We start from the raw sequence: 57671 nt of genomic DNA on the forward strand, positions 1-57671 counted from the left end.
CTCATAATAAAACACCATCACTATTCAATATTTCCTATTAATACGGAATGTTCAAGAAAAAGTTTCATTTACCAACTGAAATCTTTGCTATATTTATTATGACGATCAGTTTTGCAGGAGGATTTCATGAAGCGATTTAAAATCATTATTATACCAATCTTGTTATTTATCATAATCGGAATCGGAAGCACCATCATAATAAGATCCGTTAACGAATCGGATAAGACGTTGCCCGTCAGTTTTTTACCTATGCAAGAGCATAAGGTGCAACTAAAGGAATTTACAATAAAAGTAATTCACCCGTTGGAAGATATACATTTAAATGCAAAATCAGCAATCTTGATTGATACCCGAGACGGAAATATTCTTTATGAAAAAAATAGCGGCGAACCATTTCCAACAGCGAGTATGTCCAAAATGATGACGGAGTTTTTAGTATTAGAGGCAATAAAAGACGGTAAACTTAGCTGGGATCAGACCATTTCAGTCAGTGATTATGCATATCAAATTTCAAATACTCCCGGTTTTGCTTCAGTACATTTAAAAAAAGAACAACCATATAGGATACGTGATTTATTTAACGCAATGGCCATTCATTCAGCGAATGGAGCGACAATTGCATTAGCAGAGACAATCTCAGGCAGTGAGCGGGATTTTGTTCAAAAAATGAATGAAAAAGCAAAAGAACTTGGTCTAAGTAATTCAAAGTTTGTAAACAGTACGGGGTTAAACAATGAAGATCTTGGGGAGTACCACTCAACTGGTGATCCAAAAGACGCAAATGAAATGTCTGCAAAGGATCTAGCGATTTTAACGAAAGCTCTAATCTCTCACCATCCTGAAATTCTAGAAATTTCTTCATCACCGAACTTTGTATTTGGCAATCAAACATATGTAAATACAAATTCCATGTTGCAGGGAAACAATACCCAAGTTCTTTTCGAGGGAGTCGACGGACTGAAGACAGGATTTACAGACGAAGCAGGGTATTGCTTTGCGGGAACAGTGGAAAGAGATGATATTCGACTTATCTCAGTAGTTATGGGGACGCAAACCTCACTGGAGCGTTTCGCTGAAACGAAACAGCTATATGAAGCAAGTTTTAGTCAAGTGGAAAATTAATAATAGAAACTCCTCTTCAAAAAAATTAATACTAGTTGGAGAAGGGGAGTTTAAAAATATCCTCAATGTTATATGAATATCAAAAACTAGTAGAAAACCCAATCAATGTGGTATAAAAGAGTTATGAAAGCATTACCAATAAATAAGGGCAGGGGTGTTTGATTGTGAAATATAGACGCTTAGGAAAAACGGATTTAAATGTATCCATTGTTGGAGTAGGTACATGGCAATTTGGTGGTGACTGGGGTAAGGATTTTAACCAAGATGAAGCGGATGCAATTCTTACACGTGCTAAAGAGTTGGGTATTAACTTGATTGATACGGCTGAATGTTATGGTCCTCACCATATGTCAGAGCGTTTTATTGGCGATTTCCTAAAACGCGATCGACGCGAAGATTGGGTAGTAGCTTCCAAGTTTGGCCACAAATGGCATGACCATTGGGAACATGCATGGAGCGTGGATGCTGTTCGCGTACAATTAGAAGAATCTCTTAAGTCACTGCAGACAGATTATATCGATCTGTATCAATTCCACTCCGGCTCAGATGAAGATTTTGATAACGATGATTTGTGGACGATGTTGGACAAGCAAGTGCAAGCTGGAAAAATTCGAAACCTCGGAATTTCGATTGGAAGCAATGCGAATATTTATCAAACATCCAAAGCAACTGAGGTAAATGCGAAAGCGATACAAGTTGTCTATAACAGAATTGATCAAGTTCCTGAAAAGGAAGTTTTCCCTTCTTGTATTGAACAAGACTTAGGTGTACTAGCTCGTGTTCCTTTAGCGAGTGGATTTTTAAGTGGTAAATATAAGCCTGGTGCTGTTTTCAGTGATAATGTAAGAAAAGGGCGCGATCGCGAAGAAGTTGATGAAAAGCTTCGCCTTGTAGAAGAAATCAAGAAAAATGAAGTTCCTGAAGGTGTGAACATGGCGGAATGGGCACTGGCATGGTGCCTGCAGCATCCAGCTGTTACAACTGTCATCCCAGGCTGTAAGAGTCCTGAACAAGTCGAAATCAATGCAAGAGCCGCATCGTTGGATCTTGTAAAAGAAGATCATCCAAGTGCGGTGAAGATATAATATATATTTATTGATCTCTTAAAAAGAAAATATGCAGTCCTGTGATAGTTTGCAGGGCTGCTTTTTTTAAGAGAGAAGCGAATTTTAGCAAGATAAACCGGCTAGTAAACTACCACAAATGGCCAGTAAAGTAGAGATTCCGGCCGGAAGCCTGCATTGAGGACTGGCCAGTAAAATTGAGGTACTTGTCAGTAAATCACAACAAACGATCGGAAAAGTCGAGTGGAAGCTATTAATCTTAAATAACGTTAAGTAATAGGTTGTTAGAATTCCTCTATTGCCGAAGAGTATGGTACATTTGTTTTACAAGGGATTGGAGGTCGGAAATTTGGAAGGTAACAAGAGTTTTCACGTTTTATTAGGCGATTATATTATCGAAAATAGTTATCAAGCCGCTGTGCGTTTAAATAAAACATTTGATAAGCCTTTTGTTGATTCATTTGTCAGTTCGGAATATATGGAATTACTTAATAAGTGGAGAGCGGATTTCTTAGTTTTGTTGGGACAAGCGGTTAAGCAATTAAGTAAAGATTCCATGTGGGATCGTGTAACAGAGTGGGCTAGATTATCAGGCACATCAGCAGTAGATTTTCAGCTTTCATTAGACGAAGCCTTAAAGACCCTAACCTCGTGGAGAACAGTGATCTGGGAGATGATGATAGAAGTTTTAAGGGAGCATAACGTTAATGGTGAAGAAGTAGTTGCCGTGAACCGTATCCTTGATCCTCTTATTGATCATGCAGGTTATATTTTTAGTGTTTCGTTTGTGGAGAATCATAGAAAAACATTAGAATTAGCTCAAAAAGCGATACAAGAATATTCGGTACCCGTTGTGTCTCTTACTGATGAAATTGCAATCCTTCCATTAATAGGTGATCTTGATACTCATCGTGCAAAAATATTAAAAGAAAACACGTTAGATAGTTGTGCGAAATTGGAAAATGAGTTTCTGATCATTGATTTATCAGGTGTCCCAATGATGGATACAATGGTTGCCAACGAGCTCTTCCAAGTTACCAACTCACTAAGATTAATTGGAGTCGAGACTGTTTTAACGGGACTGCGTCCGGAAATTGCTCAGGCAATTGTTCATCTTGGAATTAGCTTTGATGGCATTTTAATTGAAAAAAGCTTAAAAAATGCGTTGGAATCTTTAAATAAAGTACATAAATGAGTAAAAGTACTCTCAATCTCATCTTATACACAGTGACGATATGAATTTATGTTCGTGATTGTGTATTTTGTATTGACATAAAAATCATCAAAGTTCATACTATACATAGTTTATCTATGTATATATTTTTTCTTGTATACATAGAATTACTTGGTATGGTGAGATTGGAGTTGAAAAAGCAGTGACGTTATTCTTTTTAGTGGGTATCTTCATTATCGTTATTATTTTGTTAAACAAACAAGCGTTTTTACAGCTAGTAAGTGAAAATACTTTTCTAGTTAAAAAACTATCTGAATCGAAGTGGTTTCATAATAAATGGTTAAGTGGGCTATTTCTATTCTCCCTAAATGCTATTTTGTTTTTCTTTGCAGTAGGTACGTTATACTTAACTAGCCTTCTTTTAATTCCTTACATTCACCTCGTTTTTATGATTCTTGCAACTATTTCAAGTATTTACTTATGGATGGTAATACGGAGTGCGGATAAAAAACAGCGGAAAGATCAAATGATAATGGGTGGAATCGGAAGCAGTTTTTATTTATTTCTTTTTCTTGGATTCTTGTATATGGCGATTACTCTTGAGTCTAGTACTCCCGAAAACGACACGTTTATGGCATTTATAGGCCTTGTCCTTGCAATGTTTGTATCTTTTGTGGCAATGACTGTATGTTTTATTATTACGGGCTTAATAAACAAAAAAAGCCTAAGCTAAATAAATTACTGTGCAGATTCCTTCCGGCTTCTCATATACTTGTACAAAAACGCCGGAGATGATACGGATGTCTAATTCCTTAATACTCTTGTCTTTTCTGTTGTTAGTCTTTTCAGCTGGAGCTGGATTATCAGCTTTTATAGTGAGAAAAAAATTAAGCAATATGCATGGAATGCTGTTTACGATGTCGATTGCGATGGGAATCGGATTATTTGCCGGAACTTTAATGGGGATTTTTTTTCAAGACAATATGTTATTGGCAACGGTAATCGGGATGGGTTCAGGAGCGATCATCGGAATTTTCATGGGCATGTTTTTTTCGTTTTTAGCTGTTTTCGAAGGGTTGTTGTCTGGGATTATGGCAGGAATGATGGGAGCTATGCTTGGTGTTATGTTAAAGCCAATGGACTGGGATCGAATTATTATGATTATGTTTACAATCGTCGTTTTAATCTGTTTGATGATTCTTTTTGAGGTTTTTACATACATAAAAAAAAGAAACTTTTTAATAAACATTCTTCAAAATCCATTTTTCGTTGGCCCCATATTTTTTCTTCTATGTTACTTTCTGTTTTTACAGGCGCCATTTTTCTAAGGTTGATTCATATTCATAAAAATGGACTCTCTTTGTTGGGAGTCCATTTTTCATTTTTACATGTTAAAATAATGGGACTTATATATAGGACTTGTTAGGGGTGCAACTTGGAATGTTGGCAGCTATATTTCACGGAATTCTATTAGCTTTCGGGCTCATATTACCACTGGGGGCTCAGAATGTTTTTGTATTTAACCAGGGTGCTTCACAGCGAAATTTCAGAGGGGTGTTGCCAGTAGTATTGACTGCTTCAATCTGCGATACTTTTCTCATTGTATTTGCCGTTTTAGGAGTTTCGGTCGTTGTGTTGACGATTCCGATATTGCAAAAGGTCTTCTTTGTAGTAGGTTTCCTGTTTCTTGTTTATATGGGATGGGTTATTTGGAAAAGCAAACCTACTAAAATGAGTAGAAAAGAAAAAGCATTATTACCTAAAAAGCAATTCATGTTTGCTATGTCGGTATCGTTGCTGAATCCACATGCAATCCTCGATACTATCGGCGTCATTGGAACAAATTCCCTTAGCTATAGTGGTCTGAATAAAATTTTTTTTACAGTATCTACGATTTTAGTGTCTTGGTTATGGTTTTTTGGACTTGCCTTGGCAGGAAAAAAGATAGGAGATATAGATGCAGAAGGGAAAATGATTAATACGATTAATAAAATTTCCGCATTTCTTATATGGGGAGTAGCGTTATATATTGCATATCTTCTATCGAAATAAAAAGGAATTTGTTGGGAAGGTGTGGAAATCATTAATTAATACTAATAGGAAGTAGGTGCTCGAAATGGGAAGAGTAATTGGATTTGAACTTAACAGTCAAAATCCTGAAAAGGCTGCGGATTTTTATTCCAAGGTTTTTGGTTGGAAAGTAGCTGAACCGCATTGGGATTATCGAGAAGTTACTACTGGAAGTGAATCGAAAACGGGTATAAGCGGCGGAATTGCGAAAGGTCCAAACGATTATCCACATGGGACAAGAATACAAATTGAAGTAGATTCGATTGACGAATCAATTGCCAAGGCTTTGGATAATGGAGCATTAATCGTACGAGATAAAATGGAATTTGATGATTTTTATCTGGCGTATTTAGTAGATCCAACAGGACTTGGAATTGGTCTAATTGAAAATAAGGGATAATAATAAAAGCAGATCTTAAGTGAAATCCAAGTGATCTGACCCAATAAAGTTAGACAAAAATAGTTATGCAGCTTCCAAGACCTGAGTCCGATATTCAACTGGACTTAGGTCTTTTAATTTAGCCTTTATCCGCTTGTGATTGTAATAGTGAATATATTCAGCTAGTTCCCATTCAAAATGCTCAATACTATCAAATTCCTGAAGATATAAGAGTTCAGATTTTAATAAGCCAAAGAAATTTTCCATGACTGCGTTGTCCAAACAGTTACCCTTTCGGGACATGCTTTGAGTAATTTGGTGCTGTTTTAGAGTTTTTTGATACTGTTTCATTTGATAATGCCAACCTTGATCTGAATGAAGAATCACTTGATCTCCAGGTTGAAGACGTTTAATTGCTTGATCTAACATATCTCCCACCAAGTTATAAACAGGACGTTTTGTGACGCTATAAGCAATGATTTCTCCATTACACAAATCTAGTACCGGAGAGAGGTAACGTTTCTCCCCAAATAGTTGGAATTCTGTGACGTCGGTTACCCACTTTTTATTCATTTTCTCGGCAGAAAAATCGCGATTTAATGCATTCGGAGCGATTTTGCCTACATTTCCTTTATAAGAACGGTATTTCTTCAGGCGTACCAAGCATTTTAAACCGATTTGATTCATTAAACTATTGATGGTTTTTCGATCGTGATGGACACCTCTTTTTTCTAGCTCTTTTGTAATGCGACGGTACCCATAACGACCTTTATGCTCATGATAGATCTCCTTGATAGTTTCTTTTACTTCCTTGTATTTATCGGGCTGATTTAACCGTTTTTCCCAGTAATAGTACGTGCTGCGTGGAATGTCAGCGACTTTAACTAAGTCCACGACCTCATACTTATCCTTTAGTTCAAAAATTACTTGCGCTTTGATTTTGTTTGTAATTTTTCTTGCATTTGAACTAAAGCATTCAACTTTTTTAAGTAGGCATTCTCCATTTCTAATCGTTTAATTTGTGCTTGTAATGCCTCTATCGTTCCTTCAGTTGGTGCTGATTTCTTATATGTTGTTTTCTTTGTTTCTTTTTTCATGGATGGACGCCCCATTTTCTTTGATTTAAGGGCATCTAATCCTTCCGTTTCAAGTATCTGCTTCCAAGTTAAAATAGTACTCGGTGCTGGAATATTGAAAATGGCAGCTGTTTCATAAAGAGACGTCCCTTGTTCGTTCATATAATTTAGTACGTCTAGTTTAAACTGTCCTGTATAGTTTGTATAGTTCTTTATTAGCCCAACCTCACCATGATATTGATACTGTAGAACCCATTTTTTGATTGTATTAGGAGTTGTTTCATAGATTTTACTAAGAAACCCATATCCCCCTTCATTATTTAGATATTTTTGAACAACTTCTAATTTCTTTTCGGCTGTAAATTTGGCCATAAAAACACCCCGTAAATGTTAGTCGTGTCTAACAATTACGGGGCAGTTCAAAGATCTGCTTTTTTCATTTCTATTAATTTCCTCTAACAGGTACAACTGCGTCAAAATACTCTTCCATTGTGATATCTTTTTCAAAGATTGTATTGGCGATGTCGATGCCGACAAAACGCATATGCCATGGCTCATACTTATAGCCGGTAATATCTTCTTTTCCTTTTGGGTAACGAACGATAAATCCATATTCGTGGGCATGCTCAGCCAACCACTTTGCCTCAGGCGAACCTTCAAAACAATCCGTGGCTGCACATTTGCCAGTAATGCCTGATATATCCATCGCTAATCCGGTTTGGTGCTCGCTATGACCCGGATGAGCACTAAATCGTTCCGCTGCTTCTTTTCCGTTCCTATTCACATAGCTGTTATATAGACTTTTTTGTGTTGCCTGTGAACGATATCCTGAAACTCCAGCTAGTAAGATTCCATCTTTTTCAGCACCTGAAAACATATTCTCTAATGCTCTTGCAGCTTCTTGACGCATTTTCTTTTTTTCAAGGTTTCCGCTAAAGATAAACCGGACATTTGGGATGACTAAATCCGTCGGTTCGTAATGATCCGGGAGCTTGTACTGTTTATTTACAAGGACATCAAGGGCTTCTGGTTGATTAGGAACCCGATTCGCATTTTCCTTCGGCTTTTCTACTTTTTTTTCATCGTGAGATGGATTTTCCTCGGTAGCATCTTTGTCATTTTTTACAGATTGGGAAAGCTTACTAATTCCGTTTTCGTTAGAGACAATATTTGCTCTCTCTTGGTTTCCTTTATTCATCAAAGTACAACCGCTTTGGATGCTGACAACCGTGGCCAATAAAAGTATCGTCAAACTACGTATATGGTTTGATTTCACTCTTGCTTTCCTCCTGCTTGGTGGAAAAATATCGTACAATCTAGAATAACACGGAAGTCATACTATCACTATAGGAATATTTTCACTAGATAATTGTAATATCATTTTTCCATACCCCCTAAGGAGCCTTCATAATCTATGTTGATCCCTATTAATTAAAACTTTTTCGTAAATCTATTCTCGATAAAGGATAGTTTGAATTTCTGAGTACGATATATTGATTCGCCATGCCTTAGCCCTTCAAGGACATAAACCGGCTACCAATACTTTTAAAGTATAAAAATCTGATTGATAGATAAAGGTTTCTGATTTAACATTAAAGGTGGATTGAACAATGGAGGAAAGTGGTAAATGGGCCGATTAAATATAAAAATAACCGTTCAAAAACTAGGAAACTTTTTAAGTTCGATGGTCATGTCAAATATTTCAGCTTTTATGGTCTGGGGATTGTTTGCAGCGTTGTTTATGCGAGCAGGGCTATTTCCTAACGAAAAACTGCTTGCCATTGCTGATATCATGATCACCTATTTGATTCCACTTTTAATAGCATATACTGGCGGAAAATTAATATATGACCAGCGCGGTGCGGTTGTTGCTTCGATTGCTGCGGTAGGTGTGATTGCAGGTTCAAACATTCCGATGGTTTTAGGGGCCATGATTATCGGTCCACTGGGAGCTTATATTGTAAAGAAAGTGGATGCCCTTTTTGAAGGGAAAATAAAATCTGGTTTTGAAATGCTTGTTAACAATTTCACAGCCACCATCATCAGTGGAGGACTTACTATTATAGCCTTTTTTACGATAGGACCCGCTTTTTCCTTTGTTACAAAAGCACTTACGAGCGGGATTTATTGGATGACGGAAATGGGACTACTTCCTTTTACTAGTATTTTGATAGAGCCTGCAAAACTACTATTCTTAAATAATGCTCTGAATCACGGGATTCTTTTGCCGATCGGAATTGAGCAAGTCGTTGAAAAAGGAAAATCCATTCTTTTTTTAATGGAAGCGAACCCAGGACCAGGTGTTGGTGTGTTGATGGCTTATAGTATATTTGGAAGAGGAACATCGAAAAGGTCTGCGCCTGGAGCTGCGGCCATTCAGTTTTTCGGTGGGATTCATGAAGTATATTTTCCATTTATTTTGATGCGCCCACTGTTAATCTTGGCCGTGATCGTCGGAGGAATATGTGGGATTGCTACCTTTACTTTTTTGGATGGTGGATTGATCAGCCCTGCGTCACCTGGTAGCTTCCTTGTGATCATGGCGTTGAGTCCGTATCATGCCAACACGTATATAGCAAATGTTGCAGGGGTATTGGTCGCTGGAATGGTGTCTTTTCTCATCTCCGTTCCCATACTAAAAACGGGAAAGGCAGAAGAAACAGTAGACTCAAATTTAGCCAACTCTATTCCTAGTGTTGATAAAATTTACTTCGCTTGTGATGCTGGGATGGGTTCAAGTGTAATGGGTGCTTCCCTTCTTAGGAAGAAAGTACAGGAAATAGATTCAAATATAGAAGTTTTACATACTGCGATTAATGCTCTTCCTTCAAATGCTCAACTTGTGATTACTCAGAAAGAGCTTACACCAAGGGCAAAAAAGAAGGCGCCGGATGCGTATCATATTTCGGTTGAACATTTCTTAACTAGCCCAGAATACGACATATTAATAGAACATCTGCAAAAAAACAGAGAGGATTCTATCATGACAGTTATGAAACCTGCCAACCTGCTGCTTGAGGAAAATATATTTTTAAATCAAGATTTTACAAGTAAAGAAGAGGCGATTCGTTATGCTGGAAACGCCTTAGTCCGAACGGGTTACGTTAAAGAAAGCTATATTGAAGCGATGATTGAAAGGGATGAAATGCTTTCAACCTATATGGGGCATGGTGTAGCAATTCCGCACGGTACGGAGGAAGCCAAAAAGGATGTCATTCATTCTGGAATTACGATCATTCAAGCACCAAAGGGAGTTGATTTTAACGGTCAAAAAGCCCGGTTGATTTTCGGAATAGCAGGAAAAGACGGTACCCATCTTGAAATCTTATCTAAAATTGCTGTCATTTGCTCGGATTCTAATAATATTGAAAAAATGATCCAAGCTAAAACAGCAAAGGAAATCATAAGTATTTTGGATATAGATAATTAAAAATAAGGAGAGTAAATGATGAATCAATCTGCATTAGATGAACTTTTATCAAAAATGACGTTAGAAGAAAAAATTGATCAATTACTGCAATTGACAGGAGATTATTATAAAGGCTCTGATATAAGCACAGGTCCTTCTAGTTATATGAAATTTGAGGAAGATACCATTAACAATACAGGCTCCATTTTAAATGTATTAGGTGCAAAAAAACTAAAGCAAGTCCAAACTGAATACTTGGAAAAGAACCGTCATAAAATCCCATTGCTATTTTTGGCAGATATCATTAATGGCTATAAAACTATCTTTCCGATACCACTTGGATTAGGCAGTACGTTTAATCCAGATTTGGTACAAGAAAGTGCGGAAGTTGCGGCGAAAGAGTCTGCAGCTTCAGGATTACATATTACATTTTCGCCGATGGTTGATTTAGTAAGAGACCCACGTTGGGGGAGGGTAATGGAATCAACAGGGGAAGATGCTTATTTGAATGGATTATTTGGAGCTGCGATGGTAAAAGGATATCAAGGTAAGTCTTTAACGGAAGAAGGAACACTAGCGGCTTGCGTAAAACACTTTGCGGCATACGGTGCTCCAGAGGGCGGCCGTGATTATAATACCGTTGATATGTCTGAAAGAACATTAAGAGAGCAATATTTACCTGCGTACAAAGCCGCGCTTGATGCAGGATGTGCCATGGTTATGACGGCATTTAACACGGTTGATGGAATACCAGCGACAGGAAATAAATGGTTAATGAAAGATTTATTGCGAGATGAATGGGGCTTTGAAGGAGTTCTTATCTCTGATTACGCAGCAATAGCTGAGCTGATGGCACATGGAGTTGCAGAAGATGGGGAAGAAGCAGCGAGACTTGCAATCGAAGCGGGTGTCGATATAGATATGGTCACACCTGTATATGTTCAACACCTGAAAAAGCTAGTCGATGAAGGGAAAATTTCCGAGCAATTAATTGATGAATCCGTTATGCGTGTCCTTCAATTGAAAAATCAATTAGGACTGTTTGAAAATCCATACCGTTTCGCTAATGAGGAAAAAGAAAAGGAATTGATTCTTTGTGAGGAACACCGCAGTTTAGCGAGAAAAATAGTGAGTGAATCACTTGTCCTCTTGAAAAATGAAGGTGCCTTGCCTTTATGTAAAAACAATCAGAACATCGCATTTATTGGGCCATATGCAGACAATAAAGGGTTAAGTGGTTTGTGGTCGATCCATGGAGATACAGATCAAGTAGTGACACTTAAAGAAGCCGTAATGAAAAAAGTTGAAGGGTCACAAGTTCACTTTGCAAAAGGCAGTGAGATTTTAGATCCTGATACGAAAATCAGTGGATTCGCCCACGAGGTTGAAGAAAAAGAATTCAACCCTGAAGCTGCTAAGGACGATTTACAAGAAGCTATAGAGCTGGCTAAAAAGTCTGATGTTGTCGTACTCGCATTAGGCGAGCATTCTATTCAAAGTGGTGAAGGAGGAAGCAGGGCCGCGATTACACTTCCAGAAATTCAACTTGATTTATTCCGAAAGATACATGAAGTTAACCAAAATATTGTGGTTGTCCTCTTTAATGGTAGACCTCTTGATTTAAAAGAAATCAATGAGAAGGCAAATGCCATTGTAGAAGCTTGGTTCCCAGGAACAGAAGGTGGAAACGGAATCGCTGATGTTCTATTTAATGATGTAAATCCATCAGGAAAACTATCAATGAGCTTTCCATATAGCGTGGGCCAAATTCCTGTTTACTATAATTCCTATAACACGGGCAGGCCGCTGAAAAAAGGAGAAGCCGGCCATCGCTTCCAATCAAGATATACCGATATTCCTAATGAACCATTATATCCTTTCGGTTTTGGGTTATCGTACACGGAATTTGAATATTCCGGCCTAACGCTGGATAAGAAACTACTAACACAAGCTTCAAAGTTAACTGCTTCTATAACAGTAAAAAATACAGGGGACTATGCCGGAAAAGAAACAGTACAATTATATATTCAAGATTTAGCAGGTAGCGTCATTAGACCTGTAAAAGAATTAAAAGGCATTAAAAAGATAGAACTTCAACCCGGGGAATCTAAAACAGTGGAATTCAATATTACGGAAGAAATGCTAAGATTTTACACAGCAAGCATGAAATTTGAAAGTGAGAATGGAAAGTTTAAAATATTTATCGGTTCCAATAGTGAAACGGAAATATTCGAAGTTTTTGAGTTAAAAAGAGAAGAATAAAGTATAAAAATGGACTCACTTTTACATAAAGGTGAGTCCGTTTTACTAAAATACAAAGTAAATTTTACAAAATGAATTTTTTGTGTTTTACTAAGAGCAGAAAAGTAACTCGAAGTGAGGGGCATGGAATTGATTGGCATAAAAGATATTGCGAAAATGGCTGGTGTTTCTGTATCGACTGTTTCCAATGTAATTAATGGACGAAAAAATGTTGGAAAAGAAACTAGGGAACGTGTATTGCAAATATGTGAAGAGGTTGGTTATCAGCCAAATCTCATGGGGAAAAGCTTGAAATCAGGAAAGACGAATACGATTGTCTTTAATTTTAGCGATTTTGAGAGGTCTTTTTATTTAAAAATCATCAAAGGAATCAATGATTATTTATCCGAAAATGGCTTCGATTTAATCGTATGCACGACAAGCTCTAGCAAAAATTTTATGCGCAACAATTTTTCTAGGGGAGCGATTGTCTTAGACAAAAAAATGGATAATGATTTCCTTAATTCAGTTGCAGATGAACAATTTCCAATCGTTGTCATGGATCGTATTGTAGACAATGAAAACATCAAGAGTGTGATTGTTGAGAACTATACGGTTATGTGTGAACTCGTGCAATCCCTTATAAATAAAGGATTTCGTGAGTTTGGGTATATTGGCGGAATTGAAAGTTCACTTGATCATCAGGAGCGATTCCAAGCATTTAGCGATACGCTAAAGAATAACAATATTCCATTTCAAAGAGCAAATTACTACTTTGGAGATTTTACTGAAGAAAGTGGGTACCGTGCGGCCAATATCATTACTCTAAGTAACAATCTTCCGGAAGTATTGGTTTGTGCAAATGACAATATGGCGATTGGGGCAATAAAAGCATTTAAGGAGAGTAATTATTCTGTGCCGGGGGATATTTCCGTTACGGGTTTTGATGATGCGGGCGCAGCGGAAACATATGGATTAACAACCGTAGCCATTCCACGTTACGAGAGCGGTTATTTAGCTGCAAAAGAATTAGTGGAGATGATTCGAGGTACGGCGTCTAAAGATATTTTCAAGATTTCTGCAAAAATGAAATGGAGAAACACAGTAAAATAAATACCTATATTTAATAAAATTTATGCATAATGGAATTGTTTATGCATAAATTTTATTAAAAAACGATAAAAAACATGGTGAAAAATAATATTATTAAAAATTCATTGACTTTTTGGACGCAGGAATTAAAATATAGGTATAACGTTTTATTAAAAAGGGGGACGCATTGTGAAGAAGGCATTTGGTTTAATATCTATAATTCTACTTATGACTATGGTCGTATTAGCAGGCTGTGGCGGTGGAAAAGGTAAAGCTGGAGAAAAAATTGTTATTTTCCAATCTAAGGTTGAAATAACCGATCAAATGAAAGCACTTGCGAAGGAATACGAAAAGGAAAAAGGCGTTAAAGTTGAGATTTGGGAAACAACTGGTGACGATTATTTCCAACAGTTGAAAACAAAATTATCAAGTAAGCAAGGGCCATCCATTTTTACATTAGGTGGATTAACTGAAGGAGAACAACTTAAATCTTACGCTTATGATTTAAGTAAACAAGATTTTATGAAAAATGTTGCTCCTGAAAAAGAATTAGTAGTCGATGGTAAAAAAGTTGGACTTCCATACGGGATTGAAGGATATGGACTTGTTTACAACAAAAGCTTAGTGAAGCCTGAAGACGTGAAAGATTATGATTCATTCAATAATACATTGAAAGCCCTTAAAGCTGATGGAATTAACGGACTTGGATTATCACAAGAAAGCTATTTCTTAATCGCGCATATTTTAAATACACCATTTGCGCTTTTAGATGACCCAGCAGCTTTTATTGAAAAACTAAATAAAGGCGAAGTGAAAATGGCAGATACGAAAGAATTCCAAGAGTTTGCTAAATTTATGGAATCCATTCGTGCTGAATCATACAATCCGCTAGAATATAACTATGATAAGCAAATTGGGGATTTTGCAACAGGAAAAACTGCAATGATCCACCAAGGTAACTGGGCATACGGGATGTTCAAAGATTACGGTGATTTAGGGTTTGAAATGGGTATGCTTCCATTGCCATTAATGGGCAACGATAAAATCGCTGTTGGTGTACCAAGTTACTGGGCAGTTAACTCTGATGCAGATCAAAAAGAAATCGATGCAGCGTTAGATTTCTTAAACTGGTTGACTACAAGTGAAACTGGTCAAAAATATATTGTTGATGAGTTTGGATTTATTCCAGCTATGACAAATATTGAAGCAAAAGATTTAGATCCGCTTGCTACAGACCTTTTAAAAGCATCTAACTCAGGAAAATCAATTCCTTGGACATTTAACCTATGGCCAGCTGGAATTGTAGACGCTGACCTTGCTCCTGCTACACAAGAGTTCTTTATCAATAAAGATATGACTGGACAGCAATTCATTGAGTCCCTTGATGCAGCTTGGGCAAATGCTACAAAATAAGAAGTGAAAAATAAATAAGCCTAACATCGAGTATAGTAATTTAACCGGATGTTAGGCTTTTTATATGAATGAGACTCATTCATACGTAAAAACGGAAAGAAGGGTTCTTATGAAACAAAAAAAGGATAAAGCGTGGTTTGCTTTATTTACAGTGCCAACACTGATTGCTTTTGTGACGGTTGTCATTATTCCGTTTTTTATCGGAATATACTATTCCTTTTTTAGTTGGGATGGAATTCCGGCAAACCCAAAGATTTTTGTTGGATTTGAAAATTACGCTAATTTATTTGGTGAAAAGCGCTTTATGACATCTGCTTGGTTAACGACTAAGTTTACAGTCATGACACTTATAGCTGTCAATGTTATTGGTTTAGGTTTAGCTTTGCTTGTAACGACAAAATTGAAGGTTAGAAATATAGCGCGCTCGATGTTCTTTATGCCTAACTTAATTGGTGGTTTAATTCTAGGTTATATATGGAAGTTTATTTTTTCGGACGCGTTTCTTGTAATAGGTGAAGTAACTGGATTTAAGTCCATCTTCTTCAACTGGATGATTGATCCGCAATATTCTTTATATGCCATGGTTATTGTATTCACTTGGCAAATGGCAGGATATGTGATGATCATTTATATTGCTGGTATCGGCTCTATACCGGAAGACGTATTAGAAGCGGCTAAGGTGGACGGAGCGAATTTCTGGCAAAAGCTTACGAAGATTACTTTCCCGTTATTGATGCCATCCTTTACGATTTGTTTATTTTTATCTGTTTCAAACTCATTCAAAATATTCGACGTGAACCTCTCGTTAACGGGCGGTGGTCCAAACAATGCGACGGAAATGCTTGCGATGAATATTTATAATGAGATTTTTGGATATAACAACTTCGGTTATGGTCAATCGAAAGCGATCATTTTCTTCATTATTGTTGCTGCAATCACATTGACGCAAGTGGCCATTACGAAAAAGAAAGAGGTTGAAATGTAATGAAAAAAATAGGGAGGTTTTTATTAGGATTATTCGTTCTTGTCCTCGGACTTGTCTATTTGTCACCTATTTATATTATGTTGGTCAACTCTTTCAAAAACCGTGCAGAACTGTATAAAAACACTCTTGCATTACCTTCTTCTTTTGACTTCAAATATTATCTAGATGCTATGGACAAAATGGACTTCCTACAGTCATTTTTCAATTCCTTGTTAATTACGGTCGTTTCTTGCTTGCTCATTGTTTTATTCTCGTCGATGACAGCATGGATGTTAGTACGTACAAATGATAAGCTTAGTAAGTTTATCTTTATGACGTTTGTTGCTACAATGCTCATTCCATTCCAAACACTGATGATGCCATTAATGCAATTCATGGGTAAAATCCGAGATGTATTAGGAATCCCTATGCTAAATACTCATGGCGGACTCATTTTCATGTACATTGGCTTCGGTGCAAGTATGGCCGTTTTCTTATACCACGGGTTCATCAAGTCAATTCCAGTGTCATTGGAGGAAGCGGCACTGTTAGATGGCTGTTCTAAGTTTGGTATTTTTTGGAGAATTGTCTTCCCGCTTCTTAAGCCAATTACAGTTACGGTCATTATCTTGGACGTTATTTGGATTTGGAACGATTACTTGCTTCCATCTCTCGTTCTTTCCGATCGCGCTTTACGGACAATTCCACTTTCTACTGCTTCCTTCTTTGGACAATTTACAATTCAGTGGAATTTAGCGATGGCGGGCCTTACATTAACAATCATTCCGGTTGTCATTTTCTATGCAGCTGCCCAAAAACATATTATCAAGGGTGTTGCTTCCGGAAGTGTCAAATAATATAGCCGAAAGGGTTTGTCATAATGAATAAGTATCTGTTTGAAATTAATGATTTTAGTACCGGCAATGATGATTTAATGCTTCATGAAACATTATTTCATAACGCAAATGGTTACTTAGGTGTACGTTCTAATTATGAAGAAGGGTATCCTGAAGGTTACAATTCGATTCGTGGAACGTATATTAACGGGTTCTACGATTTTGCGGAAATGAAACAGGCTGAAAAGCTTTATGGTTTTGTGGAAGAGAAACAAACGATGGTTAATATCGTTGATACACAAGGGATTAAGCTAATCGTTGATGGTGAAGAATTCAGCATGTTTCAAGGGACTGTCTTAAAAAGTTCAAGAACATTAGATATGAGAAAAGGAATTACGAAAAGAACAATCCTTTGGCGTTCGCCGAATAATCGTGAAATAGAGATTGTCATTACGAGAATGGCTTCTTTTACAATGCTCCCGCTGTTTACGATTGATTACAAAGTTACGGCCAAGAATTTTTCAGGTGAAGTAAAATTCCTATCTACTCATATCGGAAATGTGCAAAATTATTTTAATCCAGACGACCCACGTGTTGCAGCGGAAAGTTTTCAGCACGTTCATGTAGAAAAGACAGGGGCTCAAGATGGTGTATCCTTTATATCATCAAAGACGTCAAAATCGAATCTGTCTGTTTGGTCTGTCGTAAAAAATGAATTGTCAAAAGAAGGAGAAGTACAACAACGTGTTCATTCTCATTCAATAGATTGTGAGATTTCAACGACAATTGCCCAGGACGAAACAGTATCCCTCTATAAATATACAATTGTTTGTGATTCCATTCGCTATGAAGATGGCAGAGAACACGCATTGGAGTTAATGAACGAAGCTACAGCCAAAACATTAGCGGGATTATACGAAGAGCAGGAAGAATTTTTGACTCGCTATTGGGAAAATGCGAGTGTAGATGTAGATGGCGACGACGATTTAAGTATGGCCATTTATTACAATCTGTACCAGTTGCTGCAATCAGTAGGGAAAGATCGATTTAGTAACGTTGCGGCTAAAGGCCTTAGTGGTGAAGGTTATGAAGGCCATTATTTCTGGGATACAGAGATGTATATTCAGCCTTTCTTCTTGTTGACGCAGCCTGATATTGTGAAAAACTTGATTGAATATCGTTACAATATATTGGATTTTGCACGTGAACATGCGAAAATCATGGGTCACACGAAAGGAGCGTTATACCCGTGGAGAACAATCATGGGGAAAGAATGCTCTGGTTATTATCCTTCTGGCTCTGCGCAATATCATATTAATGGCGATATCGCTTATTCTGTTATTAATTATTACCTCGTGATGAAGGATCTGGATTTTATTGCCGATAAGGGTGCGGAAATTATTTTTGAAACGGCAAGACTGTGGCTTGATGCAGGTCATTTCCACGAAGGTAAATTTATGATTCACAATGTCACTGGACCAGATGAATATACATGTGTTGTGAACAATAACTACTACACGAATACGTTAGCACAGCATAATTTGAAGTGGGCTGTGAAGTTTTATGAACTACTAGAATCGAAGAATATGACGTCTGTCGTTGAAAAAATCAAGCTGGATCACGAAGAAATTGAAACGTTTAAACTAGCGGCGGAGCAAATGTACTTGCCTTATAATAAAGAATTGGATATTAATCCTCAGGATGATTCATTCTTAACTAAGAAAGTATGGGATTTTGAAAATACGCCAAAAGATAAATACCCATTGCTTTTACACTATCATCCGCTGCATTTATATCGCCACCAAGTATGTAAGCAGGCAGATACTGTATTGGCGCATTTTATTTTAGAGGATGCCCAAAGTTTAAGTACGATAGAAAATTCCTTTGCGTATTATGAAAAAATAACAACGCACGATTCGTCTTTATCCACTTGTATTTACAGTATTGTTGCGTCGAAGTTGAAGCAATATGACAAAGCGTATGAGTATTTTGGAGAATCTGCTAAACTTGATCTTTTTAATACTCATAAAAATACAAAGGACGGCATCCATACTGCCAATATGGGTGGAAACTATATGGCGATTGTCTATGGGTTCGGAGGCTTGCGTATTAAGGAAGACGGCTTGCATTTTGCTCCAGCTCTTCCTAAAAAATGGACAGGCTACAACTTTAAAGTCCGTTTTGAAGACAGTGTGATTCTTATAAAAGTTGAAGGGGACAATTGCACATTCTCTTTACAAAATGGAAGTGAGAAGTCCATTCATGTTTACGGCAAAACATATGAACTGAAGGATAGCCTCGTTATTCCGTTGGAGGAAAAAAGCCATGCCTAATAAATGTGCGATTTTTGATTTAGACGGTGTGCTTGTCGATACAGCGAAATATCATTATCTTGCTTGGAAAGAACTAGCCGAAAAGCTAGGGTTTGAATTTACCCTTGAGCATAATGAGATGCTTAAAGGGGTTTCGAGGATGACATCTTTGGATATTTTGCTAGACGTAGGCAATATGAAAGATTCCTTTACAGAAGAAGAAAAAGTAAAGATGGCGACGGAGAAAAACAATCGCTATGTCGAATATATATCCAATATCGATGAATCGGAAATTTTGGACGGAGCTCTTTCGTTATTACAAGAGTTAAAGAATAAAGGAATTAAAATTGCGCTCGGCTCAGCAAGTAAAAATGCCCAAATCATTTTAAAAAATGTTGGCATCAAATCGTATTTTGATGTGATTGTGGACGGGAATTCGGTCTCCAAAGCAAAGCCTGACCCTGAAGTGTTTACGCTAGGGGCAGATACACTTGGCGTATCGTATGAAGAGTGTGTGGTCTTCGAGGACTCGCAAGCGGGATTGGAAGCTGCTAAAATTGCTGGGATGCTCGCGATTGGTGTTGGACAAGAAAAGGATTTGACGAAGGCAGATGTCGTATACTCCTCTTTGGAGGATTTTGATATCGAGCGGTATTTTTAAATGAAAAGATCGTAAGGGATACTCCCTTACGATCTTTTTACTTTAAGGCAGAGCGTTATAATGTCTATATTAGGTATGTTCCGCTTATTAATTTGTGATTAGAAAGATTATTGGAACAACCGAAAAAGCAATGTTCACGATGAAATGACAGACAATGAGTGGAAATAATCTTTTCTGTTTGTAATAAATGATGCCACTGCCAATACCCCAAAGGAAAAATGCAACAAAATAGACAACGGTTCCTTGCCAGCTAGGTGCGAGCATGGTGTGTTGCAAGGCAAAACCTAGGGAAGGGATTGCGATTGCAGGTATAACTTTTTGATAGTGTTTGAGAAAAAAAGGTTGTGCATATCCGCGATACATCAACTCTTCAATCGGTGCATTTAAAAAAGGAAAAATAAGAGCCACACAAGCGGACAACCATAATAGCCACTGGGGTCGTGCAAAGATCGTATCGCCAGTGAATACCGTTTGGAAATGCATGTAAAAATTCGGACCAAACATGATAAACATTGTACTGATTACGGCTAGTAGAAACGGGATATATAAAACAAATAGCCATAAGAAACCAAAAAGCATATCCTTCCATAAGCGCTCACGTTGGAATCCCACTAATTCTTTAAGTGGCCGGCCCTCTTTTTTCAATAACTGATGGAGAAGGATAAAACATAAGGCGTTCACAATCGTAAAATAAATTGGTGAAATGTCATTTAAGAAAGGGAATTGAAAGTCTAATCCGGCTACTATAAATAGAACCGAAAAAATAAGTACACCTATAATCAGCATTGGAAAACGGATGAAAGAGATAATCCATGCGCTTTTCATTGGATCCTCCTAAAAAACCTGAAAAGGGATAGCGTCCTTTATCGGGTATTGGCTTTTGTTATATTCAATCTAGTATAATTCCAAAATATGTTTTTAAGGCTTCCTTATATTCTTCTTCTGTCTCAGGTGTAAAAGTTCTTACTGAATCATTCGTAAAAATACGAAACTCTTTTCCTTCCACAGAATTTCGTCCATCGGTCGTACGGACTGCAACCATCGCATCGTTGATGAAAATGGAATCTGGGGCATTTTCACACCAAAATGAAGCCATAATAAAATCTTTAGGAAGTTGTGGTTCCTCTGTAAAGGAATAAAGTTGTCTCCATTCTCCACGCTTTTTCTCCAATAACATCCATCCGAAGTATGGATCGATTTCTAATTTGTAAAATTCATCACCTTGCTCGTGAATAAGACCTTCAACCATTTCGATAGGCTGACGAGGTACGATTCCTCCCACGCCTACATCACACAAGAAAAACCTTCCTTCCGCCTCTACTTTTAAAACGTGATGACGTCTTTTCGGAGGATTATTTGGCTCATCGCGCCAAAAACGTGCGAACAAACTTGTTACTTTATAACCTAATTCCTGTAATAGCCAGCTGAATAGAGCGTTTAACTCAAAACAATATCCACCTCGACGGCGAATGACGATCTTGTCGTATAAATCAGGAATTTCTAAAGACAGCGGGATGCGGTTCAAAATATCGAAATTTTCATATGGAACCGTATGTAGGTGGCATTCTTGTATTTTTGCAAGTGTTTTTGCGCTGCCATCTAGTGGACCGGAGTACCCAATTCTGTTTAAATAAGCGCTTACATCTAATTTTGTTTCTGTCATATCTCTCTTACCCCTTTACTGAATAATTCTCTCTTCCACCACTATACCACTCATTGCCCGATGGATAAATCCTAAATATTGAATGTGTTAGCACTATATTGGTAATAAATCCAATATAATAACGAGTTTAATTTACTTGATAATGATTATCATTAATAATTAGATGAATAGCCCATGTTTATTTGTATTGTCGTTCAAATTAACATTAATAATCATTCTCAATTAGAAATAAAAATTCTCATTTAAATTTGACTTGCTAGTTCCCTTTTATTATAATAGTCATATAATAATTGTTATAAATTAGCTTTCGCTAAATACTGAGCTTAAACGCAGGAGGTGCGGAAATGGATGCTCATGTACATTTTTTAGAGAACAGAAAACCAACGACACAAGGAAGTATTTTGGAAAAAATAAAGGTTAATGGAGAACTAATCGCGGCTATTACGTGCGGAATCCTTATCTTTCTGGGCTGGCTAACGGATAAAAATGGCGCTTTAACTACATCGGTCATTTTATATTTGCTAGCTTTTGTTATTGGAGGATTCGCAAAGGCAAAAGAAGGCATTGAGGATACGATAGAAAATAAAGAATTGAACGTTGAGATGCTGATGATTATGGCTGCCATTGGATCGGCCATTATTGGTTATTGGACGGAAGGCGCGATTTTAATATTTATTTTTGCACTTAGTGGTGCACTTGAAACTTACACGATGAATAAAAGTCATAAAGAAATTTCTTCATTAATGGAATTACAGCCTGAAGAAGCGTTACGTATTATCGGAGATAGTGAAGAACGTGTTCATGTCTCGGAGCTTGTTGTTGGGGATCTTATTTTGATCAAACCTGGGGAAAGAGTTCCTTCAGATGGAGAAATTATAAAAGGAATTTCTACGCTAGATGAAGCAGCGATTACCGGTGAATCTATTCCTGTATCAAAAGGACTGAAGGATGAAGTTTTTGCGGGAACGGTGAACTTAAACGGTTCAATTACTGTTCGAATTACAAAGCCGAGTCATGAAACACTCTTTCAGAAGATTATTGAATTGGTGCAATCAGCACAAAGTGAAAAATCTCCTTCTCAGCTTTTTATTGAAAGATTCGAAGGAAAGTATGTAAAAGTCGTGCTTGCAGTTGTCGCTTTAATGATGTTACTTCCTCATTTTGTACTTGGGTGGAGTTGGAATGAGACTTTTTATAGAGCGATGATTTTATTAGTTGTGGCATCACCATGTGCTCTTGTTGCATCTATTATGCCTGCAACATTGTCCGCCATTTCTAACGGAGCAAGGCATGGCATCCTTTTCAAAGGTGGAGTTCACCTTGAACAATTAAGTGATCTACAAGCAATTGCTTTTGATAAAACAGGGACGTTGACAACTGGAAAACCTGAGGTGACGGATGTCGTCGTTCAAGATGGGCTTTCCACGGATGAGGTTTTACTAGTTGCAGCCTCTATTGAAAGGCATTCAAACCATCCGTTGGCGAACGCTATTGTAAAATATGCCCAGCAGAAGTTAACGGATAAATTCATTGAACCGGACAGCATTGAAGATGTGCCGGGATGGGGAGTAAAAGCAACGATAGATCAAGTCGAATGGAAAATTGGTAAAGGTAGTTTTGTAGGAGAAGAAGCTGTAAAACAATTTAATGCGAAAGAATTGGCTAAAGAAGGGAAAACCGTAGTATTTATTCAAAAAGGGGAAGAGCTTGTCGGCATGATCGCCTTGAAAGATTTGGTACGGTCAGAATCGATGAAAGCCATCGACCGATTGAAAGATCAAGGCTTGTACACGATTATGCTGACCGGGGACAACACCCAAACAGCTCAAGCCATTGCTTCCGAAAGTCACGTTCAAGAGTATATCGCTGAGTGCTTGCCAGAAAACAAAGTTAATCACATTAAGCACCTTAAAGAAAAATACGGAAACGTGGCAATGGTCGGAGATGGAATCAACGATGCTCCTGCACTAGCGACTGCAAATGTTGGGATTTCAGTAGGAGACGGAACAGACGTCGCCCTCGAAACAGCAGACATGATCCTGATGAAAAACGACCTCTCCCGTATATCGGATGCTGTCAATCTATCAAAAAGAATGAACAGAATCATCAAACAAAACATTGTCTTTTCAATCGGAGTCATCATCTTGCTGATTTTATCCAACTTCCTGCAAGTGTTGGATCTGCCTTACGGAGTCATCGGGCATGAGGGAAGTACGATTTTGGTTATTTTGAATAGCTTGAGATTGTTAAAATAATATTTGAACAAAGCGGTGGGGGTAGCCCCACCGTTTTTATTTTTAAAGCTTAATTGAGATTACTTTTTTTACCTTGCAATCACGGCGATTTTAGAAAAGGCTTTCATTTTTTAATGGTAGGTGTAAAATTAAGGAAATAGGAATGCTGGAAAAGGAGTTAATATGGTTTCTGCACTTTTTTTCATAGGAATAATAGTTTTAGTTATTAGTGTTATCACTGGATTTTTAACGGGGACATTTTTCGGATTGATTGTTGCACTATTAAGTGGTATTGTGTCCGGAATGATATTGTTTGCATTGTCCCATATCTTGAATAACCAGGAATCCATATTGTTCAAACTACACCAAATTGAAGAAATGCATAAAAAACAAATGAAACAAGAAAAGAAAACATGTCCCAATTGTAATTATGAATATGAGACTAAACTTAGTTCCTGCCCATATTGTGGTAGAAGAGATTAGGAATCTATTTTCTTGATTTATTATCTAAAAATCTCTGTGCCAACCTCATTGTTTCTTCCTTCCTGTACGTAATTTTTAGTTTGGGTACACTAATAACAAAAAATATTGGAGGCTTTACAATGCTTGCCGAATTTCAAAGAACAGAACAAGGTTATATTGCCAAATTTGACCGTTACTTAAATCACTCAGTCGAAAACGTATGGGAAATGTTAACGGACAACGATAAATTAGCACTTTGGTTTTCAGAACTTCGAGTAAAGGATCTTCGCGAAGGTGGAGCGTATATTTTTAATATGGGAGATGGAAATCTCATCGAAATGCCCATCCTTGAATTAAAGATGCATTCTTTATTAGAATTCACCTGGGCGGACGACGTGGTGCGCTTTGAATTGCTACTGGAGTCAGAAGGGTGTCGATTAATTCTAATAGAAAAAATTAAAGCAATGACCGACCACACCCCGAGGGATCTCGCAGGATGGCATGTTTGTCTTGATGTGATTAGTGCTTTATTAGATGGGAAAATCATAGAGAATCGTAAAGTCGAATGGGAGAAATGGTACCCGAAGTATGTTGCAGCAGTAGAAGAAATTAAGGGAGGCTGAACTTGTTTCAGTCTTTTTTAATGCCCATTTTTAGAAATATATTGCCAAAATATATACAGTTTGCTACTATATCGTTAAGCGATATATCGACATACGATACATCAGCGGTCGATATACAAAAGTAGGTGGTCATTGATGAAGCAAGTTGAAGATTATTTACCGTTATCGCAAGCGACGTATTATATACTATTGTCCCTTAGGGAAGTGCGTCATGGATATGCGATTATGCAGGATGTTGAAGAAATCAGTCATGGCGAAGTTACCATGGGGCCGGGCACGTTATATGGGGCACTAGGAAAACTCGAGAAACAAAACATTATTACGAAAGCAGATGTGGATGAAGAGGATAGACGTAAGTATTATCGCCTTACTCCACTCGGTAAAGAAGTTCTCCAGATGGAATATAAGCGTCTTGAATCTCTTGTGAAAAATGCGAGCGGCATCATAAAGGAATTGGAAGGTGAACATGATGACAGTGAAAAAATTTAAATTCTTTCTCGCGTCAGATCTTGAAAAAGAAGAACAATGGTTAACGGAAATGTCTCGTAATGGACTTCATTTTACAAAATATCGTTTAGGCATGTATTATTTTGAAGAAGATCCTAACCATTCATACGTTTACCAAATTGATTTTCGTGATGCAGATGAAGATTATTTTCAATTATATAAGGATTCAGGATGGGAGAATATTGAATCATTTATTGGAAAGTTTCATTATTTCCGAATGCCTGCTGATCAGGAAAATATTAAAAAAATATATTCTGACCGTGAGTCAGTGAAAGAAGCTTTTCAACGGATGTCTCAATTTTACTTAATAATTTTTATAGCTATGATTGGCTGTCAAGCAGGATTAGTCGCTACGTGGAAAGGTTATGTCTTTCAAATAGTTGCCGCTAGCTTGGTAGGACTAGTTTTTATTCTTTATTTGTATGTATTTTATACTCTTAAACGAAAAATTGATTACTATAAATAAATGTAAAGGTTATCTCTAAAGCAGGGAGGAAGAAAATATGAATTTTACTCCAAAACAGCGAGCTGTGTTACTCGAATTAACTTCAGAATGGCAAACGCCTATCCAGATTGCCGATTGGATTCCGGAGGCAGGCGGAAATCCATCCTACGTAAATGAGACACTTAAAGACTTAATGAGTGAAGGATTGGTGCAAGCTAATCCTACTGTTTTTGGATTATATAGATTAACCAAGGATGGTATGGACATCAAGACGTTAGAATTGGATAAAAATCAATGAAGTGTTGGCAAGTAGTTTCAATTCTAAAGGGAAGTTATGAAATAATTCTCATTGGTCATTGCGAACGCATGTGCTACAATGTTTGTATATCCCATTAAAATAGGTGAGAAGATGGATTATCAAATAAAAATAGCGGTGCGTCCTCTCGTAGAATATGTATATCGAAGTGGAAGCATTGAATCAGGATTTAGAAGCGTGACCACTTTAACTGAAGGAACGAAAGCACATCGGAAGGTTCAAAAAGAATATGGTGAAAACGATAAAAGTGAAGTGCTTCTTCAAACAGAGATGGTTTATGATCATCTCCTTTTTGTTATAGAAGGAAGATGTGATGGGCTGCTCCGTGCAGAAGAAGGGTTCACGATTGATGAAATCAAGTCGACTTCCGGAAGTCTCGACGATATATCTGAAGAAACATATCCGGTTCACTGGGCTCAGGCAAAATGTTATGCCTATATGTACGCTAAACTGAATAATCTTAGTGAAATGAACGTTCAGCTTACCTATTTTCAAAAAGAAACGGAAGAAACGAAGAAATTTAAGAATCAATTCAGTTTTCAAGAGCTAGAAGACTTTATGTTTATGCTTCTGAAAAGCTATGCCGCTTATGGAAAATGGCTTAAGAATCATGAACTGGAGTTGAAAAATAGTGCTAGTAATCTCCAATTCCCATATGAATCATATCGAAAAGGTCAGCGGGAGTTAGCCGCATCAGTCTATAAAACAATTGTGGATGATAAAACATTATTTGCAACGGCGCCAACAGGCATCGGAAAAACAATTTCCACCTTATTTCCTGCGGTGAAAGCAATCGGGGAAGGTAACCTCAAGAAAATTTTCTATTTAACAGCTCGAACGACAACCCGCCAAACAGCCGAAGAAGCTTTTCGTCTAATGAGAAATAAAGGATTGAATGCGAAGTCGATTACCATTACAGCGAAAGATAAAATCTGTTTTACCGAAGAAAAAATATGTTCAAAAGAACATTGTCCATTTGCAGATGGCTTTTACGACCGAATAAACGATGCTGTCCTTGATATTCTTTCAAATGAAACTGAAATAACGAGAGAAATTATAGAGAAATATGCAAGAAAGCATATGGTGTGCCCGTTTGAATATTCCTTAGAGCTTGCATACGCGGCCGACGCCATCATTTGCGATTATAATTATATATTTGATCCTAGGGTTTCATTGAAGCGAATGTTTGATGAGACGAAAAAGCAGACCGTTCTTCTTGTCGATGAAGCCCATAACCTAGTTGATCGAGCACGTGATATGTACTCAGCGAGCTTGGAAAAAAGGATGTTTTTAGAATTAAAGCGTTTTTTTAAAAATAGTAAGGTGTTTGAATCTGCCAAATTATTAAATGACTTTTTTATCCATCTAAGGAAGCAGGCGAATGGGGAGCAATATCAAGTTTTACAAGAAGTGGATGAAGAGTTCAACGAGCTGGTTGAAAAATTCATTGGAAATGCGGAGCAAGAATTATTCACTGGTTTAGAAGGTGAGAGTGGCCAAGCTTTGCTCGATGCATATTTTGCTGCTTTAAGCTGGTCGCGTATCGCTAAGTTATATGATGAACAATATGTTACCTATGTTGAAGTAAATCGCAACGAAGTCACGATAAAAATGTTTTGCTTAGATCCTTCTACTGTAGTTGACCGAGCAGGGAAGTCATTCAAATCAAGAGTTTATTTTTCTGCTACATTATCTCCGTTACATTATTTCATGCTGATGCTCGGCGGCAAAGAAGAAGATTACACTGTCTCCATTCCATCGCCTTTCTCCAAAGACCAAACCGATGTAAGGGTGCAGCCATTATCAACAAGATACCGTGATAGGGAAAGATCGGTTTTGCCGATTATTAATTCACTTGAATCAGCCATTACAGAAAGACCCGGGAATTACATCATTTTCTTTCCTTCGTATCAATATATGAATCGTGTTTTTGAGGAATGGACTGCTCGTGACACTGGGATTCCGACAATCATTCAAGGACCCGGGATGACGGAATCGGAACGGGAAGATTTTTTATTAAAATTCCAACCGGAACGAAAGGAATCTCTTTTAGCTTTTGCTGTATTAGGAGGCATTTTTTCAGAAGGGGTCGATTTAAAAGGTGATCGATTGAATGGTGTTTTTTTAGTGGGAGTCGGTCTCCCGCAAATTGGTTTTGAACGAGAATTGATTAAGGATTACTTTTCCAAGAATGGGCAAAATGGCTATGATATTGCGTATGTGTTCCCTGGGATGAATAAAATCCTTCAAGCTGGTGGGAGGCTTATCAGGACTGAAACAGACTCAGGTATTATTGTGCTTTTTGATGACCGTTACCTTCAACCAAAGTACAAAAAAATGATGCCAGAAGAGTGGAGAGATTTTCGGGTTTTCTAATGGTTATATAACCTTTTAATGGGTAAATTATAGAAAAGCGGAAGCGCCGGATTTAAACAAGGCGAATTTTGCCTCCTTAGGTAAAAGAAGGACAAGAATTCAAAGGCGTTTTAGCTAGACAAAAAACTACACTCCATAAAAGGTCTCTTAACTATGAACAACATAAAACAGATATACACTACAGATTTAAAAAATATCATAACAAACTGGGCTGCCGCTATCCTTATCGGCGGCCTTATTGTGCTTCCTTCGTTGTACGCTTGGTTTAATATTGCAGCGATGTGGGATCCGTATTCAGAAACAGGAAATCTCCCTGTTGCGATAGTCAATGAAGATGCAGGTGCTAAAATTCGCGATCAAAAGATCAATGTTGGAAAAGAGTTAGTTAATACGTTAAAAACAAATAAAAGCATGGATTGGCATTTTACAAATAGAGAGAAGGCCATGGACGAGGTCAATTATGGAAATTATTTTGCTGTGATTATCATACCTAAAGATTTTTCGGCAAAATTGGCTTCCGTCATTTCGGTTAAACCGGAAAAAGCGCAAATGGAATATTATGTGAATGAAAAAATCAATTCCGTTTCCCCAAAGATTACGCAAAAAGGTGCTTCCCTTATTGTTGAGCAAGTGAGCAGTAAGTTCATCTCAACTGTAAATGGAGTAATTTTTGATTTGTTCAACAAGCTTGGCATTGAATTGTCTCGTGATCTTCCCGATATTGAAAGATTTGAACATTATATATTTATTCTTGAAGAAAACTTACCGGAAATTAACCGCATATTAAATGAATCATTAGCAGATGCAACTTCTGCAGAGAATATTTTAAATAAAGCAGAAGGGAAAATTCCAGAGATAAGAGAGCTTACAAGCAAAGGACTAGATACAATTAATAAAACAAATGATCTTATAACGGCAGCAGAAAACCGTCTTAATGCAATCGCCCCAAAAATCAAGGAAGATGTGGAAAAAATACAGAAAATCTCTAACGATATTAACAGCTTTTTAAACAAAGCTCAAAACGCAAATATTGATTTAAGCAAAGGAGATCAATTACAAAAAAACGTGCAAAATCAATTTAGCAATGCATTGCAGACGGTTGATACAATTGAATCTTCTTTAAATCAACTTAAAAAGATAAATTCTGAACAAGGAGAGAATGCGAGCAGTGAGCAGCTGGATCAGGCCATTGCCAAAACAGGTGAGTTAAAATCAGCTCTACAAACCGCACAAAGCAATATTGCGGGTATCGATCAATTTTTGAGTCAAAAAAAGCAAGAATTCAAAAACACGGTTGAAACCATTCAAAGCATGGCATCTGAAGCTCCAGAAAAACTAGATGTATTTGTTACAGAGTATAATAATGCGATTGAACCGACGATTTTAAATGAAGTAGGTAAGGCGAAAAGAACATTAACCAATGCAAAAACGATGTTGACGGAAGTTCAGTCAACATTGCCCGAAGTTGAAAGGATTTTAAAAAATACGCAAGGGAACTTAAAAGAAGGCAAAAAAGCATTAGATTATGCACATGGTCAGTTTCCGTACGTAAACGCAAAAGTGAGAGAACTTGCGGATAAAATTCGAAAATTAAAAAACGAAGCCGATATAAATGAAATCATCAATCTACTTCGTCATGACCCGAATGCAGAACGTAATTTTTTCGAAGAGCCAGTAAAGCTTAATGAACATAAACTGTTCCCAATTGAAAATTACGGAACGGGTATGACTCCTTTTTATACAGTGCTTTCGATTTGGGTTGGTGCATTATTACTAATTTCGTTACTGGCTGTGGACGTCCATCAGCATGATCTCTATACAGGAAAACAAATTTATTTCGGCAGATTTCTCACATTCGTTACGATTGGATTTTTACAAACTCTCATCGTCACCTTAGGAGATTTATTTATACTTCATGTATCAGTCAGTGCTCCAGTATGGTTTGTTGTGTTTGGGCTTTTCATTGGTCTTGTATTCATGCTGATAGTGTATTCGCTTGTTTCCGTCTTTGGAAATGTCGGGAAAGCACTGGCAATCATCATGCTTGTCTTACAAATTGCGGGTTCAGGAGGGACGTATCCAGTCGTACTTCTGCCAAAATTCTTTCAGATCATCAGTCCATTTCTCCCTTTTACCTATGCTGTCGATTTAATGAGGGAAGCTGTGGGCGGAATCGTCTGGGAAAGGGTGCTGCACGATATTCTCTTCCTATCTATATTTGGCTTGATCGCTTTGTTGTTCGGTACTTTTCTAAAAGAGCCTCTAAGTCAAAAGACAGAAGCACTGTTAAAAAAATCAAAGGAATCTGGTCTTTTTCATTGAAAGTGTTGTAATCCTTCTCGATTCTCTATATGATATAAATATATTCTTTATTAAGAACGAATGCGTGAATCAGGAGGATAATAATGGACTTAAAATCGGTCACCCGTTACCAAGAAACGGTAATACGCAATGAAGACTCATCAAAAAGTAGTGTTCACGATAATGAAAAGACCTTAGATCAATTCCTGCAAACCTTACAAAGAATCGAAACGAAAATCGATGTTTTATTGATGCAAAGGGACAAGCAATGCCGCGTTGATTGAACGGGAAGTGAATCTTTTTCGCTTCTAAAGCGTATACTTTTGTACTAACGAACGGAAGAGGTTGGTATGACATGACGGATTATAGTATAAAAGTAGAGGATGAACTACGGGTTTGGAAAGAAAAAATGTTAAAGCAGTCCAGCCTGATTAATCGAATATCGAAAAAAGCACAAACGAAAGTCAATCAACTCATTCCGGAAAAAGTCCATACTGTTGTGACCGAAAGTATAAAAAATATGGTAAAAGCAACACTGGTTGGTTCGGATATAACAACGAAGAAGCACCAAACCTTAGGAATGAGTCTTTACGAGAAGGACGAATTACTGAAAGAAAAATTGTCAACATATCGGAAAACCGCCGTCATTGAAGGGGCTGGAACAGGTGCAGGCGGTATTTTGCTTGGATTAGCTGATTTTCCACTACTCTTGTCAATCGAGATGAAATTTTTATTTGAAGCGGCAGCCATTTACGGCTTCGACACAAACGAATATGAAGAGCGTTTGTTCATTCTTCATGTTTTCCAGCTTGCTTTTTCTAGCGATGAAAAACGGAAAGAAACGTTCCGAATCATTGAAAATTGGGAAGAAGAAAAACAGTTTTTAGCGGATATGGACTGGAAAAAGTTCCAGCAAGAATATCGGGATTATATTGATTTTGTGAAGATGCTGCAACTGATTCCAGGCTTTGGTGCGATTGTTGGAGCATATGCGAACTATAATCTCCTTGACCATCTAGGGGAAACAGCAATGAACGCCTATCGATTAAGGATTTTACAAAACTAAAATAAAGGCCGATTACTACTAAAGTAATCGGCCTTGTATATTTAATAAGAAATATAAAATGGAACTTTGTGGACAACTTTCTAGGCAGGAAGTTGTCGTCTAGCGCAAGCAGCCATCGACTAACAAACTTCTTGCCCTTCTCCCTACGATAAGTCAACATCGGCTTGTTTTGTCTAGCTACAGACGCCAGCCCCTCGAGGTCAAATAACCTGAGGCAATAAAGTCAAAATACGGACTTTTTTGCCTCAGAACATTTGCTTGTCGGGGCTAAGCAGGCGTCTTCCGCTTTTCCAACCTCGCCGTGTTCCTTTATCTCATCGAAGGTCAAGTAAGGAACGTCGACTAAAACCGCCACGTCCTGTGGCGACGTCGACGGACCCACATCCTGTGGGCCTGTACGTCGATGGACAGGCGCTTACGCTTTTGTTTTTTCAATCTCTCTTTTTACTAATTAAGAGCGTAACCTGCGCCATCGTAAACGTTAGAGACGACTTTTTACGATACGCCAAATATTTAGGCTCCCATCTATCTGCATACTTTTCCTTAAAATTTCTTAATCCTTTGAAATGGTACAAAAAGTGACCGTGTAAAAATAATTGCGCAGCCAGTCTTTCGCTTAAAAATGAAAACTTCGATTGACCAACATTTGAAAGTGGGGCCATGCCTAAATTAAATTGACGGTAGCCGGATTCCTTTGCCCATTCAAATAGCGAAATGAAAATAAAATCCATCGTTCCTGAAGGAGCTCCTGGCAAAAAGCGCATCAAATCAACTGAAGCAGTATTCCCTTCGTCGTACATTGGCATAATACTGGCAAAACCAATAATTCCTTCTTTCCCTCTTAAAACAATAATCTTAGACATATTCAAATAATGTTCACCAAAAAAACCGAGTGAGAAGCCTTTTTCGCTCCTGCCATTTAGCCATTTATCCGAAACCTCTTTTAATTCTTGTAAAAGATCTGTCTGGAAGGGAGGATTCAACACCTCTACTAAATAATCTTCCCTTTCAAATTTATTTTTTATCGCTCTTTTTCCCTTCATCTTCTTTCCGGTAAGTGTGAATTCGTCCAAATCGACAAACGCTTCCTCACCTAGCTTGAAAAAATCAAAACCGTATTCATGAAGATGAGGGATCACTTTATTGCTTACTTCATAAAATACAAGCCTATATCCAAAGCGGTCGGCAGTATCAAGAAATTCCTCAATGGCAGAAGGAATTTCTTCTTTATTTCCGACTGGGTCCCCAAGAATAATAATTTTATCAGCATATGTTTGATAGCTAAACAGAACCGTTTCATTTTTATTCCAGAAAAGGAATTTATCGTGTAAAAAAATGAGATGTGATAGGACCGAGCCGTCATATTTCGTAAGGTGTTCTTTAATTTTTTCTTCCTGATGAATCGATGGTTCACTCGTGAAAAGTTTTGGTTTTCGGATAACGTAACCTAATACTAAAATAATACTTGCAATTAGCAGCCCAATAAAACCACTGTAAAATAAATCATGATAATCCGTTATTACAAAGGGGCGAAGTTTAGATGGAATAGTAAATTTTGATGTTGGCAAATTCAAGTAGCCAATGATGATATACATGGCCGTAAAAAATAAGACAACTGCTATATCAATAAGCGCTTTTCCCCATGTCATCACATAACTTTCACGGTAAAAACGTTTTTTCGATATGAATAAAAGTAATGCTACAAACAACATAAAGATTGTTTCTTCATAATCAATTCCTTTTAACACAGAAAAGATCGCTGCAAGCGATAAAACTAAAATCGACAAATGGTAAGCCCTTTTTACCTTGTATTCAATCCCTCTACTCAGTCCCAAAAGGATAAAACCTGCAGCAACCGTCAATTGATGCGAAACTTGCATAATCGGTTGCGACAAAAATTCCTCCGCGATTCGTAGCCTGTACAGAACTCCTGGAACCGCAGCTGAAAGCAGTAGAATAAGTCCAGATATAAAAATAAGGGCAGTCAAGGAAATATGGCTGACTCGCTGAAAGAAAATATTCGGCAAGTTATTCCACGAGCGATTCCATTTATCCCAATACTCTTTAATGAAAAGGACTGCCGCTAGTAGGAAAGGAAAAATAAAATACCCGAGTCGATATAAAATAAGCAAGACGAGTACTTTTTCATCAAGAATTCCAAAGCTTTGCATTCCCCAAAGAAACACGAGGTCAAATGATCCCATCCCTCCAGGTATCATACTGACAATTCCTGCGCATGAAGCGATGATGAAGATGGGGATTAAGTGTGATAATGGAATAGGAATATTTAATAAATACGTCAAATACCAGATGACAATGAACACAGCTGTCCATTCTAGTGCTGAGACAAGTACAAGCTGGCCTTCTATTCGAAGTTTTAAATGCGAGCCACTCTTACGCTTATTTTGCCAAACATATAAAACGATAAAGATTGGTAAATATAAAATGACTACTAAAACCGCAAGCATTAGCCACTTTGTATCTTGAAACAAAGGGAAATTTCTATATCCGATAGGAATAATCCATGATATAAGGGAGATTCCGGTAAGATAAAAAAGCGTGACAGACGCAATTGTTTTCAACAAACCTTGTTTTTCAATATCGTATTTTGTATAAAAATAACTTCTTAGCATTAAGCCAACGAGCCCGCCAAAACCGATAATATTGGAAAAGGTATTCACAATAAATGATTGTTTAATTAATCTCTTTGGGGAAATTTTAACACCCAATAATTTTACAATCACAGTATCGTATAAAAACATAGGTGATACAGCAAAAAGAGCAACAATAAAAAACAAAGCCACTTCCCAAATTTGAAGCTGGCTTACTTCTTGTTGTAGTAAGTTGAAGTCTACACCTCTAACTGACTTTTGAATCTCAACGACAGCTAAAATCAATAAAAGGAGCGGGAATAATATTTTTAGAACTTGAAATAGTTGCTTTTTCTGAATCTTAATAATGGTCAACACCTCATTGCTGCCTAGATATCTCGTCCATTTTAACACTATAAAAAAGAAAAGGCTCATTCTATTAAAGGGAGGAGTGGATTTTAAAATTATTAATAATTAATCTTTACCCAATCCATTCCAATAAAATTCCACAATCTGATCAGCCATTTCTTCAATTGGAAATAGAGGTTTCTCGTGGGAATCTTTATAGTTTCCAATTGTTAACAAAGACACAAAAGCATGAGCGGCGAATTTGGGATCGACTTTGGATATTTCACCTTTTAATATAGCCTCATTAAATGCTTCTTCAAGCACTTTATACATTTGTTCTTCGGCCTCTTTTATTTCTTGTATCTGTTCAGTCGATAAGGAAGCATTGGCCTCTTTAAAAAAACTTGTTAAATCGATATCAATTGTCGCGCGTAAAAAAGTTTTGGAAAATGTATGTAAACGTTCTTTCAATGGGCGATTACCAGACAACAGCTGATTCATTTCTTTTCTGATTCGAACCATCATTTTTACCATGGCATCCGTAAACAATTCAGCCTTGGTTGAATAATGGTAATAAATCGTTGCTTTTGTAACTCCGCATGTCTGAGCAACATCATCCATCGAAACGATTTTATAGCCATGTTCCAGAAACAAGCGGGTAGCAACATCTAGTATAATTTCTTTCGTCGGTTTTGCTTTTTCGTCCTGCCGTGGCCTTCCTATTGGACGTTGTTTCTGTTCCACTATTTTCTCTCCTCGCAACACAAATTATTAATTATTATATCATAAAAAAAATTACTTCTTGATAAATTAACTAACCAGTATATATAATTAAAACAAAAATATGGAGGGAAGTGTTTTGGATGAAACTTCACCCTTTTAATGGATGGGGAAAATACGTTGGGGGCCCATTATCTAGATGGATTACTCTTGCCATTTGGGTGTTATTAACTGTTGTCTTATCTTTTGCATGGCCGGCGGTCAATGAAGTAGAGGATGATGCCGCTGAAGATCTTCCTGCTTCAACCATGTCACAACAGGCAAATGCCCTGATCAATATGGAATTTCCCAATGATGCTGGAAACCCTGTTTTGATTGTCTGGCATAGAGATGACAAACTTACAGAACTGGATTTTGAAGCTATCCAAACATTATATTCGTCGTTACAAGATAAACCGTTAAAAATGCAAAAAACTTTACCTCCGCTCGGAAATATCCCAGTTCCCGCACTATCTCAAAGTGCGTCCGAAGATGGTACATCCATTGTGACTCCTATTTTTTTCGGAAAAAGCGCAGGAACGGAAATTTTACAAGATAATATGGATTCATTGGAAAAAATCATAAAACAAACGTTAAATGGAGATCCTTTTGGGAAGAAACTTACAGAGACGGGACTTCATGTACGTTTATCTGGACCTGTAGGTATACAGACTGATGCAGTAAACTTGTTTAGCCAAGCAGATGTTAAATTATTGATTGCAACGGTACTGTTAGTTTTGATTTTATTAATTCTTCTGTATCGGTCTCCATTCATGGCCATTATTCCTTTAATTGTGGTGGGCTTTGCATATGGTGTAATCAGTCCTATTCTTGGGTTTCTAGCAGATCATGGTTGGATTACCGTAGACGCCCAAGGAGTTTCCATTATGACGGTACTATTGTTTGGAGCAGGAACCGACTATTGTCTGTTCTTAATTTCAAGATATCGGGACACTTTGCTTTATGAAGAAAACAAGTTTAAAGCTCTTCAAGCAGCAATCAAGGAATCTAGCGGAGCCATTACGATGAGTGCATTGACCGTTGTAATTGGACTAGGAACGCTTGGACTTGCTCATTACGGCTCTTTTCATCGATTTGCTGTACCCTTTAGTTTAGCTGTTCTTTTGATGGGGATAGCTGCATTAACTCTTCTCCCTGCTTTACTTGCGATATTTGGAAGAGGAGCTTTCTATCCTTTTATCCCTAGAACAACAAAAATGACAGAGGCATTATCCATAAAAAAAGGAAAAACAATTAAACAAAGGAAAGAGAATGGGAGAATTAGTAAAGGGTTAGGACGAATCGTTACTCGTCGGCCCTGGACGATTATACTAATTGCCTTGATCCTGCTAGGAGGTCTAGCCTCTTTTGTTCCGCGCATTCATTATACGTATGATTTATTGGCATCCTTTCCAAAAGATATGCCTTCAAGAGAGGGCTTTGACATAATTTCCAGCCATTTCTCAGCTGGTGAACTTGCACCTGTCAACATTGTGATAGATACAAAAGGTAAGCAAGAGCCATGGATGGAAAGGTTAGAAAGCATTCCATTTATTGCAGATGTGGCGGAGCCAATGCAAGGAAAAAGCAATTCACAGTTATTTTTATATGAAGCATCGTTAAAAGAAAATCCTTATTCATTAGAGGCGATCAATCGCATCCCAGAGTTACAGGACCAACTGAAAGAAATACTAGATAAAGCAGGAATAAAAGATGCAGAAAATCACTTTTGGATTGGGGGAGAAACAGCTGCTCTTTATGATACAAAAGTGACAACGGACAGAGACCAATCTGTCATTATTCCAGTCATGATCGGTATTATCTCTTTATTGCTTTTATTATACTTGCGTTCTCTAACTGCAATGGTCTATTTAGTGGCGACCGTTGTTCTATCATTCTTTTCTGCACTCGGGGCAGGATGGATTATCCTTCACTATGGTTTAGGAGATCCTGCGATTCAAGGAATCATTCCGTTGTACGCTTTCGTATTTCTAGTCGCTCTTGGAGAAGACTACAATATTTTTATGGTTTCAGAAATATGGAAGAACAAACGAAAACAAAACCATCGTGAAGCAGTTTCCAGTGGTGTTATCCAAACAGGAAGTGTTATTACATCAGCAGGTTTGATTTTGGCGGGTACTTTTGCAGTATTGACAACACTTCCGATTCAGATCCTTGTTCAATTTGGAATTATCACTGCGATAGGTGTCCTACTCGATACATTTATTGTGCGGCCCCTTCTTGTACCGGCTATTACAACAGTCCTTGGGCGCTACGCCTTTTGGCCAGGTAAGCTATGGAAAAAGAAAGAAGTTTCAACTGAAAATTCATCCGTTTCATCATGACATGTGAATTCCGGGCATCCTTGTGATTCTCGGAATTCTTTACTTTAAATAAAAGGAAGAACCATCCACAATTTCAACATCCTTTCTATTTCTACAATCATCCATTAACTTAAACAATGCATCATCCTTTTTCTTTGCCTCGATCATACAGTCAATTTGAGGGACAGTCCCTTTTATTTCGTTTAAAAAAGTGAAAAACATTTCAATATCCAAATAATCTGAATGATGACGAAAAGCCTTATCACTTTTAGGACTTGATATATGCATTTTTATAGGAAATGGAGAGGCTGTCCATGTTTGGATAACTCGTTCCCAATTGGATTGCCAATCATAATGTTGATGGTGGGCCAGGTGATGGTGATAATCAAATACAAGAGGAATCCCAAGTTTTTCACATAAGTATAGGGTGTCTTCCATCGTAAATGACGTGTCATCATTTTCGAGCATGATCATTTTTTGTATTCCTTGAGGGACAACCATCCAATTTTCGACAAAGCGTTCTAGAGATTTCTCCGTATCCTTGTAGTTTCCTCCAACATGCATGACACAGCGATGGGTCGGATTTAGCCCCATCCCCTTAAGTAACAAATAATGGTGTTTTAATGTATGAACGGAATTTCTCAAAACATCAGGCTTCAAAGAATTAATAAGAACAAAATGGTCCGGATGAAAATCAACTCTTAATCTATGTTCTTTTACGAATTGTCCGATTTCACGTAACTTTTCCCGAATGGGGGCCAAATAATCCCAATCTTGAAGTGCTTCATGGGTCGCCAAAGGAATTAGACGTGATGTCATTCGATAAAAATGAATATCGTATGCAACGTTATGCCTTAAAAGGCGTAATGTATTATGCAAGTTGGCTAATGCGATTTGCTCCAATTTACGAATAGCTGCCTCACGATCCTTTAGTTTTTGGAAATTTGCAAATGTCATTGTTTTAGATGGAGAAGCATTTTGAAGCTCCATGCTTAAAGCCACATAGCCAAGACGAACAAGTGTCATTGTTTCCACCTCCATTTTTAGTATGGAAAAATGGAGGTTTGTTAAACAAGAAAAATTTATATCTGGTATAAAACGGATAATAGAAAGTAAAGCAAGGGGATTGTCAGTATGCACAACAATGTAGTCAATAACACCCCGGTAGAAGCAAAAAGTGTGTCACCACCGTATTTTTGTGCATAGAACGAAATCGTAGGAGCGGATGGCATTCCTGAAATGATGATGGCAATCAACAATAAAGAAGATGGAGTTGATATGGCCATAAAAGGAAACAAGCATAAAGGGATAAAAATTAATTTTGTCATTGCCGACTTCCATAAGTAAAAATTATTTAATAGTGAAGACACATCTTTATAATGTACTTTGGCAAGTAGGGATCCAATCATTATCATGGAAAGTGGAATGGTCATTTTGCCAACACTTTCTAATGATCTAGAAATTATGTCAGGCCAACTAACAGGAAGGAATAATACGAATAGTCCAATAAAAGTTGCAAGGATTCCTGGGTTCAAAAAAATCTTGTTCCAATGGATTCGTTCTTGATCCTTAGTAAAAATATGCACACCATAAGTCCAAATTAAAATTAAATAACATATATTAAACATCGTTAAATAAATAATTCCTTGTTCTTTTAGGAGGATAAAGCTAATAGCATAACCTATAAAACCTTGGTTTCCAAATATAGTTAGACCTTCATAAACATTTTTCTGCTTCTCTGGCAGTTGAGATCTCTTTCTCATTTTGGCAGCAAGTAAAATAGAGATGACTAGTATATATATGGACATAAAAACGAGCCAAAGTAATTCGTGGATAACTTGTACTGAAAAAGGAATATCCAACGAAAATAAAATAAGAGCAGGTAATGTAATATATAGAACAAGCTGAGTTAAAACTTCATCAGAATACTCATTTAAAATACCCCGTTTTCGTGCGATAAATCCAACTAAAGCAATCATATAAAGAACGAGCATTTCTTGTATAAAAGATCCTCCTGTAGTCATCATCATTCCTCCCTGTAGCCTACTGTATGAATTCTACAATTAAAAAGTTCATAAACTTGGAAAGGCGATATAAAGAGAGAATACAACCTTTGTTTTTGTATCGGTTTTTCCTTGGATAAGAAGAGCCTAATTGCTTCATACTAACTAAAAAATAGGGAGTGAATTGATTATGGAACATCAACATGAAACTTCGATTGAACAACATTTAATTCATTATAAAGAAGGGCTTGGCAATTACCAAAAAAGCATGCCTGAGCTAGTTAGTGCCTTCAATCACTTTACAGAAACAGCCTTTAGTGAGGGGGAAATACCACAAAAGTACAAGCAATTAATGGCTTTATGTATCAGTATTTATTCGCAAAATGAGCATTGTATGATATATCATACGAAGGGTTGTGTAGATAATGGGTGTACAGAGCAAGAGATAATGGAGAGTATCGGTGTTGCCGCTGCCATCGGTGGGGGAGCAGTGATGAGCCAAGCTGCTACAATTGTAAGAGACAGTATGAGTCAGTTAAAGCAACAAAGTCACTAAGTAATCAATGAGTGGTGGGTAGTCTAATTAGACTACCCACTTTCTTTTTTTAAAATTGATGCCAATTCGAAAAATCCATTCTAATTGCTAGGAATTCTATCATCGAAGTTTTAATATTAAAGTATAATGTCCAGCAAAGAAAGGTTGGTGCCATATGGAGCACTCTAATACAATTAAACTTACTTCACTATCATCAAAAGGTGGCTGCGGCTGTAAAATAGGTCCTGCTGATTTAGCGGAGGTCATACGAATGCTTCCTCCTGCTGCCCAAAACCCTGATTTACTTGTTGGTCTTGATACGAGTGATGATGCAGGAGTATATAAATTAAATGATGATTTAGCAATCGTGCAGACTCTCGATTTTTTTACTCCTATTGTGGATGACCCTTATTCTTTTGGACAAGTTGCTGCAGCAAATGCGATAAGCGACATTTACGCAATGGGAGGAAAGCCACTTACCGCCCTTAATATCGTGGCATTTCCAATTGCTACATTAGATAAACGTATTTTAGCGGAAATCTTAAGGGGAGCGGCTGATAAGTTGCAGGAAGCTGGAGCTACCCTCGTTGGCGGTCATTCCATAGATGATAAAGAACCGAAATTCGGTCTAGCTGTAACCGGTTTGGTGCATCCTGATAAGGTCCGAACAAATGCCGGCGCAAAACCTGGAGACAAGTTAATATTAACAAAGCCGATAGGGGTTGGAATATTAACTTCTTCACTTAAAAAAGGTTTGTTAAATCAAGATGAAATTGAACGTGTGACAAAAGTAATGACAACCTTAAATAAAAGAGCAGCAGAAACAATGGAATCCTTTAACGTTCATGCTTGTACTGATGTAACAGGGTTCGGACTGCTTGGTCACTCATTGGAAATGGCGAAAGGAAGCGGTGTAGGGATTCGGATCGTGAAAGAGGAAGTTCCTATTTTAGAAAAGGTGCGGGAGTTGGCAGAACAGGGCGTCATCCCTGGTGGAACAAAAAACAACTTTGCTCATATACAAGCTTCTGTATCTTTTCCCGAAAATATGGATACAATTGACCAATGGATTTTATGTGATGCCGTTACTTCAGGAGGTTTGTTAATCTCTGTTGAAGGAGAAGAGGCGGAAGAACTTTTGTCTAAACTCATTAAGGCAGGGGTCGAAGCTGCGATCATCGGCGAAATAACGGAAGAGCATTCAGGTAAAATTGTAGTGACTTGAAGTTGTGAGGGGAAATGATTATATGTTCCGAGATATAACAGTTGAAGACATGATGGTATTAAGGGAAAAAGGGAAGAATGTGCTTATTGATGTTCGATCCCCTTCTGAGTTCAATCATTCCACCATTCCAGGCAGCTTAAATATTCCATTGTTTAATGATGAGGAAAGAGCAGAAGTCGGGACATTATACAAGCAAGTAAGTCCGGAAGCAGCTCAAGAGCGCGGGCTTGAAATTGTGTCTGCAAAGCTCCCTGATTTTATAAAAGCATTTAAACAATTAGATAAAGAGATAACCGTTTTTTGTTGGCGTGGAGGCATGAGAAGTAAAACATCTGCAACCGTCTTAGATTTGATGAATGTAAAGGTGAATCGATTGCAGGGGGGAGTCCGCGCATATCGAAAATGGGTTGTCAATAAAACAGAGAGAATGGATCTTCCGCAGAAAGCTTATGTTCTTAATGGAAATACAGGGACAGGGAAAACGCTCATTTTACGAACACTTCAGAAGGAAGGCTACCCAGTAATTGATCTAGAAGAAATGGCCAATCATCGAGGATCCATATTTGGCCAAATCGGATTGCAGCCGCATAATCAAAAAACGTTTGATTCCCTTTTAATAGAACGCTTAGAGCAATTAAAAGATTCATCGTATGTATTGTTTGAAGGAGAAAGCAAACGAATTGGAAGAGCGGTATTGCCAGATGCCTTTAGTGATTTTAAAGAAAAAGGGATACAAATATTTATAGAAATGCCAATAGAGGAAAGGATCCAACATATTCTGGAGGACTATCAACCTTGGAAATACAAAGGGGAATGTATGGAGGCATTTCGGAAAATAAAATCTCGCATCCACACTCCAATAGCAGCCCAAATAGAGGAAGGTTTAAAAACGGAGGAATTTTCTTTAGTAGTAAAACTACTATTAGAGTATTATTACGATCCCCGTTACAAATTTTCAGCCGACCAATATCCAGATAGTCATAAAGTAACGTTACAAGTTCAAAATGTAGGCGAGGCGGTTGAGAAGATTAAAAATTTGATTGGTCAGAGTTCGCAAAAGGGAAAAAGAGTGGCTTCTATTTGAGTGGATGCGTTTATATAAGTCACGAATTACTATTGATGCCCTTAGGTGAAGGGTAGAAAGAGTACTAAGGTCACCTAACGCTGTATTTGTGCCCTTAGTGAAGGAAAAAGAGTACTGAAGGTCACCAATCCTATATTGGTGACCTTCGTAGATAAAAAAGTAATGTTAAGTCCCCTTAATTGGCAAAAGTAGTATTGCGAGCTTTCCAGTCTTCTAGCTTTATGAACACCCAGAAACCATAGATTCCGAAAGTTATAAGTGTAAAGAACCACCATTTGATCCAATGACCAAATAAACCGATTGCGGAGCCGTGAAACTTCATACGTTTGCCCTCAATAACAGTATGATTAATCTTCCATCCATAAATCATTGTAATTGACCATGGGTAACAAATACCAATAGTGCAAACGGTTACAATAATACCAAGGATAACCCATCCTATATATTGAAAAAGTCCGCCGTCGAAATATGAGCTTCTTCCTTTCCCTATTTCTAGATTCCCTTGATTGTTTGTTGTCAATGATATCCCTCCACTTATTTTTAAAATTCCAACTTCTACTAGTGATAACTCTTGCTATATATACTTGTTTATTCGACAAATTGTAGGTAAATCCTCCTAAAAATGAGGGGAATATTACCTATGAAAAAGTAAACAAAAGAAGAAGATACAGAATTACCCGTATCTTCTTCTGCTCTTTACTTAGTACTTCTTCTTGTGGTGATGCTTATGATGGCCATAGTGCGTCATGTGATAAGGTGAGATAGCTTGATTCTGAAGCTGAATCTGGGTTTGATCTAATCCATAATGATGGTGCCCATGATGATGCCCATGATGGTGGTGCCCATGATGATGGTACCCATGGTGATGATGTCCATAATGCTGCATTGGATAACCTTGGTAACCCATAGGGTAGCCCATAGGCATTCCTGGATATCCGTAAAATTGTCTTTCCATTTAATCACCTCGATGTTATATTCTCTATCCAGTTTATGTCCAAGGGCAAAAGATGAAACCTGTCATAACTGGAAATGGGTGAAAAACGGTGATTTTGGGGAAAACGCCGATAAATAAGTTGGGCAGATGTTACAAAAAATATGCAATTTTACCAAAATTCTTATGAGAAAAATCATTTGAAAGGATTATAAAAAAGTATTATTATTTTTATGTAAGCTCTATGCTGTGTAGGACAGTTAGTAGGGAAGGGGTCGTAGGTTCAAGTCCTATCACCAGCATCCCGCATATTTGGAGAAGTACCCAAGTCTGGCTGAAGGGGACGCACTCGAAATGCGTTAGGGCGGGCAACTGCCGCGTGGGTTCGAATCCCACCTTCTCCGCCATTAAAAACTAGATTAATTTCTTGATATCCAAAATGGTTTGTAAATGCATTCCTTCATGAAAAATCGTACGAATCAGTACTTGTTCAATCGTATGCATCCCCATTTCTGTAGGTGAAAATTTCTCTTCTAATCTATTTCCGTACTCTCTTTTTATTTCATTAGGCTGGTTTTCTAATAGAATTTTAAGTTCATCGAAAGAAGGAGTTTCATTTGTAAAATTCTTAGGTGATGTTCCAAATCCAAACCATTTATTGAATTCTTCCGGTACAGCTGTTTCCTCTTTAGTTACAGCTTGAATCCATAAATATTGGTCAAGATAAAGATGCCCTAAGTTCCAACGGATATTATTATTGAATCCTGCTGGTATGATCTCTGCCTTTTCTTCTGAAACATCTTTCAAAACGCTTAACACATAACTTCGATACGTTTCCAGCTGTTTAAATAATATGTCATGCCTTTGCTCCATATAAAAAACACCTCTTTGCGTTTAATACCCATTACATTCAAGTAAATAATCTCTTTTTCCTGCATAAAATCAAAAAGCTCTGATCTCAAAAAAAGATCAGAGCTTTTCGTTTACTATTTTTCTGGACGGAAAATCTTGTTATAAGTCAGACGATCTTCTTCAAGATCTCTGATTTGTAAGATATTTCTTGTCTTTAAATAAAAACTTTTAAAGCTTTTTCCATTCTCATTTTCAAACAAAATGACACGCTCATCATCATTGTCGCTTTCGAGGCTTTCTTTGTATGTAGCGCTAGGAATATATTCTTTGACAATGGAATATTCAGGGTACTTTGCTAATTCGCTTGTTTCGGATGCGTTATTTTCTACCGCGGCATCCTTTTTTTCTGCAGGTTTTTCATTGTTGCTGCAGGCAGCTGTTAGCAATAAAGTACCCATAATGATAAATAATAGTTTCTTCATGTTGTCATCTCCGTTTTTCTTTTTGAAATTTTTCCAAAAATAAATCCCAGACATTTATAATTGGATTAGGCCTTTTGATATAATAACTCGTTTAAAATTATATTGCAATATCTTTGCTTGATTGTTCAAAATTCTTTAAAAAAGAAAAAGTAGGCGAAATTATGGGAAAAATCTTAGAAGTCGATTTATTTTATCCAATTCAAAATTATTTTAAAATAATAGGCTATGAAGTTTATGGAGAGGTGCACCATTGTGATGTGGTTGCCATAAAGGATGATCACTTAATCATTGTTGAATTAAAGCGATCCTTAAATATTGATCTCCTTATCCAAGCTACAAAAAGGCAGCGCCTTACGGATACGGTTTATATAGCAATTCCAAAACCTAAATTTAGTTTACGAACAAAAAAGTGGAAGGATATTTGTTACTTGGTTAGACGATTAGAACTAGGACTTATTGTTGTTTCGTTTCAAAAGTCAGGTGCATTTGCCGAGGTTAAAATAGATCCCGGTCCTTTCGATCGAAATAAAAGCATGCAGTTTAGCAAGAAAAGAAGAGAGAATCTTATTAAAGAAATAAAAGGAAGGCACGGAGATTACAATGTGGGAGGCAGTACTCAGACAAAAATAATGACGGCTTATAAAGAAAATTGCATTCATATTGCATGCTGTCTAGAACATTTTGGTCCACTCTCTCCAAAAAACTTGAGAGAATTGGGAACGGGAGATAAAACTCCTTCCATCCTTCATAAAAATTATTATGGCTGGTTTGAAAGAGTAAAAAGAGGGACATATATCATTAGTGAAAAAGGAAAAAACGAATTGAAGTCGTATCCAGAAACCAGGAATTATTATTATGGAATAATCAGTAAGACTGAAACTTCTTCCTTTAATACCCCGTAAAATATGTAAGGGGGTGTCTCTATGAGGCAAGATATATACGAACGGCAATTGGAACTGACGACGAAAAGATCTGAACGAGATCGTATTAAGCGTCGCTTAGATGGAGCAGAAAGAAGATTACATGAAGCAATTGCAATGCGAGATAGGCTATATCGACAATTAACTAAGGAACAACAAGATATCATTAAGCTCGGGAAGTTTTCATTTATGAATAAAATAAAGTCATGGACGGGAAAATGGGACGAACAGATGGAGAAGGAGTTGTCCGAGGCTGCCGAAGCGGAATTAAAATATAATGAAGCAGAAAAGACAGTAATGGACCTTAAAGCAGAGACGGAGAGTTTGCAAAAGGAAATGCAAAATCCTGACTTTTTATACATTGATGAGGATTGGACGGACTTTTTAAAAGAAAAGGAAGCTTGGATAAGACAAAATGACTCGATTGCCAGCAGTACCCTGCAAAAGATTGCAGATGAGAGAGTAACGCTTAAATCCATACTGCGTGAAATAGGAGAAGCGCAAGATGCAGGGCGTAATGCAATGCATTTGCTCAATGCCGCTCTTGATCAGTTAGGTTCCGCCGAAGGAACATCGTTGTGGGATACATTTTTAGGTGGAGGGATTATTGTATCCGCCATCAAATATTCCCAAATTAATAGTTCCGATGATCTGATCCATCGTGCGCAGCGAGCTTTACGCCTTTTTGAAACTGAATTGATGGATGTGCAAAACGTTACAACGGAATCACTCACAATTAATAAAAAAGATTTTTACAATTTTACAGATATATTTTTTGATAATATCTTTTCCGATTGGGCTGTTCATTCGCGGATAACTGATGCAAAAGGTAAGCTAAAGCAGGTCCTTCATGAAGTGCGTCGTATCCAAGATGGATTGTCCAGAAAACGAGATGAGATCAATCATCAACTGCAAAGATTAGATACTCAGGAACAGGACATTGTTATTTCATAATATATGCAAATACTAACACGTATGAAAAAAATCCACATTTTCATACGTGTTTTTTATGTGTAGGGTTTTGTCTTTGTTTTTGCGTTTATATATATGACATGTACAAGTTAACAAAAATCAGTCTCTGGTCTTAGTCAATCATTAGACTGTGGCGGGGTTCGGCGCTTCAAATTATTTCGTATGATAAAAGGGAACCATTGAAAGGATTGAGCAATCATGCAAAAGATTTTATTTTTCCCACTATTAAAAATGCCTTCTGGACATCATCAAGTTGCTGATACACTTACAAGTTATATAAAAAAAAGGGATCCAAGCATCATTTGTAAAAAAATAGATTTATTGAGTGCTTGGAATCCAGTTGTTGAAAGTGTCGTGACTCAGGTCTACCTTGAATGGATTCATTATTTTCCTAAATCATATGCATGGACGTATCGTCAAATGGCGAATACTTCAAAACCCACGCGGTCCTATAAATATTATGAAATATTATTTATGAAAAAAATGAAGCAAATAGTATTGGAGGAAAAACCCGATCTTATCATTTGTACCCACGGTTTTCCGTCCTACATTCTTAGTAAATTAAAAATGGATAATCAGGGTATCCCACCTGTTATCAATGTGTATACAGATTTCTTCATTAATGATGTGTGGGGAAGAGAAGGGATTGATTATCATTTTGTGCCTAATCAAAAGGTAAAGAATGATCTCATTCACAAAAATGATATTCCAGAGGATCAAATTTATGTAACGGGAATTCCGACTGCTGAACAAATAGAAGAGAGCTTTAGAACGAGGAAGACAAATACACGTTATCGGGTCCTTGTTTCAGGAGGAAGTGTCGGACTCGGCAATATCATGGACTTAATGAAGCAACAGAAGGATGGCTCGGATGTTGAATATCTCGTTTTATGTGGGAAAAATCAACATTTATTTCGAAAAATTGAAAAGTTGAATAATCCAAATATCTACCCACTTCCATATATCACTTCAAGAAATGAAATGAATCAATTATACGACGAGGTGGATGCTATCGTGACTAAGCCAGGTGGTGTAACGATAAGTGAGGCAATGAAAAAAAGGCTGCCCATATTTATCCATTCGGCGCTTCCGGGACAAGAAGAAATCAACCTACAGCAATTAAAAGAGCTAAAACTAGTAAATGAATTAAAGCAAAATCAATCACTTTCAGAACAAATAACAGATTTTTTCAATAGCTCTTCATTTAATCAATTTCAACATTCATTGAAGTCTTATTTAATGGAAATAAAACATGGTGATCCCGACAATATTTCAAAAATAATTCATTCCGTTATGGTTCAAAAAAGGATTACAGTTCGATGATTCAACAATTTTTGGAATGGCTCAATACAATCGGAATACCAGGCTTATTTATTGTAATGTTTTTAGAAGGTTCTTCCCTGCCTTTTCCAGGATTAATCGTTGTCCTTTCATATGGCTATGTTCTTTCGCCAGGCTATGTACAGACAATATTTATAGCGATCGGGATGGCTATCTCGTACAGTTTATCAAGTTTAATACCGTATTTTTTAGGGCAGAAGCTCGAGAGGTATTTTCCGCAGCGATTCAAAAAAGGTTTGGAGAAGGGTACCGCATATTTTAAGCGTTATGGAATTTGGAGCATCGCGTTATCGAGGCCATTTGGAATTGGGAATTATATTTCTTATGTGGCTGGTATAAGCAAAGTGAACTTTTTCAAATACTTATTTTTAACATTTGTCGGGATTTATCCTTGGTCTTATGTAATGGTGCTGCTAGGTGATTATTTTAAGGGGAATTATGAAGCATTTAAAAATTATTTCAGCTCATTTGGTCTATACGGGTATGGAGCTGCGATTGTTGTCATATTAACAATATTTGTATTTTATAAAACGAAACAGAAAAAAAGGGTTTTAACTGAGGTAAGAGAGGGAGGTCACGGGAATTGAAAAATACAGGACTTTCACTAGGGGGCGGCTCTCTTAGAGGTGTTGCCCACATCGGGGTTTTAAAAGAATTGATGAATCAACAAATCGAAATTACTCATATTGCGGGAACGAGTGCAGGTGCCGTTGTTGGGGGATTGTTTGCGAGCGGAATGCATCCGGATCAGATGAAAAGTGTTCTTCACGATTTGTCAATCCGTCGGCATATTGACATTGGCTTTAGTCGTAAAGGTTGGATCAAAGGGGACCGCATTTACCAAACGTTATTAAAGTTGACAGAGGGTAAACACTTTTCAGATTTGAATATCCCATTTGCTGTTATTTGTGTGGATTTAATATCAGGAGAAATGGAAGTCATAGATTCTGGAGAAGTGGCGATTGCTATCCGTGCAAGCATTGCTATTCCGGGAGTATTTTCACCTGTTGAAACGGGAAATAAAATCTTAGTGGATGGTTATATTTTGAATAATAACCCGGCGGATATTGTAAGGAAAATGGGTGCGGAAAAAGTAACATCGGTTCGAGTTCAAAGCTCCCATGTTAACCAACCTTCAAATCTTTTTTCGGTGTTAAATAGATATATCGATATTGCAAGTGATTATAATACGGATCGTTGTCTTGAAGAACATGCTGATGTATTAATAGATATTGATTTACGAGAAATCGGGCGATTTGAAACGAAGTCTTTATCGAAGGTGATTCAATTAGGCCAGCTTGAGGCACAGAAAGTTCTGTATAAAAGACAAAGCAAGGTGGTCTATATGGATCAATGGCTGCGGAGAGTGCATTGAAAAATAATTTATACGCTGTGCCCACTTATTGAAACTATGTCCTGAAAATTTTCGTCTGTATTACTAGGAGGGGCGCAGTATGATAAAAAAATTAATAATGACGGTTATTATATTTGCTCTTTTTGGAGCTTTTCTTTATGGATATATGGTTTTGCAATACAAAGAAAAAAAGATAAATGAAGCTGTATATATGGAGTATAGTGAGATTACGAAAATCATATTTTATGATGGTAGAGGTAATAATCCGCCGATTACCCTTGAAGATAAAGAGAAGATACAAGAATTTAACAATCTGTTGGACGGTTACATAATTAAAAAGGAAAAATTTCATGAGAAATCCAAGGGATGGATTCATAGGGCGGATTTTTATAAGGACGACAAGCAATTTATGAGTATTACTTTTTCTAATCCAATGCAAATAAACGGGAAATATTATGAAATAGTTGAAGGTGATATTAATCCGGAAACAATTGATAACTTTTTAAAGTCTATTGATTCGGATTAATGCTTATTTGAGTCTAGTTTTAATAAACAAACCAGTTGCAAGTATGAAAGCTGTTGTTCCTATGATAATTTGAAAAGAAGCTATGTCAATTGGATTGACAAGTTTATATGTAAAAGACAGGATCGTGAGAAACAAATATATACAAATAATAATCAGAAGTATAATATTGAACGCTTTTTTCAACATTTATTCACCACTTTAAAATGAACTACTAAAATCCCCTTTTTAAGTTTGGTATATTGAATGGAATAAAACGGATAACTTGATACCAGAATACTACAAAAATTTAGCAGGAAGAAAATAATTTTTTCTATAATTATCAGGGTAACATGAAGAAAAGAAAGCCTGTTTTAGTAGGCTTTCTAATGTATGTTAATCTTCTTCCTTATAAAAACGTTCTCCTGTATCTGGGTTAAAATAAACGACCAATCTTTTCTGGGTTGTTGGATCAATAGAAACCTCTTTTGTACGGACGAAGCCGTCAGGTACCTTCTGACCGTGTTTTGTTTTAAACCGGCGATCCCAAATAAACCAAGAACCGAAAATTAAGATGATCACAATGATAATCTGCAAACCGTATAATCCAAGAAACCATTTCATCTCTTTACTCCTCTTCGGCTACAACAGCAGTTCCGTAAGCGACGATTTCACTCATGTTTTGGCCGATTTCACCTGAATCAAAACGCATCATAATAATCGCATTTGCACCCATTACCTTTGCATTTTCAACCATACGATCCATTGCTTGCTTCCGTGCATCTTCCAACATTTCCGTGTATTGATTAATTTCTCCGCCGACTAAACCTTTCAAAGCAGCGACAATATCTTTGCCAAGACCGCGTGCTCTAACGGTTAAGCCGAAAACAGGACCTTTAACTTCTTTAATTTTATGATTGGCGATATTTTCTGTAGTAACGATTATCATGATGCATACAACTCCTTATTGGGTAATTTATCCTTATTTTAACTGAATGGTAGCGGATAGTCATCAGAATATTAGCTACTTTTTTTATGCCACTCAATTAAATTAATGGCATTTCCATCAGGATCATATACATCAAAGTAGATGTGATCATTCATTTCTGATGACCATTTATTAATCTCGCCGAGTTTATAGCCCTGAGTTTTTAGACGATCATAAATGCTTAAAACATCATTACAAAATAAGTTAAAGGCTGGTTGTTTTAAAATATGTAAATTTTCCTTTGTTTCTATTAATGTTAGTAAAGGAGAATTTTCACTAATTATGTAATTAGCACCTCTACCATTTTCCCATTGTTCAACATCACGAAGCTTAAGACCTAATACATCAGAATAGAATGGCACGGATGCTTCTATGTTACTCACTCTTAAAAAAACAGCTCCCAAAAAATGTACTGTCATAATGGCACCTCACATTGAATCAATTACTAATATAATTCTGTAAAACTTCTATAAACTCCTCAATGTATTGAAAAAAGCGTTAACGTATTACGCTTTCGCAAATGGAGAATAATAAGGCAGGAATTTGATAATCTACAGCGAATACATTGTCTATTAAAACTTTGGAGGCGTACTATGTATACAACAATTGAAGATTTTTTGGTAGATTGGGGACACGAAAGCGGGTCAACGCTAAAACTCTTTAATGTGTTGACGGATGAATCGCTTGCACAAGAAGTATCACCACAAAATCGAACGCTTGGACGGATTGCTTGGCATATTGTCACTACTTTGGATGAGATGATGGGGAGGACTGGACTAAAATTTGATGGAGCACCACATGATTCAAAAGTTCCACATTCTGCTAGTGAAATAGCTGAAGCGTACTGTTCCTCAAGTGATGCTATGGTTACCGCAATTCGTGAACAGTGGACAGATGAAACACTGAAAGAAGAAAAAGATATGTATGGGGAAATGTGGTCAATTTCAACGACGTTTAAAGTGCTTATTACTCATCAAGCCCATCACCGTGGTCAATTGACCGTTCTCATGCGTCAAGCTGGTTTAATCGTTCCAGGTGTATATGGACCTGCAAGGGAAGAATGGGCAGCATTTGGTGGACAAGCGCCTGAAGTATAAAATTTGTAAGAGCCTATTTTGAGAATTTTCAGGATAGGCTCTTTATTGTTATAATCAGGGAAAACCTTTTTCGGTGAGGAGTATATTATGCATAAACCAATACTGCTGATAATTTTAATATTATTCACAATTTTATCAGGTTGCTCTACAAAGAAATCTTTGCCAATCGAAGATTTGCCTTCCAATAATAATGAATGGCATCCTAAAGAAGTTTCTCCTTCTTCCTTTGAGATTGAGCAAATCGTGAAATTGGCCAATAATGGCATGGTGATTGATTCGCCATTTACTGTTTTTGAGAGCACAATTCAGCAGGTAAGGTCCGATTGGGGAGAGCCAGATCAAATAGATGAAGTAGCAGGTGGCTCTTATGCTACTTATAAAGAAAGAAACACGGTTTTTGGCTTTAATCAAGACGGGGAAATCTATGATGTACGTTTTTATAATAATAACTTACGAGAATTAACGATTGAAGAGGTTGAACATGAGATTGGGCAGCCAATAGACATTAGGAAAAACAATCAGGAAAGTATTTATGTTTATGAATTGAAAAATGAAATTGAGTTAAAAATGATATTCCCCAATGATACAAAGCGTTTGGGCCATATTTCTATTTACAATCCGGCTCTAGCTAAAGCTGAACAATATGTTCTCGATATAAAAGGGAATTCGAATCAACTATCCGACAAAGCGTGGAAAAATATGCAAAACTGGCGTGACCAAATCAAAAAGTTTACAGTTGAACATAAAAATGTGTATTTAAATGGTCCGAATAAGAAGAGAGTGGCTTTGACTTTCGATGACGGACCCGATGATATAATCACCCCGGCAATCATTAATATATTGAATGATTATAAAGTTAAAGGGAATTTTTTCTTTTTAGGCACTAATGTAAAGCTTCATACTGACGTTGTTAGAAAAGCTTATGAGAGTGGGCATTTAGTTTTAAGCCATAGCTTGAATCATATAGAGCTGTCGAAATTAGGAAAAGGGGAAGTCGAAAAGGAAATTGTTAGTGCAGGTGAAGAAATCCAATCCGTAATTGGAAAAAAGCCTGCTATTATACGACCACCTTATGGAGAAACAAATGAGCAAGTAGTCTCTGTTTCAGAAGAACAAGGATATTCCATTGTTCTTTGGTCCATCGATACACTGGATTGGTCACAAAGAGAGTCAACTAACATCGTCGATAATGTAGTAAAAAATTTGCGCAACGGAGACATTATCTTAATGCATTCAGACTCCGATAAAACGGAAACGGAAAAAGCTCTTCCGCTCATGATAGAAGCTTTAGAAAAAATGGATTTTGAAATTGTAAATCTAGAAGATTTATTAAATATAAAAGCGTATCAATAAGAAACGGGGTGTGGAATAAATGGAAGGTCTAATTATTAGAGAGTTGCTAAAAGAAGATTGTGTGGTAATTTCGAAAGCTTTTGCTGAACAAGGATGGAATAAGCCTATCTCCCAATACGAAAGTTATCTTTCTGAGCAAAAAGAAGGCTTCAGGAAAATATTAGTTGCAGAGTACAAAGGTGAGTTTGCAGGATACTTAACGATAAGGTGGCGATCTGATTATGAGCCATTCTTTTCGGCAGCTATTCCAGAAATTGTGGATTTAAACGTATTAATAAAGTTTCAGAAAAAAGGAATTGCCACAGCTCTTTTGGATGAAGCAGAAAAAATTGTTAGTGAACAATACGATGTCATCGGAATCGGTTTCGGCCTTACAAGTGATTACGGAGCAGCCCAAAGAATATATGTGAAAAGGGGATATATTCCGGACGGCTTAGGTATTTCTCAAAATGGGAAATTCTTGACCTATGGCGATCAAATTATAGTGGATGATGATTTAGTTTTGTATTTGACGAAGAGGTTAAAATAGTTAGGTTTTTTAACGCAAAATCATCTAATTTCGTATAAGTTCTATAAAAAAGTAAAAGGGGAATTAAAAATGAACCGTCCTCAGTCTTGGGAAAATTGTGATAAAGATATAAAGATGTTTATCATTTCGTTGACGAAAAAAATAGAAGAGGAATTAGGTACAAATTTGATAGGTATTTATCTTCATGGCTCGCTGGCGATGGGAAGCTATTATCGTCCAAAAAGTGATATCGATATTATTATAGTTGTTGGGCATAAACTCGATAAAGAAATTGCAAACAAAGTAGGAGTTTCGATTGCAATGGAAACGCACAATAGACCTACAATTGGCGACGTCGAATTAAGTATTATTACAAAAGAGGTAGCAAAACTAGTACCTGTGCCAACTCCATATGAACTTCATTACAGTACGGAATGGGCCAAAAAGATACTAAATAACGAAGTGGATTATAGTCTAGAAGTGACCGACTCTGATCTTCCTTCACATCTGACATATGTTTTACAGCGAGGGATTTGCTTGTACGGGCAACCGATACAAGATGTTTTTGGACAATATCCTTGGAAATCTTTTATGGATTCGATTATTTACGATCTTGAATGGATTCTTGAAAGTGATAACATTCTAGAATCCCCGTATTACACTGTTCTAAATATTTGTCGGGTATTTCAATTACTGAGCGAAAACAACCAAACTGTCCATAGTAAAGACGAAGGTGGGGAATGGGGATTATTGCATTTACCGCACAAATATCATGCTCTTATTCAACAAGCTCTCGATGTGTATCGTTCATCCGAAATAGTGAGTGAAGAACAACGAAAAACAGGCGGCAGGGAATGGAATTCATCTACACTGCGCGCCTTTAGAGATTATGCAAGAGAAAAGCTATTAGCCTACTAGCATTTCTTGTAAAAATCGATGAATCATTTTTTTATCTTCACCCTCACCAATCACATCAAAATAAAGGTCCATCAACTCAAAAAGAACCTTATGGATGTTATCATTATTCATTTTTACTTCGTAGGTTCTTTTTAGTTTTGATAAAAATGGACTTTCCAAGTGATCGATCGATTTATCAAAATCATAGTTAATCCCATTTCGAATACAAAGAAAACGGATGATTTGGTCTCGGATGACATCAATGTCTTTTAAAGCTTTAATATATTGCTGGCGTTTCAAAGCAACCGTTGCACTTCGAAAAAATTGCCATATAAAACTCAACGACTCTTTTCTCGTTTCAACGATGCTTGTAAAGCTCTGTGAAGTTAACGATTCTTCAAGCAGTCTTTGAATCTCGTTATCCTCACGGTCAAAAATAACCTTCCAATGTGGTTTAGTTGCCCTAAGCTTCGACTTCGACCATACACCTAAATCGAGCTCCAAAAAATTCGCAAAAAAGAAACAGGTTACAAAAATGTCTTCTTCATGGCGATATACCTTTTCCTTTAACACATGAAAATTTTGATGAATGTGTTTTAGAAGTTGATCATGAATTTGGACTACATCCTGACTATTTTTTACAACGATAAGAAGATCCAAGTCAGAAAACTCATCTTTAAAACCTTTCGAGCCTGAACCGACCAACAGCAACCCTTGGATTTCATTTATCGTTTTAGAAAAACTTGTAATCTCATTTAATAGTTTCGTTCGATCTTTATTCTGATACATAACTATCCCCGATCATTAGACTTAAACTGCGACAAACCAGCGAACTCTTTCTTTTAATAATGATTCCGGCCATTCAACGGGTAAAGGTTTCCAGCTCTTTCCCGCGTCAATTGATTGAAAGATTCCGAGATTATTGACAGCGTAAAATACTCTCGGCTCTGATACGTGAGAAATAAGCGAAAAGATGGAAGACCCATCACGCTCAGGCAAGCCGTCCTGAACTACTTCCCACGGTTCTCCACTATCACGGCGTACAATGATTGTACTAGCTCTCTCAGGATCATAGGCTGAGTGTGCACCCCTTGCTGCAGAAGCTATCATTATGTCAGGATTTGAGGGATCAACAGCAATCTCTACAAGATACGTATCTGATCCTAGTCCATCGTTGAAAGTTGCCCAAGTCTTACCGCCATCCAAACTTTCTGCAAAACCGCCGCCCGCTGCTTCATAAATACGACCTTTTGCAAGTGGGTTCATCGTCAACGTATGACAATCATATTGAGATCCAGGCTGACGATCCTTCCAAGTAATCCCCTTATCTTCGCTTTTCATGACACCACCGAGTTCAATCCCGACATAAATCTTTTGCTCATCATGAAGATCTGGTTGAATCCAGCGAACATGATGAGTATGAGGGCGCGGAGGAAAGCGCCATGTAGGTTTGGACGGTAAATCAAGGAGCTTAGGGAAATGAACCCATGTTTGCCCGCCATCTTCAGAACGAAACAAATCACTCGGTTCTGTTCCCGCCCATACAACACTAAATCCATTGATTATTTCGGTTGGGCTAATCGCAACACTTAAAACACGTTTATGAATGATCCCTTTTCCAGCTGGCCTCCACGTCATACCGCCGTCATCACTAATCCAAAGACCATCATTGAAACTCCCAGCATATAACCTTTCTGGTCGAACTGGATCCACTGCCAAGCAGTAGAAATCGTGAGGTGCCTTCATTTCATTGAGGCTCCAAACAGAGTTATTATTTTTCACCTTAAAAACTGAACTTCCAGCTACAAAATATAATGCAGATACCATGACCCATCATCTCCATATATTTTTTGAGTGTAACCTAATTTCCACGCCCATTGCTTTTTCAATCTCCTCCATTAATACTATTCTAGCCTTCTGTTCATTTTCCTCGTTATCCGAGTATTTTTGATGAGGAACATAATCAGAGGGAGGTTTTAGATATTATCCAAATTGGATGCCACTCCATGAAAAAATAGTAATAATTGATAAAATTTTTGTTTAAATTGTAATGAAATGCGTAAGATGTGGGAATTCTAGTATTATTTGCAATGAAAGTCAGAACTTTTACGTCTAATTCATAATGTTTTTTCATAGCGTACGATTTTATGAGTTGGGGATAGCTAAAAATGATTGCAAAAAGGAAACGTATGTTCTATAATTGTAATACTATCCAATGTTTTCATTCCTTATAAAAAAGTAGTCTATAGATTGTTCTCCAAAGTTAATAATCATCCTTGTTTTTTATTTTAAATATGTGAAACATTTTTTCCGGTAAATCGTCTATTAATAGATAAAAATAAGTTTCGTAAGAAATTGGAAAGAGGTATATATGTCAGAGTTATTAAGAAATCGTTTTGTACGTGCCATTTTTGTATCTTCCTTGTTTCTGCAAGTTGGTATTTGGGTGCGAAATTTTGCTGTTCTTTTATTCGTAATGGAAAAAACGAATGGAAATGCCTTTGCCGTTTCAATGATTTCCGTAGCTGAGTTTGCTCCAATCTTTATTTTTTCTTTTATAGGGGGAACATTCGCAGACCGTTGGAAGCCAAAGCGCACCATGATATGGTGTGATATTTTAAGTGCTATTTCTATATTTCTAGTGTTGATTACATTAGTGATTGGTTCATGGAAGATTATCTTTTTCGCTACATTAATTTCAGCGATTTTATCACAATTTTCCCAGCCGTCCGGAATGAAATTATTTAAGATGCATTTGAAGCCAGAATTAATTCAGTCAGCCATGTCTATTTACCAAAC

Annotated in this window: 57 protein-coding genes and 1 tRNA gene (2 of these 58 cut by a window edge); 40 read left to right on the forward strand and 18 right to left on the reverse strand. The window is 37.2% G+C overall.

The genetic code is table 11. From position 1 onward, the window contains the following. Positions 1-5, reverse strand: partial view of a DUF3784 domain-containing protein gene (locus KHA97_RS17015; protein ID WP_213125971.1) — the 5' end (the start) only. It extends 742 nt beyond the left edge of the window; the window shows 5 of its 747 coding nt (coding positions 1-5); it begins with the start codon at positions 3-5; its stop codon lies off the left edge, out of view. Between the two features lie 121 nt (positions 6-126). Here KHA97_RS17015 and KHA97_RS17020 point away from each other — a divergent pair, with 121 nt between their 5' ends. The 7 genes from KHA97_RS17020 (at position 127) to KHA97_RS17050 (ending at position 5830) form a co-directional block, all read left to right on the forward strand. Beyond that, a complete protein-coding gene (locus tag KHA97_RS17020) occupies positions 127-1122 on the forward strand; it encodes a D-alanyl-D-alanine carboxypeptidase family protein (protein WP_213125972.1) in 996 nt (331 codons plus the stop codon). Between the two features lie 164 nt (positions 1123-1286). Beyond that, the gene (locus KHA97_RS17025; protein ID WP_213125973.1) at positions 1287-2207 is read left to right on the forward strand and encodes an aldo/keto reductase; all 921 of its coding nucleotides are present in this window, start codon (positions 1287-1289) and stop codon (positions 2205-2207) included. A gap of 328 nt (positions 2208-2535) precedes the next feature. Next, positions 2536-3381: an STAS domain-containing protein gene (locus tag KHA97_RS17030; protein ID WP_213125974.1), complete on the forward strand. Its 846-nt coding sequence runs from the start codon at positions 2536-2538 to the stop codon at positions 3379-3381. 181 nt (positions 3382-3562) lie between these two features. Next, a complete protein-coding gene (locus KHA97_RS17035; RefSeq protein ID WP_213125975.1) occupies positions 3563-4093 on the forward strand; it encodes a hypothetical protein in 531 nt (176 codons plus the stop codon). 67 nt (positions 4094-4160) lie between these two features. Then, positions 4161-4688, forward strand: a complete 528-nt coding sequence (locus KHA97_RS17040) for a hypothetical protein (protein ID WP_213125976.1) — start codon at positions 4161-4163, stop codon at positions 4686-4688. A 112-nt stretch (positions 4689-4800) separates the two neighbouring features. Next, positions 4801-5412 carry a LysE/ArgO family amino acid transporter gene (locus KHA97_RS17045; protein ID WP_213125977.1) on the forward strand — a complete coding sequence of 204 codons (612 nt, stop codon included), beginning with the start codon at positions 4801-4803 and terminating at the stop codon, positions 5410-5412. A gap of 64 nt (positions 5413-5476) precedes the next feature. Then, positions 5477-5830, forward strand: coding sequence for a VOC family protein (locus tag KHA97_RS17050; protein WP_213125978.1), 354 nt, complete (start codon positions 5477-5479; stop codon positions 5828-5830). 63 nt (positions 5831-5893) lie between these two features. On the opposite strand, the gene KHA97_RS17055 is transcribed toward KHA97_RS17050, so the two are convergent. Continuing rightward, positions 5894-7257 (reverse strand): IS3 family transposase gene (locus tag KHA97_RS17055; RefSeq protein WP_213125979.1). Its coding sequence is split into 2 segments (ribosomal slippage): positions 5894-6798 and positions 6798-7257, totalling 1365 coding nucleotides; the frame shifts between segments, so codons are not numbered across the junction. 73 nt (positions 7258-7330) lie between these two features. Further along, positions 7331-8161 (reverse strand): M15 family metallopeptidase, encoded by an 831-nt coding sequence (locus tag KHA97_RS17060; protein WP_325167489.1) that lies wholly within the window; start codon positions 8159-8161, stop codon positions 7331-7333. Between the two features lie 351 nt (positions 8162-8512). On the opposite strand from KHA97_RS17060, the gene KHA97_RS17065 reads away from it, so the two are divergent. The 8 genes from KHA97_RS17065 (at position 8513) to pgmB (ending at position 19813) form a co-directional block, all read left to right on the forward strand. Then, the gene (locus KHA97_RS17065; protein WP_213125980.1) at positions 8513-10315 is read left to right on the forward strand and encodes a PTS sugar transporter subunit IIA; all 1803 of its coding nucleotides are present in this window, start codon (positions 8513-8515) and stop codon (positions 10313-10315) included. Positions 10316-10333: 18 nt separating this feature from the next. After that, the gene (gene bglX, locus KHA97_RS17070; protein ID WP_213125981.1) at positions 10334-12556 is read left to right on the forward strand and encodes a beta-glucosidase BglX; all 2223 of its coding nucleotides are present in this window, start codon (positions 10334-10336) and stop codon (positions 12554-12556) included. Between the two features lie 123 nt (positions 12557-12679). Beyond that, entirely contained in the window at positions 12680-13648 is a 969-nt protein-coding gene (locus tag KHA97_RS17075; RefSeq protein WP_325167490.1) for a LacI family DNA-binding transcriptional regulator, read from the forward strand. 168 nt (positions 13649-13816) lie between these two features. Continuing rightward, positions 13817-15040: a sugar ABC transporter substrate-binding protein gene (locus KHA97_RS17080; protein ID WP_213125983.1), complete on the forward strand. Its 1224-nt coding sequence runs from the start codon at positions 13817-13819 to the stop codon at positions 15038-15040. Between the two features lie 109 nt (positions 15041-15149). Then, positions 15150-16025: a carbohydrate ABC transporter permease gene (locus KHA97_RS17085; protein WP_213125984.1), complete on the forward strand. Its 876-nt coding sequence runs from the start codon at positions 15150-15152 to the stop codon at positions 16023-16025. Further along, a complete protein-coding gene (locus KHA97_RS17090; protein ID WP_213125985.1) occupies positions 16025-16861 on the forward strand; it encodes a carbohydrate ABC transporter permease in 837 nt (278 codons plus the stop codon). Before KHA97_RS17085 ends, KHA97_RS17090 begins: the two co-directional genes overlap by 1 nt. A 23-nt stretch (positions 16862-16884) precedes the next feature. Then, entirely contained in the window at positions 16885-19173 is a 2289-nt protein-coding gene (locus KHA97_RS17095) for a glycoside hydrolase family 65 protein (protein ID WP_213125986.1), read from the forward strand. Next, entirely contained in the window at positions 19166-19813 is a 648-nt protein-coding gene (gene pgmB / locus KHA97_RS17100; RefSeq protein WP_213125987.1) for a beta-phosphoglucomutase, read from the forward strand. The genes KHA97_RS17095 and pgmB overlap by 8 nt, the downstream gene beginning before the upstream one ends. 87 nt (positions 19814-19900) lie before the next feature. Here the strand turns inward: pgmB and KHA97_RS17105 are convergent, their stop codons facing one another. Further along, positions 19901-20638, reverse strand: coding sequence for a CPBP family intramembrane glutamic endopeptidase (locus tag KHA97_RS17105; RefSeq protein ID WP_213125988.1), 738 nt, complete (start codon positions 20636-20638; stop codon positions 19901-19903). A 64-nt stretch (positions 20639-20702) separates the two neighbouring features. Further along, positions 20703-21476, reverse strand: a complete 774-nt coding sequence (locus KHA97_RS17110) for an arylamine N-acetyltransferase family protein (protein WP_213125989.1) — start codon at positions 21474-21476, stop codon at positions 20703-20705. A 344-nt stretch (positions 21477-21820) separates the two neighbouring features. Between KHA97_RS17110 and KHA97_RS17115 the strand changes: the two genes are divergently transcribed. The 9 genes from KHA97_RS17115 (at position 21821) to KHA97_RS17155 (ending at position 31806) form a co-directional block, all read left to right on the forward strand. After that, complete coding sequence (locus KHA97_RS17115) at positions 21821-23731, forward strand: heavy metal translocating P-type ATPase (RefSeq protein WP_213125990.1); 1911 nt, start codon at positions 21821-21823, stop codon at positions 23729-23731. A 581-nt stretch (positions 23732-24312) separates the two neighbouring features. Then, positions 24313-24795, forward strand: coding sequence for an SRPBCC family protein (locus KHA97_RS17120; protein WP_213125991.1), 483 nt, complete (start codon positions 24313-24315; stop codon positions 24793-24795). 132 nt (positions 24796-24927) lie between these two features. Next, positions 24928-25284, forward strand: coding sequence for a PadR family transcriptional regulator (locus KHA97_RS17125; protein WP_213125992.1), 357 nt, complete (start codon positions 24928-24930; stop codon positions 25282-25284). Next, complete coding sequence (locus tag KHA97_RS17130) at positions 25265-25768, forward strand: DUF2812 domain-containing protein (protein ID WP_213125993.1); 504 nt, start codon at positions 25265-25267, stop codon at positions 25766-25768. Before KHA97_RS17125 ends, KHA97_RS17130 begins: the two co-directional genes overlap by 20 nt. Positions 25769-25805: 37 nt before the next feature. Next, positions 25806-26045: a hypothetical protein gene (locus KHA97_RS17135; RefSeq protein WP_213125994.1), complete on the forward strand. Its 240-nt coding sequence runs from the start codon at positions 25806-25808 to the stop codon at positions 26043-26045. Positions 26046-26156: 111 nt separating this feature from the next. Beyond that, complete coding sequence (locus tag KHA97_RS17140) at positions 26157-28439, forward strand: ATP-dependent DNA helicase (RefSeq protein ID WP_213125995.1); 2283 nt, start codon at positions 26157-26159, stop codon at positions 28437-28439. 153 nt (positions 28440-28592) lie between these two features. After that, positions 28593-30761, forward strand: coding sequence for a YhgE/Pip domain-containing protein (locus tag KHA97_RS17145; protein WP_213125996.1), 2169 nt, complete (start codon positions 28593-28595; stop codon positions 30759-30761). 83 nt (positions 30762-30844) lie between these two features. Further along, positions 30845-31024, forward strand: a complete 180-nt coding sequence (locus KHA97_RS17150) for a hypothetical protein (protein ID WP_213125997.1) — start codon at positions 30845-30847, stop codon at positions 31022-31024. Positions 31025-31095: 71 nt separating this feature from the next. Then, entirely contained in the window at positions 31096-31806 is a 711-nt protein-coding gene (locus tag KHA97_RS17155) for an EcsC family protein (protein ID WP_213125998.1), read from the forward strand. Between the two features lie 431 nt (positions 31807-32237). Here KHA97_RS17155 and mprF read toward each other — a convergent pair whose 3' ends face one another. Further along, positions 32238-34775 carry a bifunctional lysylphosphatidylglycerol flippase/synthetase MprF gene (gene mprF / locus KHA97_RS17160; protein WP_325167491.1) on the reverse strand — a complete coding sequence of 846 codons (2538 nt, stop codon included), beginning with the start codon at positions 34773-34775 and terminating at the stop codon, positions 32238-32240. A 96-nt stretch (positions 34776-34871) separates the two neighbouring features. After that, complete coding sequence (locus tag KHA97_RS17165) at positions 34872-35489, reverse strand: TetR/AcrR family transcriptional regulator (RefSeq protein ID WP_213125999.1); 618 nt, start codon at positions 35487-35489, stop codon at positions 34872-34874. 119 nt (positions 35490-35608) lie between these two features. Here KHA97_RS17165 and KHA97_RS17170 point away from each other — a divergent pair, with 119 nt between their 5' ends. Then, positions 35609-37849, forward strand: a complete 2241-nt coding sequence (locus KHA97_RS17170; RefSeq protein WP_213126000.1) for an MMPL family transporter — start codon at positions 35609-35611, stop codon at positions 37847-37849. Positions 37850-37888: 39 nt separating this feature from the next. Here KHA97_RS17170 and uvsE read toward each other — a convergent pair whose 3' ends face one another. After that, a complete protein-coding gene (gene uvsE, locus KHA97_RS17175) occupies positions 37889-38854 on the reverse strand; it encodes a UV DNA damage repair endonuclease UvsE (RefSeq protein ID WP_213126001.1) in 966 nt (321 codons plus the stop codon). A gap of 56 nt (positions 38855-38910) precedes the next feature. Next, positions 38911-39852 (reverse strand): AEC family transporter, encoded by a 942-nt coding sequence (locus KHA97_RS17180; protein WP_213126002.1) that lies wholly within the window; start codon positions 39850-39852, stop codon positions 38911-38913. Positions 39853-40021: 169 nt separating this feature from the next. Between KHA97_RS17180 and KHA97_RS17185 the strand changes: the two genes are divergently transcribed. The 3 genes from KHA97_RS17185 to mnmH all read left to right on the forward strand — a co-directional run bounded on the left by KHA97_RS17185 (position 40022) and on the right by mnmH (position 42675). Then, on the forward strand, positions 40022-40387 hold the full coding sequence (locus tag KHA97_RS17185; RefSeq protein WP_213126003.1) for a carboxymuconolactone decarboxylase family protein: 366 nt from the start codon (positions 40022-40024) through the stop codon (positions 40385-40387). Positions 40388-40541: 154 nt separating this feature from the next. Then, a complete protein-coding gene (gene selD / locus KHA97_RS17190) occupies positions 40542-41591 on the forward strand; it encodes a selenide, water dikinase SelD (protein ID WP_213126004.1) in 1050 nt (349 codons plus the stop codon). Positions 41592-41613: 22 nt separating this feature from the next. Further along, positions 41614-42675, forward strand: coding sequence for a tRNA 2-selenouridine(34) synthase MnmH (gene mnmH, locus KHA97_RS17195; RefSeq protein WP_213126005.1), 1062 nt, complete (start codon positions 41614-41616; stop codon positions 42673-42675). Between the two features lie 175 nt (positions 42676-42850). Here the strand turns inward: mnmH and KHA97_RS17200 are convergent, their stop codons facing one another. After that, positions 42851-43195, reverse strand: coding sequence for a DUF898 domain-containing protein (locus tag KHA97_RS17200; RefSeq protein ID WP_233713610.1), 345 nt, complete (start codon positions 43193-43195; stop codon positions 42851-42853). 180 nt (positions 43196-43375) lie between these two features. Further along, positions 43376-43594: a hypothetical protein gene (locus tag KHA97_RS17205; protein ID WP_213126006.1), complete on the reverse strand. Its 219-nt coding sequence runs from the start codon at positions 43592-43594 to the stop codon at positions 43376-43378. A gap of 326 nt (positions 43595-43920) precedes the next feature. On the opposite strand from KHA97_RS17205, the gene KHA97_RS17210 reads away from it, so the two are divergent. Then, positions 43921-44013, forward strand: a tRNA-Ser gene (locus tag KHA97_RS17210). A 7-nt stretch (positions 44014-44020) separates the two neighbouring features. On the opposite strand, the gene KHA97_RS17215 is transcribed toward KHA97_RS17210, so the two are convergent. Continuing rightward, positions 44021-44479, reverse strand: coding sequence for a DinB family protein (locus tag KHA97_RS17215; protein ID WP_213126007.1), 459 nt, complete (start codon positions 44477-44479; stop codon positions 44021-44023). Between the two features lie 113 nt (positions 44480-44592). Then, the gene (locus KHA97_RS17220) at positions 44593-44940 is read right to left on the reverse strand and encodes a hypothetical protein (protein WP_213126008.1); all 348 of its coding nucleotides are present in this window, start codon (positions 44938-44940) and stop codon (positions 44593-44595) included. Between the two features lie 161 nt (positions 44941-45101). Between KHA97_RS17220 and KHA97_RS17225 the strand changes: the two genes are divergently transcribed. From KHA97_RS17225 to KHA97_RS17250, 6 genes are all read left to right on the forward strand, one after another. Then, the gene (locus KHA97_RS17225; RefSeq protein ID WP_213126009.1) at positions 45102-45842 is read left to right on the forward strand and encodes a DUF2161 domain-containing phosphodiesterase; all 741 of its coding nucleotides are present in this window, start codon (positions 45102-45104) and stop codon (positions 45840-45842) included. Positions 45843-45863: 21 nt separating this feature from the next. After that, on the forward strand, positions 45864-46814 hold the full coding sequence (locus tag KHA97_RS17230; RefSeq protein ID WP_213126010.1) for a hypothetical protein: 951 nt from the start codon (positions 45864-45866) through the stop codon (positions 46812-46814). Between the two features lie 216 nt (positions 46815-47030). Further along, entirely contained in the window at positions 47031-48155 is a 1125-nt protein-coding gene (locus KHA97_RS17235) for an MGDG synthase family glycosyltransferase (RefSeq protein WP_213126011.1), read from the forward strand. Beyond that, positions 48152-48760 (forward strand): DedA family protein, encoded by a 609-nt coding sequence (locus KHA97_RS17240; protein ID WP_213126012.1) that lies wholly within the window; start codon positions 48152-48154, stop codon positions 48758-48760. Before KHA97_RS17235 ends, KHA97_RS17240 begins: the two co-directional genes overlap by 4 nt. After that, positions 48757-49548 carry a patatin-like phospholipase family protein gene (locus KHA97_RS17245; RefSeq protein WP_213126013.1) on the forward strand — a complete coding sequence of 264 codons (792 nt, stop codon included), beginning with the start codon at positions 48757-48759 and terminating at the stop codon, positions 49546-49548. The genes KHA97_RS17240 and KHA97_RS17245 overlap by 4 nt, the downstream gene beginning before the upstream one ends. A gap of 79 nt (positions 49549-49627) precedes the next feature. Next, positions 49628-50053 (forward strand): hypothetical protein, encoded by a 426-nt coding sequence (locus KHA97_RS17250; protein WP_213126014.1) that lies wholly within the window; start codon positions 49628-49630, stop codon positions 50051-50053. A 372-nt stretch (positions 50054-50425) separates the two neighbouring features. Here the strand turns inward: KHA97_RS17250 and KHA97_RS17255 are convergent, their stop codons facing one another. From KHA97_RS17255 to KHA97_RS17265, 3 genes are all read right to left on the reverse strand, one after another. Continuing rightward, positions 50426-50653, reverse strand: a complete 228-nt coding sequence (locus tag KHA97_RS17255) for a hypothetical protein (protein WP_213126015.1) — start codon at positions 50651-50653, stop codon at positions 50426-50428. Between the two features lie 4 nt (positions 50654-50657). Then, the gene (locus tag KHA97_RS17260; RefSeq protein ID WP_213126016.1) at positions 50658-50978 is read right to left on the reverse strand and encodes a YbjQ family protein; all 321 of its coding nucleotides are present in this window, start codon (positions 50976-50978) and stop codon (positions 50658-50660) included. Between the two features lie 71 nt (positions 50979-51049). After that, positions 51050-51436: a VOC family protein gene (locus KHA97_RS17265; protein ID WP_213126017.1), complete on the reverse strand. Its 387-nt coding sequence runs from the start codon at positions 51434-51436 to the stop codon at positions 51050-51052. A 174-nt stretch (positions 51437-51610) separates the two neighbouring features. Here KHA97_RS17265 and KHA97_RS17270 point away from each other — a divergent pair, with 174 nt between their 5' ends. The 4 genes from KHA97_RS17270 (at position 51611) to KHA97_RS17285 (ending at position 54893) form a co-directional block, all read left to right on the forward strand. Beyond that, a complete protein-coding gene (locus KHA97_RS17270; protein WP_213126018.1) occupies positions 51611-52114 on the forward strand; it encodes a DinB family protein in 504 nt (167 codons plus the stop codon). An 87-nt stretch (positions 52115-52201) separates the two neighbouring features. Next, positions 52202-53467 carry a polysaccharide deacetylase family protein gene (locus tag KHA97_RS17275; protein WP_213126019.1) on the forward strand — a complete coding sequence of 422 codons (1266 nt, stop codon included), beginning with the start codon at positions 52202-52204 and terminating at the stop codon, positions 53465-53467. Positions 53468-53486: 19 nt separating this feature from the next. Beyond that, positions 53487-53996, forward strand: coding sequence for a GNAT family N-acetyltransferase (locus tag KHA97_RS17280; RefSeq protein ID WP_213126020.1), 510 nt, complete (start codon positions 53487-53489; stop codon positions 53994-53996). Positions 53997-54065: 69 nt separating this feature from the next. Further along, positions 54066-54893: an aminoglycoside adenylyltransferase domain-containing protein gene (locus KHA97_RS17285; protein ID WP_213126021.1), complete on the forward strand. Its 828-nt coding sequence runs from the start codon at positions 54066-54068 to the stop codon at positions 54891-54893. On the opposite strand, the gene KHA97_RS17290 is transcribed toward KHA97_RS17285, so the two are convergent. After that, positions 54882-55661: an aminoglycoside 6-adenylyltransferase gene (locus tag KHA97_RS17290; protein WP_213126022.1), complete on the reverse strand. Its 780-nt coding sequence runs from the start codon at positions 55659-55661 to the stop codon at positions 54882-54884. The two genes, KHA97_RS17285 and KHA97_RS17290, sit on opposite strands and share 12 nt — an antisense overlap. Positions 55662-55682: 21 nt before the next feature. Then, positions 55683-56699 carry a WD40/YVTN/BNR-like repeat-containing protein gene (locus tag KHA97_RS17295; RefSeq protein ID WP_213126023.1) on the reverse strand — a complete coding sequence of 339 codons (1017 nt, stop codon included), beginning with the start codon at positions 56697-56699 and terminating at the stop codon, positions 55683-55685. A gap of 544 nt (positions 56700-57243) precedes the next feature. Here KHA97_RS17295 and KHA97_RS17300 point away from each other — a divergent pair. Beyond that, positions 57244-57671, forward strand: the start of a protein-coding gene (locus tag KHA97_RS17300) for an MFS transporter (protein WP_213126024.1). 784 nt of this gene lie beyond the right edge of the window; only the first 428 of its 1212 coding nucleotides appear in the window; it begins with the start codon at positions 57244-57246; the stop codon falls past the right edge of the window.

This window comes from Lederbergia citri, assembly GCF_018343625.1.
GTDB lineage: Bacteria > Bacillota > Bacilli > Bacillales > Bacillaceae_C > Lederbergia > Lederbergia citri.

Bases quoted from the DNA above. Each gene is read 5' to 3' on its own strand.
- KHA97_RS17085 (WP_213125984.1), top strand. From the start codon at position 15,150: ATGAAACAAAAAAAGGATAAAGCGTGGTTTGCTTTATTTACAGTGCCA.
- KHA97_RS17115 (WP_213125990.1), top strand. From the start codon at position 21,821: ATGGATGCTCATGTACATTTTTTAGAGAACAGAAAACCAACGACACAA.
- KHA97_RS17045 (WP_213125977.1), top strand. From the start codon at position 4,801: ATGTTGGCAGCTATATTTCACGGAATTCTATTAGCTTTCGGGCTCATA.
- KHA97_RS17180 (WP_213126002.1), bottom strand. From the start codon at position 39,852: ATGACTACAGGAGGATCTTTTATACAAGAAATGCTCGTTCTTTATATG.
- KHA97_RS17040 (WP_213125976.1), top strand. From the start codon at position 4,161: ATGTCTAATTCCTTAATACTCTTGTCTTTTCTGTTGTTAGTCTTTTCA.
- KHA97_RS17295 (WP_213126023.1), bottom strand. From the start codon at position 56,699: ATGGTATCTGCATTATATTTTGTAGCTGGAAGTTCAGTTTTTAAGGTG.
- KHA97_RS17240 (WP_213126012.1), top strand. From the start codon at position 48,152: ATGATTCAACAATTTTTGGAATGGCTCAATACAATCGGAATACCAGGC.
- KHA97_RS17275 (WP_213126019.1), top strand. From the start codon at position 52,202: ATGCATAAACCAATACTGCTGATAATTTTAATATTATTCACAATTTTA.
- KHA97_RS17215 (WP_213126007.1), bottom strand. From the start codon at position 44,479: ATGGAGCAAAGGCATGACATATTATTTAAACAGCTGGAAACGTATCGA.
- KHA97_RS17270 (WP_213126018.1), top strand. From the start codon at position 51,611: ATGTATACAACAATTGAAGATTTTTTGGTAGATTGGGGACACGAAAGC.
- KHA97_RS17130 (WP_213125993.1), top strand. From the start codon at position 25,265: ATGACAGTGAAAAAATTTAAATTCTTTCTCGCGTCAGATCTTGAAAAA.
- bglX (WP_213125981.1), top strand. From the start codon at position 10,334: ATGAATCAATCTGCATTAGATGAACTTTTATCAAAAATGACGTTAGAA.
- KHA97_RS17285 (WP_213126021.1), top strand. From the start codon at position 54,066: ATGAACCGTCCTCAGTCTTGGGAAAATTGTGATAAAGATATAAAGATG.
- KHA97_RS17255 (WP_213126015.1), bottom strand. From the start codon at position 50,653: ATGAAATGGTTTCTTGGATTATACGGTTTGCAGATTATCATTGTGATC.
- KHA97_RS17260 (WP_213126016.1), bottom strand. From the start codon at position 50,978: ATGATAATCGTTACTACAGAAAATATCGCCAATCATAAAATTAAAGAA.
- KHA97_RS17290 (WP_213126022.1), bottom strand. From the start codon at position 55,661: ATGTATCAGAATAAAGATCGAACGAAACTATTAAATGAGATTACAAGT.
- KHA97_RS17265 (WP_213126017.1), bottom strand. From the start codon at position 51,436: ATGACAGTACATTTTTTGGGAGCTGTTTTTTTAAGAGTGAGTAACATA.
- KHA97_RS17280 (WP_213126020.1), top strand. From the start codon at position 53,487: ATGGAAGGTCTAATTATTAGAGAGTTGCTAAAAGAAGATTGTGTGGTA.
- KHA97_RS17205 (WP_213126006.1), bottom strand. From the start codon at position 43,594: ATGGGCTACCCTATGGGTTACCAAGGTTATCCAATGCAGCATTATGGA.
- mnmH (WP_213126005.1), top strand. From the start codon at position 41,614: ATGTTCCGAGATATAACAGTTGAAGACATGATGGTATTAAGGGAAAAA.
- KHA97_RS17140 (WP_213125995.1), top strand. From the start codon at position 26,157: ATGGATTATCAAATAAAAATAGCGGTGCGTCCTCTCGTAGAATATGTA.
- KHA97_RS17020 (WP_213125972.1), top strand. From the start codon at position 127: ATGAAGCGATTTAAAATCATTATTATACCAATCTTGTTATTTATCATA.
- KHA97_RS17250 (WP_213126014.1), top strand. From the start codon at position 49,628: ATGATAAAAAAATTAATAATGACGGTTATTATATTTGCTCTTTTTGGA.
- selD (WP_213126004.1), top strand. From the start codon at position 40,542: ATGGAGCACTCTAATACAATTAAACTTACTTCACTATCATCAAAAGGT.
- KHA97_RS17230 (WP_213126010.1), top strand. From the start codon at position 45,864: ATGAGGCAAGATATATACGAACGGCAATTGGAACTGACGACGAAAAGA.
- KHA97_RS17065 (WP_213125980.1), top strand. From the start codon at position 8,513: ATGGGCCGATTAAATATAAAAATAACCGTTCAAAAACTAGGAAACTTT.
- KHA97_RS17090 (WP_213125985.1), top strand. From the start codon at position 16,025: ATGAAAAAAATAGGGAGGTTTTTATTAGGATTATTCGTTCTTGTCCTC.
- KHA97_RS17145 (WP_213125996.1), top strand. From the start codon at position 28,593: ATGAACAACATAAAACAGATATACACTACAGATTTAAAAAATATCATA.
- KHA97_RS17225 (WP_213126009.1), top strand. From the start codon at position 45,102: ATGGGAAAAATCTTAGAAGTCGATTTATTTTATCCAATTCAAAATTAT.
- KHA97_RS17220 (WP_213126008.1), bottom strand. From the start codon at position 44,940: ATGAAGAAACTATTATTTATCATTATGGGTACTTTATTGCTAACAGCT.
- KHA97_RS17155 (WP_213125998.1), top strand. From the start codon at position 31,096: ATGACGGATTATAGTATAAAAGTAGAGGATGAACTACGGGTTTGGAAA.
- KHA97_RS17110 (WP_213125989.1), bottom strand. From the start codon at position 21,476: ATGACAGAAACAAAATTAGATGTAAGCGCTTATTTAAACAGAATTGGG.
- KHA97_RS17135 (WP_213125994.1), top strand. From the start codon at position 25,806: ATGAATTTTACTCCAAAACAGCGAGCTGTGTTACTCGAATTAACTTCA.
- pgmB (WP_213125987.1), top strand. From the start codon at position 19,166: ATGCCTAATAAATGTGCGATTTTTGATTTAGACGGTGTGCTTGTCGAT.
- KHA97_RS17150 (WP_213125997.1), top strand. From the start codon at position 30,845: ATGGACTTAAAATCGGTCACCCGTTACCAAGAAACGGTAATACGCAAT.
- KHA97_RS17235 (WP_213126011.1), top strand. From the start codon at position 47,031: ATGCAAAAGATTTTATTTTTCCCACTATTAAAAATGCCTTCTGGACAT.
- KHA97_RS17075 (WP_325167490.1), top strand. From the start codon at position 12,680: ATGGAATTGATTGGCATAAAAGATATTGCGAAAATGGCTGGTGTTTCT.
- KHA97_RS17050 (WP_213125978.1), top strand. From the start codon at position 5,477: ATGGGAAGAGTAATTGGATTTGAACTTAACAGTCAAAATCCTGAAAAG.
- KHA97_RS17105 (WP_213125988.1), bottom strand. From the start codon at position 20,638: ATGAAAAGCGCATGGATTATCTCTTTCATCCGTTTTCCAATGCTGATT.
- KHA97_RS17120 (WP_213125991.1), top strand. From the start codon at position 24,313: ATGCTTGCCGAATTTCAAAGAACAGAACAAGGTTATATTGCCAAATTT.
- KHA97_RS17185 (WP_213126003.1), top strand. From the start codon at position 40,022: ATGGAACATCAACATGAAACTTCGATTGAACAACATTTAATTCATTAT.
- KHA97_RS17095 (WP_213125986.1), top strand. From the start codon at position 16,885: ATGAATAAGTATCTGTTTGAAATTAATGATTTTAGTACCGGCAATGAT.
- uvsE (WP_213126001.1), bottom strand. From the start codon at position 38,854: ATGACACTTGTTCGTCTTGGCTATGTGGCTTTAAGCATGGAGCTTCAA.
- KHA97_RS17170 (WP_213126000.1), top strand. From the start codon at position 35,609: ATGAAACTTCACCCTTTTAATGGATGGGGAAAATACGTTGGGGGCCCA.